Origin of the sequence: Streptomyces sp. NPDC058653, assembly GCF_042716895.1 — a bacterium.
In the GTDB taxonomy this organism is placed as follows: domain Bacteria; phylum Actinomycetota; class Actinomycetes; order Streptomycetales; family Streptomycetaceae; genus Streptomyces.
In genome coordinates this window covers 68,482-122,683 of sequence record NZ_JBHXRM010000009.1, presented here as the reverse complement: position 1 = coordinate 122,683, position 54,202 = coordinate 68,482, and the positions used below count along the sequence as shown (strand labels likewise).

Here is a 54,202-nt window from a genome sequence, read left to right as displayed (position 1 = left end):
TGGCGAGCGAAACCATCGTGAAGGCGTCCTGGGGACCCAGGCCCGAGTCCTCCCGGGAACTGGCCGGACGCTGGCTGGACCTGCTGGGGCGGCTGACCGACCTGTCGGCCGGTGAACTCGCCGAGTGGCGCTGGGACACCGACGGCGCCGCTCCCGGCGAGCCGGTCCCGGACGACGTCGGCGCCTTCGCCGCCGCCGTCGAGACGGCCAACCCGCACGACGACGCGGACGTCGTCGGCCGCACCGCCGTCGTCGTGGCCAGGACCCAGGACGGCGGATACGCGCAGCTCAAGGTGGGGGCCGGGGGTACGGACGGCTTCACCCCTTTCACCGCGACGCTGCTGCTCTTCCCCGGCTCCCCGGACGGGCCGGCGCCGCTCGCGGACCGGCTTCCCGAGGCACTGGCCGCCGTCGCGGACGTCTGGGACGCGGACACCGGGAGCGCGCACGACCGGGCCCTGTTCAACGCGCTGAGGTCGGCGTACGGGCTGCGGGCGTCGCACCCGCGCTGCGGCTGGTCGGTCTTCGTGTCGGCGAACCGGGCCGCGCGGGTCCCCGCGGACCTGGCCGCGCCACGCCTGGAAGCCGGGCCCGGCGGAGTCGTACTGGACATCGGTACGACCACGGACGCGGTGCTCGCGGCGCACAAGACACTCGCCGACGCGGGTGCGCTGGAGCCCCTGCCCACCCCGGCGGACCGGCCGAAGCTGTGAACGCGGCCGGGACCGCGGACCCGGGGCGCGACCCGCTCGAATTCAAGGCGGCGATCGACGCGCGGACCGCCGCCGCCGTGCGGCTCGCCACCGCGCCGTACGCGCCGCCCTGGCCGGACGGCGTGGACCCGGGCCGGTCCGCCACCGGGGCGGATTTCTCGATCGTCGCGCTGCGGGTCAGCCCCGACTTCTACGAGGACGAGGACGGCGAGCTCCACGCGGCCGTCACCGACGAGTACGAGACCGAGCTCTGGGGCGTGGTCCTCGCCCTCGACGCCCGGTGGGGCGCGCACCTGACCATGGGGCTGGAGGAGTACGGCGACCGGCACCTGGCAGGTGAGCCGGTGCCGCCGTTCTACGCGGCCCTGTTCGAGCTGGGCTACTTCGGCGACCTCCAGTCGTGGCGGGTGGGCGGACGGCTGGTCGCGATCGGTGTGGGGCAGCTGGACGCGGAGGAGCCGGTCGTCCTGTTCGCGGCGGTCAGCGGCGGCGCGAACGACGCGTGAGCACGCGCCGACCGGACCCCGGCGGCGTCTCTCAGCCCTGCTCGGAGGAGCCCGGATCCTCGGGCGCCTCGGCCTTCCGGGTCCTCTGCGGCTTCTCGGTCTTCTCGGTCTTCGCGGTCTTCGCCGGCTTCTTCCGAAGCATGTCCGGCGTCTCGGGCCTCTTCTTCAGCATCTCCGGCATCTCGGGTGCCTTCGACGCCTCCGGGCTCTCCGTCGCCTTCGGCGTCCCCGGTGCCTTCGGCCGGCCCTTCAGCTCCGCGTTCCTGAGCTGGGCGTCCTTGAGCTGGGCGTCCAGCAGCAGCTGGTCGAGGTCCGTGATCTCGTCCGCGTAGATCTGCGTCAGCGGTTGCGGCCCTATGTACTGCTGACAGTTGCACCGCGCCAGCTCGTACCGCTTCGGCTTCCTGTTCTCGTCCCAGGCCGTCGCCACTTCCACGTTCTCGTGGCACTTGCCCTGCTTGTCGTGCTTGGCGAGATGGTGCGAACACCCGCAGACGGGCTGCGGCGGCCTGTGTGCCTCCTCCAGGGCGCGCCGGCCGCCCTCGACGAGCTTGATGCGCTCCACTGCCCGCTCGTGCCGGGTACGCAGCGCGTTCCGGCCCGTATCGGCGACCCAGCTGAAGCCACCGACCATGAAGAAGACGAAAATCCACCAGAGCCAGTTCATCCGCCGCCCCTTCACCCCATGAAATGGCGCATGCGTTCCTCTCAGGATAGAACGATCGGCGTAGGAACGGCCTCAGGGAGCCGGGGGCGACTTCGGGACACATCCGGACATCACGCTTCACAGGCGTCCCGTAAATCACAATTTCAGCGGTGCGCGCCGCCTCGTCCACGCCCGGGCGCCGGGCTCGGTGCGTACCGGGCCCCTCACTGCTGGAGTACGGCCCCGAGCGCCCCGAGCACGCCGATGACCAGCGGGATCACCCCGATTCCGACGAGATGCGCGACCTCGCCGAATTCCGCGGAAACCGGCCGGCCGAGGCCGGCCCAGGACCGGCGACGCGGAGCGCGACGGAGATTCCCAGCCATACCGCGCCAAGCCGCGCCGACCCGCCCGCGGCCGGCGATCTCGGGCGCGGCAGAGAAATCACCCCGAGGACCGGTTCGGCCAGTCCAGTGACATGGTCCGCGGTCCCACGGGGACGCCTCCCGATTGACATGCTGCCGAACGACTGCCTAACCTGACAGAGGCAGCCGAACGGCTGCATATCGAGCCGGAATCAAACCCCGGAGCCCCGGAGTCGAGGGTGGCGCGCCATGGACGACGTCTTCAAAGCGCTGGCCGACCCCGGCCGGCGCCGCCTGCTGGACAGTCTCGACACCCGCGACGGACAGAGCCTGCGGGAGCTGTGCGCCGAGCTCGACATGGCCAGACAGTCGGTCAGCAAGCACCTGGCGGTACTCGAGGCGGCGAATCTCGTCACCACGGTGTGGCGCGGCAGGGAGAAGCTCCACTTCCTCAACGTCGTGCCGATCAACGCGATCGCCGACCGCTGGATGAACAAGTACGACCGCGGGCGGGCGAGCGCCCTCGCGGATCTCAGAACCGCACTGGAGGACAGCACCATGGCCACGAACGGCACGGACGAGACCGCGTTCGTCTACCGCACCTACATCAGGACCACCCCCGAGAAGCTCTGGCGGGCACTGACCGACCCGGCGTTCACCACCCGCTACTGGGGCGTGACCTTCGAGTCCGAGTGGCGGGCGGGCTCGGAGATGTCCTGGGAGCAGTTCGGTGTCAGGATCACCGACCCCGAGCAGGTCGTGCTGGAGTCGGAGCCGTACCGCCGGCTCTCCTACACCTGGCACACCATGACCCCGGAGTTCGCCGAGGCGACCGGGCTGGGCGAGGAGTACCTCGCCAGGGCGGCGGCCGAGGCACGGTCGCGGGTGACCTTCGAGATCGAGCCGCTCGGCTCCATGGTCAGACTGACCGTGATCCACGACGGCTTCCGGCCCGGGTCCACGATCCTGTCGAGCGTCAGTGAGGGCTGGCCCGCGCTGCTGTCGAGCCTGAAGACGATGCTGGAGACGGGCGAGCCGCTGCCCGAGGCGTGAACGGGCGATCGCCGTGACGGGTGGACGCCCGGCCGGACCGCTCAGAGCCCGGCGGCCCGCTCCTCCAGCAGCGTGCGTTCCCGTTCGTTGCGGGTCAGCCCTGCCGCCCGTACGAACTCCGCCCGCGCCTCCTCCGTACGCCCCAGCCTCGCCAGCAGGTCCCCGCGCACGCTCGGCAGCAGGTGGTAGCCCCTGAGCGCGGGCTCCGCCGCCAGCGCGTCGACGAGCGCCAGGCCCGCCTCCGGCCCTTCGGCCATCGAGACGGCGACCGCGCGGTTCAGCTCCACGACGGGCGAGGGGGTGAGCGCGGCCAGGCGCCCGTACAGCCCGGCGATCGTGGTCCAGTCCGTCTCCTCGTACGACGCGGCCCCCGCGTGGCACGCGGCGATCGCCGCCTGGAGGGCGTACGGGCCGGGGGCGGCGCCCAGCTCGCTCGCCCTGGTCAGGGCCTCCACGCCCCGGCGGATCAGCAGCCGGTCCCAGCGTGAGCGGTTCTGGTCGGCGAGCAGGACGGGGGCGCCGTCTGGGCCGGTACGGGTGGCCGTACGGGACGCCTGAAGCTCCAACAGGGCCGCCAGGGCGTGCACTTCGGGTTCCTTGGGCATCAGCCCGCTCAGTACGCGCGCGAGTCGGAGCGCGTCCTCGCAGAGACCGGGGCGCAGCAGATCGTCGCCCGCCGTCGCGGAGTAGCCCTCGTTGAAGATGAGGTAGATGACCTCCAGCACGGACGCGAGGCGCGCCTCCCGCTCGGCGCCGTAGGGCACCTCGAAGGGGACGCCGGCCCTGGCGAGGCCGCGCTTGGCGCGCACGATGCGCTGCGCGACGGTCGGCTCCGGCACCAGGAAGGCGCGCGCGATCTCCTCGGTCGTGAGCCCGCCGAGCAGGCGCAGGGTGAGGGCGACGCGGGCCTCGGTGGACAGGACCGGGTGGCAGGAGACGAAGACCAGCCGCAGCAGGTCGTCGTCGATGTCGTCCGCCTCGGCGGGCTCGGGCGGCGGCGCCGTGTCCTCAAGGGTGCGGCCGACCTCGGCGAGCTTGCGCGCGTACGTCTCACGGCGGCGTACGAGGTCGATGGCGCGGCGCCTGGCCGTGGCCATGAGCCAGGCGGCGGGATTGTCCGGGACGCCCGACTCGGGCCACTGTTCCAGGGCGGCGACCAGGGCGTCCTGCGCCAGCTCCTCGGCGATGCCGACATCGCGTACGACGCGCGCCACGGCGGCGATGATCCTGGACTGCTCGATCCTGAACACCGCTTCGACCGCGCCCGCGCTGCCGCGCGTGCCGCCACCGTCCTCGCCGTCTGCCGTCACGGCCACCCATCAGAGCATCGGGGCGGACGGACGGCAAACGGACGCGGACGACGCGCGGCGAGTCCGCGGGGACCCGCGGCTACTCGGCGATCTGGCGGGTCTCGGCGGTCAGGGTCCAGTAGTCCTCGTGGATCTGGAGGAACCGCTTGGCCCACTCGACGGCCTCGGCCTGGGTCTTGGCCTGGACGATCGAGTACCCACCGATGACCTCCTTGGACTCGGTGAACGGCCCGTCGGTGACCGACAGCTTCCCGCCGGACCAGGTCACCCGGGTGCCCTCGGCGGACGGGTGCAGCCCGCCGGTCTCCAGCATGGCGCCGGCCTTGTTCATCTCCTCGGCCAGCCGACCCATCCGCTCGCCCAGTTCGGCGCTGTGGCCTCCGACCGGCTGGCTGGACTCGTCGAGGTGGATCAGTGTCATGAAACGCGGCATGGTGACTCCTCGGTGTTCTTCCGGGCGGGACTGTTCCCGCCTCTCACCCTTGCGTCGAACGGGCGGGCCCGGGATCGACACACGCCGCGATTTTTCTCGGAGATCTTTCGGTCCCCGTCGGATCCCGGCCCGCGCGCGCTGTCGCCCCGCTCAGTCGGCCGTCTCGAACCGCCAGCGGTGCACGGCGCGCGCGACCAGTTCCGCCGCCGGTTCGGGGAGCTCCGGCAGGTCCGCGTCGTACGCCGCCTCCCACCAGGTCATCACCAGCACCCGCCCGCCGGGCGCGGTGAGCGTCTCCCGGCGCCCCGGCGCCGGGGTGAGCGTCCGCGCACGGGCCCACTCCAGCAGCTCGGCGCCCCGGCCCGGCGCGGCCTTGGCCTCCCACATCAGCGCGACGGTCATGTGTAGAGGTTCTCCTTGGCGGCCTCGTGCACATGGTCGTGGTGGTGTCCCCGGCCCGGTACATGGGTCTCGGTCACCGGCAGCGAGGAGTCCGCCGACAGGTCCCAGTCCGATGCCGGCCGGTTCCGGGCCACCATCTCGGCGCCGAGCGCGGCGACCATCGCGCCGTTGTCCGTGCAGAGTCCGGGCCTGGGCACCCGCAGCCGGATGCCCGCCCGCTCGCAGCGGTCGGCGGCCAGCGCGCGCAGCCGGGAGTTGGCCGCGACCCCGCCGCCGATCATCAGATGGTCCACACCCTCGTCCTTGCAGGCGCGCACCGCCTTGCGCGTCAGCACGTCCACCACCGCCTCCTGGAAGGACGCGGCCACGTCCCGTACGGGCACGTCCTCGCCCGCGGCCCGCTTCGCCTCGATCCAGCGGGCGACGGACGTCTTGAGCCCGGAGAAGGAGAAGTCGTACGGCGCGTCCCGGGGACCGGTGAGTCCGCGCGGGAACGCGATCGCCGCCGGGTCGCCCTCGCGCGCGAGCCGGTCGATCACCGGACCGCCGGGGAAGCCCAGCTGGAGCACGCGCGCGATCTTGTCGAAGGCCTCGCCCGCCGCGTCGTCGATGGTCGCGCCCATCGGCCGTACGTCGGCGGTGATGTCCGGCGCGAGGAGCAGCGAGGAGTGGCCGCCGCTGACCAGCAACGCCATCGTCGGCTCGGGGAGCGGCCCGTGCTCCAGCTGGTCGACGCAGATGTGCGAGGCGAGATGGTTCACGCCGTAGAGCGGCTTGCCGAGCGCGTACGCGTACGCCTTCGCGGCCGACACCCCGACCAGCAGCGCCCCGGCCAGCCCGGGACCGGCCGTGACCGCGATCCCGTCGAGGTCGCGGGCGCTCACGCCCGCCTCCTTCAGGGCACGCTCGACCGTCGGCACCATGGCCTCCAGGTGCGCGCGCGAGGCGACCTCGGGGACGACCCCGCCGAACCGGGCGTGCTCGTCGACGCTGGAGGCGATGGCGTCGGCGAGCAGGGTCGTACCGCGGACGATGCCCACGCCCGTCTCGTCGCACGAGGTCTCGATGCCGAGGACGAGAGGTTCGTCAGCCATTGGTCTCCGTTCCTTGTCCGGGGACGCCCCGCTCGTCGTGCATCGACAGGCGCATGACGAGGGCGTCGACGTTGCCCGGCTGGTAGTAGCCCCGGCGGAAGCCGATGGGCTCGAAGCCGAAGCGCTCGTAGAGCTTCTGCGCGCGGGTGTTGTCCACCCGTACTTCGAGCAGGACCTCCTCGCACTCGAAGGCGGTGGCGTGCTGGAGGAGTTCGGTGAGCAGCCGCGAGCCGAGCCCGCTCCCCCACCGGTCACGGGCGGCGGCGATGGTCTGTACGTCGCCGATGCCGCCGGCGGCGGCGAGTCCCGCGTAGCCGACGATCCGGCCGTCGTCGGCCGCTGCGACCACATAACGGCGGGTGGCGGCCGGCCCGCGCGCGTGGGCCAGCTCGGACCAGAACATGCCCGGTGACCAGGCGTCCTCGGGGAACAGCTCGTACTCCAGGGCGAGCACGGGCTCGATGTCCCACCAGCGCATCTCGCGCAGCGTCGTGTCGGTCACTTGGGCGTGACCACCTTGTAGTTCTTGGGCACCTGCGCGTCGGGACGGCGCAGATAGAGGGGCAGGGGCGGGAGGAACGCGTCACCGCCCCCGCCGTCCCCGAGTCTCTCGGCGGCGAGGGAGGCGAGCGCGGCGGCCGACTGGTGCTCGGGCCCGCGCGCGTCAGGGAACGCCTCCGGGTAGAGCGTGCCGCCCGCGCCGACGGCCGGCAGTCCGGCCAGCTCCCCGGCGATGTCGGCGGGCCGGTCGACGGCGGGCTCGGTCAGCCGCGTACGGGAGTCCGCGTACCGGGCCCAGTAGACCTCCTTGCGGCGGGCGTCCGTCGCGACCACGAAGGGCTCGTCGAGCCCGGCGGCGTACGCGAGCCCGTCCAGCGTGCACAGCCCGTGGACCGGCACGCCGAGGGTCGAGCCGAAGGCGGCGGCCGTGACGAGGCCGACGCGCAGCCCGGTGTACGGGCCGGGGCCCACGCCGACGACCAGGTCCGTCACGTCCGCGAGCGCGAGACCGGCCTCGGCGAGGACGCGGTCGACGGCGGGCAGCAGCAGCTCTCCGTGCCGGCGGGCGTCGACCTGGCTCTCGGCGGCGAGGACGGAGCCACCGTCGTGGAGGGCGACGGTGACGGCGGGCGTGGCGGTATCAACGGCGAGCAGGAGCACGCAAACAGCCTACGGCTCCCCCGGGGGCCTCCGGGGCCGGGCACGGCACCCCGGCCCCCCTGCCGCCTGCTGCTAACGTCACCACGCAGACGTACGTACGAGAGGTGGATCAGGGTGTCCAGGAGCAGCTCGGGATTTGTGGCCGGGCTCACCGCGCTGGCCGTGGCCGCCGTCGCCTTCCTCGCGTACCAGGCGTCGGCGAACGTACCGGCCGACCTCGCGTCGCCGAAGAAGCCGGGCTCCTCGGCGTCCGGCGCCCCGGCGGCCAAGGAGAAGAAGAAGGACGCGCACCCGGTGCCCGCGGCGTCGGGCTCCGGACAGCGCGTGGTCTACGCGCTGGGCGCGAAGCGGGTGTGGCTGGTGGCGAAAGCGGGGCAGAGGCCGCGCACCTTCGGGGTGATGCCGAGCACGGTGAGCCCGCCGCCGGGGACGTACGAGGTCACCTCGCGCTCCGGACAGATCACCGGATCGGACGGCGTGGACATCGAGCACGTGGTGCGGTTCGCCAGCGTCGGCCAGGTCGCGATCGGTTTCAGCGCGGCGGTCGACGGGACGATGCCGAGCCCGGACCCGGGCCTGAGGACGGGCGGTGTGCGGATGACGCCGGCGGACGGCGACGCGCTGTGGGCGTTCGCGCCGGTCGGTTCGAAGGTCGTCGTCGTCCCCTGACCGGTCCCGCGCCTTACGCGGCCGGCGCCTTACGCGGCCTCGTCGCCCTCGTCCGCCCGGGGCTCGGCCGGCGGGGTCGACACGGCGCTGGCGGCGGCACACGACGCCAGCAGATCGCTCATCGACACGGACGACGGGTCCGGGGAGGCGTTCGCCGGCTCCGACGGCCGCGCTCCGGTGCTCTCTGTTGCCGACATGGATGCCTCCTGAGGCTCCGGGGGCAGTCTGGTTAGGTAAACCTAACCAGCTCTCTTCCACCATGTGACCACGGCCGCACGGCATAGGCAACAGTTTACCGACATCGCGTCGGAATCGACGCGGACGGCGTGACCCACGTCACAGGTGGGCGGGAGAGGTCCGGGGCCCGGAGACCGGTGGCCCCGCGCTCGGGTCCGGCGGCTCCCGGCAGCGTTCAGGCGGTGATCGCGGCCAGGTCCACGTCCGACCAGCGCGCGCCGATCCCGGTGAGGGTGACCACGCGCCGGTCGTGCTCCTCGACGGCGAGGGGGTCCGCGCCGTCTCCGGCCCCGAGGACGCGGTCGATCACCACCTGGAGGCGGTCGTCGGACAGCTCCTCGACCTTCCCCTCGCCCCACTCCACGACCACCACCGAGTCCGGCAGCGAGACGTCGAGGTCCAGGTCCTCCATCTCGTCGAGACCGCCGCCGAGCCGGTAGGCGTCCACATGGACGAGCGGGGGGCCCGAGGTCAGCGAGGGGTGGACGCGGGCGATCACGAAGGTCGGGGACGTGACGGCGCCGCGTACGCCGAGACCGGCGCCGAGCCCCCGGGTGAGCGTCGTCTTGCCCGCGCCGAGTTCGCCGGTGAGCATCACCAGATCGCCGGGGCGCAGCAGGCCCGCGAGCCTCCGGCCCAGCTCGCTCATCCGTTCGGGTGAGTCGACGGTGATACGGGTACGGACGCCGGCGCCGGTACGGGCCTCAGCTGCCGGGCTGTGCGGTGCTTCCATACGAACCCACGTTAGTGGCTGCCGGCACGGCGCCCGCCCGTACCAGCAGGTCGGCGAGCCGGTCGGTGACCACCTCCGGGTGCTCCAGCATCACCAGATGGCCCGCGTCCGGCACGATCACCAGCTCCGAGTCCGGCAGCAGGTCCGCCATGGCCTCGCTGTGCGAGCTGGGCGTGATGAGATCGCGGTCCCCGGCCAGCACCAGGACCGGGACCTCCATGAAGACCGGCAGCGCGTCCGACTCGTCGTGCTCGGTGAACGCCGGGTAGAACTCCGCGACCACGTCGATCGGCGTCCCCTCGATCAGCCGCTCGGCGAACCGCGCGACGGCCGGGTCCACGTCCCTGGAGCTGAACGAGTAGCGCTTGATCAGGCCCGCGAAGAGATCGGCGGTGGCACGCCGGCCCCGCTCGACCAGTTCGGTCTGGGAGCCGAGGGCCTTCAGTACGCCGGGCAGTACACGGCGTACCGCGTTCACGCCCGCCACCGGCAGCCCGAAGCTGACCTCGCCGAGCTTGCCGCTGGAGGAGCCGACGAACGCGGCGCCGACGACCCGGTCCCGGACGAAGTCGGGGTAGTTGTTCGCGAGGGCCATCATCGTCATGCCGCCCATGGAGTGGCCGACGAGGACGAGCGGGCCCTCGGGCGCGGCCGCGTCGATGACCGCCCTGAGGTCGCGGCCGAGCTGGTGGATCGAGACGGGCACCCCGTCGGCCCCCTGCTGTGCGACGCCCCGGCCGGAGCGGCCGTGGCTGCGCTGGTCCCAGAAGACGGTCCGCACCAGACCGCGCAGCGCGGCGCGCTGGAAGTGCCAGGAGTCCTGGTTGAGGCAGTAGCCGTGGCTGAAGACGACCGTGACGGGCGCCGGGGCCTTGCGGCCGAAGAGCCTGCGGCGGCGCGGGGTGCCGGGTCCGGTCTCCGGGTCGACGTCGTCCACCTCGAAGTACAGCTCGGTCCCGTCGTCGGCGACGGCCGTGCCGGGGGTGCCGCGCAGGGAGCCGTACGGTCCCGTGGAGTCGAGCGCGAGCCGTGCCTTCTTGCGCATGCCGCGGCCGACCGTCATCCGTTCGATCGCGACGCCGGCCGCGGCCCCGGCGGCGATCACGCCTATCGCCGTGCCGGCGATACCGGCCAGCCGCCAGGTGCCGCCGCCGCTCGCGGCGTCGGCGGCGGCCGACACCATGTCCCCCGCGTTGCTCTCGGTCAACGTCCCGCTCCCGCTTCTCGATGATCCGCGCCGTCCCGGTCCCCGGCGGCCCCGCTCTCATGCCCTTCCTGCCCATTCACATGGACGCGCGGAACACGCGGACCGATACGGGTCACGATCTCGTACGCGATGGTGCCGGCCGCCTCGGCCCAGTCGGCGGCCGTGGGCTCGCCCCGGTCACCGGGCCCGAAGAGGACGGCGGGCGCGCCCTCCCGGACGGCGTCGGCGTCCGGGCCGCTGCCGAGGTCCACCACGAACTGGTCCATGGCGACCCGCCCGGCCACCCGACGCACCTTCCCGCCGACGAGGACGGGCCCCGTGCCGGACGCGTGGCGCGGGACGCCGTCCGCGTATCCGAGGGGGATCAGGGCGAGGGTCGTCTCGGCGGGGGTGCGGTACCGGTGGCCGTAGCTGACGCCGTGCCCCTCCGGTACGCGCTTCACCAGCGCCACGGAGGCGGCGAGGGTCATCACGGGCCGCAGGCCGAGCTCCGCCGATGTGCCGAGTTCGGCGCTGGGCGAGATGCCGTAGACGGCGATGCCGGTCCGTACGAGATCGAAGTGCGACTCGGGGGCGGTGAGGGCGGCGGGGGAGTTCGCGATGTGCCGGACCTCGGGCTCGACGCCCGCCTTCTCCGCGTACGCGACGAGTTCGCGGAAGAGGTGGAGCTGCGCCTCGACGGAGGAATGGCCGGGCTCGTCCGCGCACGCGAAGTGCGACCACAGGCCGGTGACGCGGACGGTACCGGCGTCCTCGGCGGCCCGGGCGGCGGCGACGAGTTCGGGCCAGTCGGCGGGCTGGCACCCGTTGCGGCCGAGTCCGGTGTCGGCCTTGAGCTGGATCCGCGCGGTACGCCCGGCCGCACGCGCGGCGTCGGTCACCTCGCGCAGGGCCCACATACCGCTCACGGACATGTCGAGGTCGGCCTCGATGGCCTCGCGCCAGGGGTCGCCGGGGGTCCACAGCCAGCACAGGACCGGGGCCCTGATACCGGCGGCGCGCAGCGCGAGCGCCTCGTGCGGTGTGGCGGTGCCGAGCCAGCTCGCCCCGGCGTCGAGGGCGGCCCGCGCACAGGGCAGCGCGCCGTGCCCGTACGCGTCGGACTTCACGACGGCCATGAGCCCGGCGCCGGGCGCCAGACGTGCCCGCAGGGCGCGGACGTTGCCGCGGAGGGCGCCGAGATCGATCTCGGCGCGGGCGCGCAGCGGAGAGGTGGGTACGGTTCCGGTCATCCCCTCCAGTCTCTCAGAGCCCTCGGGCCCGCCCGCCGACCCTTACCGGCGCCTCACTCGAAGAACTTGAGGCCGAACCCGACGTTCGTGGTGGGGCCGGGGACGTTGGCGCGGCTGTAGGTGGTGTTGCCCCACCAGACCGCGGTACCGCTGTACCACTGGCGGTTGGCCCACGAGTACGGCGTGCCCTTGGCGACCGCGTGGAACATCGTCGGGAACCGGTTGCCGGACGGCGGTCCGGCGGCGACGTCGCCGCGCGGCAGCACGAACGTGTGATGGCCGGGACCGTCGACGTTCAGCGTGGGGTCCCAGCCCGCCATCATGGTCGCGGCGTGCGAGCCGAACTGGCAGCCGTTGCTCTTGTACCAGTCCCACACATAGGTCGGATCGCCGCCGGCCCGCAGCCGCAGGTCGGCGATGCAGTACTGGTTGCTCCAGCTGCCGTTGGCCGAGTAGACGACGTGCAACTGGCCGTTGGGGTCGACGATCGGCTGGGGCGCCTCGTTGATGTACGGGTTGCCCACCACCCGTTCCCACGGCTCGCGCGGCTGCGAGATGACGTAACGGGCGCCGGTGGCCGTGGTGGGACCACTCATCCGGGCGATGTAGAGGTTCTGCTCGACGTTGGTGTCGCCGGACCAGCCGGACCACACGAACCACCGCTGGCCGCCGAAGGTCAACGGCACCCCGTCGATGGCCCACTTGTCGTTCGGCAGCGCGACCTTGGTGGCGGCGGAGTAGCCGGTGTCGGGGCTGGGGCTGCTGATGTGGTACATCCGGTGGGCCCCGCCGGTGCCGGCGGCGAAGTAGATGCGGTACTGCCCGTCGTGGTGCACGATCTCGGGCGCCCAGACCTCGCCGAGTCCGCCGGTGTCCCGCCACACCTGGTGCTTGGGCGCGGTGGCGACCCCCTCCATCGTGGTCGCCGACCGCACGGCGATACCGCCGTCCACGGACTTGGCGGAGACGTAGAGATCACCGACCTTGATGACACTCGGGTCGGCCCCGCCGACGAGGGGACGGCCGAGGGTCGACGGCTGATCCCCCGTCACGACGGGGGCGGCTTCGGCGGGCCCGGCGGCGCTCGCCCGGCCGAGGCCGACGGTGGCGACGAGGCCGAGGGTGGAGACGAGTGCGAGGGGAACGACGCGGGCGAGCCGGCGGGTGGGGGACATCAGATTCCTCTCGATCATGTACACGACAGAGAGCGCTCTCAATGGTCTCCACCCGTTGACGGCCCGTCAATAGCGCCTCACGCCCCCGCCATCACGTCCCGCCACGCCCCCCGCAGCGCCCCCCACACGTCCTCCGCGCTCACCGGCGCCCCCCGCGCCGCCTTCCGTGCCGCCAGGCCGTGCAGATACGCGCCCACCGAGCCCGCGTCGCGCGCCGTCAGGCCCGCCGCCAGCAGCGAGCCCGACAGGCCCGACAGGACGTCGCCGCTGCCCGCCGTCGCCAGCCAGGGCGTCCCCGTCGGGTTGACCCGGACCGGGAGCCCGGTGTCCGGGTCCGCCACCAGGGTGGTCGAACCCTTCAGCAGGACCGTCGCGCCGTAGCGCGCCGTCAGTTCCCGTACCGCCGCCAGCCGGCCCGCCTCGACCTCCTCGCGCGGCACGCCCAGCAGCGCCGCCGCCTCCCCCGCGTGCGGGGTGAGCAGCGTCGGCGCCGTACGCGCCCGTACGGCCCCGGCGTCCAGCCCGCGCAGGCCGTCCGCGTCGACCAGGACCGGTACGTCCGAGGCCAGGGCGTCCCGTACCCCCGGCTCGTCCCCGAGGCCGGGTCCGACCACCCACGCCTGGACGCGGCCCGCCTTCGCCGGCGGACCCGCGTGGATCAGCGTCTCCGGGAAGCGGGCGATCACCGCGTGCCCGGCCGGACCCACGTACCGCACCGCGCCCGCGCCCCCGTGCAGCGCGCCCGCCACCGCGAGCACCGCCGCCCCCGGGTAGCGCGCCGACCCGGCGACGACACCCACGACCCCCCGCCGGTACTTGTCGCTCTCCCCCGTCGGCGCCGGCAACAGCCGTGCCACGTCCGCGTGTTGGAGCGCCTCCAGCTCCGGCACCGACGGCAGCACCGCACCCAGCCCGATGTCCACCAGCCGTACCGCGCCCACGTAGTCGCGCGCGGGGTCGATCAGATGGCCGGGCTTGTACGTCCCGAACGTCACCGTCGCGTCCGCCCGCAGCGCCTCCCCCACCACCTCGCCGGTGCCCGCCTCGATCCCGCTCGGCAGGTCGACGGCCACGACCACCGCGCCGGAGCCGCGCGCGGCCCGCGCGAGGGGCACCGCGTCGGGCCGCAGCCCGCCGCGCCCGCCGATGCCGGTGATGCCGTCGACGACGAGATCGGCGGCGGCCAGTACGTCGGACGGGTCGGACGGGTCGGACGAATTGTCGAGGGATCGCCCGCCCGCGCCCAGCAGCGCCGCGAGACCGCCGGCGTGCGCCCGTTCGGGGGCCAGCAGCACCGCCGAGACCCGGGCCCCGCGCCGGGCCAGCCGGGCCCCGGCGTACAGCGCGTCACCCCCGTTGTCACCGCTGCCGACGAGCAGGACGACCCGGGCCCCGTACACCCGCCCCCGGCGCCGCAGCAGATCCACGCAGGCGGCGGCCAGCCCGGCCGCCGCCCGCTGCATGAGTGCGCCGTCGGGGAGCCGGTCCATCAGCTCCCGTTCGGCGGTCCGTACGGTCTCCACGCTGTACGCGATACGCATGGCGACGAGTCTGCCGCACCGGACCCCGGCTCACCCCTCGGCGATCACCACCGCGGACGCGATCCCCGCGTCATGGCTGAGCGACACATGCCAGCTCCGTACGCCCAACTCCGCCGCCCGCGCCGCCACCGTGCCCCGTACGCGCAGCCGCGGCTGCCCGCTCTCCTCCACGTACACCTCGGCGTCCGTCCAGTGCAGCCCGGCCGGCGCGCCCAGCGCCTTGGCCAGCGCCTCCTTCGCCGCGAAGCGGGCGGCCAGCGAGGCGATACCGCGCCTCTCCCCGCTCGGCAGCAGCAACTCCCGCTCCGAGAAGAGCCGTTGGGCCATGGCCGGCGTGCGCTCCAGCGACGCCGCGAAGCGCTCGATCTCCGCGACGTCGATCCCCACCCCTATGATCACTGCGGTCCCGCCTCTCACTCCACCGTCTCTCGTGCCCCGGTGGCTCACTCCACCGTCACGGACTTCGCCAAGTTTCTCGGCTGGTCCACCTCGTTGCCGCGCGCGGTCGCCAGCTCGCAGGCGAAGACCTGCAACGGCACCGTCGAGACCAGCGGCTGAAGGAGCGTCGGCGTCACCGGGATACGGATGAGATGGTCCGCGTACGGCACCACCGCCTCGTCCCCCTCCTCCGCGATCACGATCGTCCGCGCCCCCCGGGCCCGGATCTCCTGGATGTTGGACACGATCTTGTCGTGCAGCACCGAACGCCCGCGCGGCGACGGTACGACGACCACCACCGGCAGGTCCTCCTCGATGAGCGCGATCGGCCCGTGCTTCAGCTCCCCGGCGGCGAAGCCCTCGGCGTGCATGTACGCCAGTTCCTTCAGCTTCAGCGCGCCCTCCAGCGCCACCGGATGGCCGACGTGCCGCCCCAGGAAGAGCACCGTCCGCTTGTCCGCGAGGGAGCGGGCGAGCTCCCGTACCGGTTCCATCGTCTCCAGCACGCGCTCGACCTCGTGGGAGACGCGCGACAGTTCCCGGATGACGGCCCTGATCTCGTCGCCGTACTTGGTGCCGCGCAGCTGCCCCAGATAGAGGGCGACCAGATAGCAGGCCACGAGCTGCGTCAGGAACGCCTTCGTCGACGCGACCGCGACCTCGGGGCCCGCGTGCGTGTAGAGGACGGCGTCCGACTCCCTCGGGATGGTCGAGCCATTGGTGTTGCAGATGGCGAGGACGGTGGCGCCCTGGTCGCGCGCGTGCCGCAGCGCCATCAGCGTGTCCATCGTCTCGCCCGACTGGGAGATCGCGACGACGAGGGTACGGGTGTTGAGGATCGGGTCCCGGTAGCGGAACTCGCTCGCCAGCTCCACCTCGCAGGGGATACGGGTCCAGTGCTCGATGGCGTACTTCGCGATCAGCCCGGCGTGGAAGGCGGTCCCGCACGCCACGATGACGACCTTGTCGGCCGCCCGCAGCACCCGGGGCGCAATCCGTACCTCGTCCAGGGTCAGCGAGCCCTCGGCGTTGATACGGCCGAGGAGGGTGTCGGCGACGGCCTTCGGCTGCTCGGCGATCTCCTTCAGCATGAAGTAGTCGTAGCCGCCCTTCTCGGCGGCCGAGGCGTCCCAGTCGATGTGGTACTCGCGTACCTCGGCGTCCGCGCCGTCGAAGTCGGTCACCCGCACGCCGTCCCGGCGCAGCTCCACCACCTGGTCCTGGCCCAGCTCGATCGCGGAGCGGGTGTGGGCGATGAACGCGGCGACGTCGGAGGCGAGGAAGGACTCGCCGTCGCCGACGCCCACCACGAGCGGCGAGTTGCGGCGGGCGCCGACGACGACGTCCGGCTCGTCCGCGTGCACCGCGACCAGCGTGAACGCGCCCTCCAGCCGCCCGCACACCCGCCGCATCGACTCGGCCAGGCCGCCGCAGGACGAGAACGCCTCGGCGAGCAGATGCGCCACGACCTCGGTGTCGGTCTCGGAGGTGAGGTCGTGCCCCCGGTCGGAGAGTTCGGTGCGCAGGGCGGCGAAGTTCTCGATGATCCCGTTGTGCACGACGGCGACGCGGCCCGCGTTGTCGATGTGCGGATGGGCGTTGACGTCGGTCGGGCCGCCGTGCGTGGCCCACCGGGTGTGACCGATGCCGGTCGCGCCGCCCGGCAACGGCCTCTCCACCAGCGCCTTCTCCAGATTGACGAGCTTGCCCGCCTTCTTCGCCGAGGCCACCCGGCCGTCGGCGAGCACCGCGACACCGGCCGAGTCGTACCCCCGGTATTCGAGCCGCTTGAGACCGGCGACGACCACGTCGAGCGCCGACTGTCCACCGACATAACCTACGATTCCACACATGTGCGGCAGCCTACGGCGGGCGGTGGCGCCGTCCCGGGAGCGCTCGCGGACGACATCCACGAAGGTGGGCGGACCACGCCCGACCTGGGGCGACCGCCCGACGCCACTACTCCATGCGATACGGGTTTGTCACCGAAAGCCTCTGGTGGCGGCCACCTCGCACCGCCTTCAATGGATGACCGTGACGATGACCGCGACGCTGCGCACCTTGATCACCCTGCCGCGGATGCTCCGCCACGGCGCGGCCGTCGGCGCGTATCTGCCCCCCGACGCGTCCGTCGTCCTCGACCCGCCGGCGCCGGAGCTGCGTACCGCGCTCACCGCGGCGTACGCGGGTGATCACGTGCCGGCCAGGGAACTGCTCTCGGCCACCCGCGTCGGCGCCGAGTGGGAGCGGCGCGGCGGCTACGTGCCCCGGCTGGCGGAGAGCGCGCTGCACAGCCCCGGCTGGCTGGACGCGTGGCTCGCGAAGTCGCCGGGCGATCCGGACGCGCTGCTGGTGAAGGCGGAGCTCTGCGTCCAGCAGGCGTGGGAGATACGGACGGGGGCACGGGCGAGCGATGTCTCGCCCGACCAGTTCCGGGCGTTCTTCGCGCTGCTGGACGACGCCGTCCCGGTGATCGCGGCGGCGACCGAGCTGAACCCCACCGACCCCGTGCCGTGGCAGGTCGCGCTCACGCACGCGCGCGGCAGCCAGGCGCCGCGCGAGGTGTTCGACGCGTACTGGGCGGAGGCGACCGGCCGCGCGCCGCACCACTACGGCTGCCATCTCTCGGCGATGCAGTACCTGTGCGACAAGTGGTACGGCTCGCACGAGGAGATGTTCGACTTCGCCGAGCGCGCGGCACGCGAGGCCCTGCCGGGCTCGAAGCTGAACGCGCTGCCGCTGCTGGCGGCCGTCGAGTACGACGTGGTGGCCGACGGCGCGCCCTCGGAGGACGGCGGCCCGATCGACCGCTCCCGGATCCACGCGGCGCTGCGGCGCGCGCAGGAGCTGTCGGACGCGTACCCACACGGCGACCCGGAGGTGGCCGGGGTCCGCAACCACCTGGCGCTGATGCTGATCCTGGCGGACCGGCACGGGGAGGCGCTGGAGCAGTTCCGGGCGCTGGGGGTGCACGCGACGGAGTACCCGTGGGCGTATCTCGGGGACGCGCGGGAGGAGTTCCTGGACTTCCGGACGGGCGTACGGATGCATGTGGCGGCGCGGATGCCGTTCTTCTCCCGCCCGAAGCCGCACGAGTCGCGGTCCGCGCCCTCGGCCCCCGCCGTCCCCCACTCCCTGGCGCTGGTCGCGGCCCCGCCGCACACGGTCGCCGACGCGGCGCTGATGTGCGGTGTGCCGCTGCGGATAGCCCCGGCGCCGGGGAAGTCCTCGTACGTCGAACTCGCCGCCGATCCCGAGCCCGGTGTCCGCGCCACCCTCCTCGGCGAGGACCGGCTCACGGCCGCGGCCGACACCCTGACCACCGGCGAACCGTGGCCGGCCCTGATCCTGCGCCGGACGGGCGACCGCTACGGCTTCACCCTGCTCCAGGGCGGAAGGAAGATCGCGGACCACACCTGGGACCCGGCGGCCCGGGTCCCCGACCACGCGGCGGTCACGGCAACGGCGAGCGCGCTGGCGGAGGTCTACAGCATCACGGACACCCGCCCCCTCACCCATCTCCTCCGCGGCTCGGACACCCCGTCCCGCCGCCAGTCGGCCCTGGTCGCCGCCCTCGGACTCCCCCCGATCCCCCCGGGCTTCGGCACTCGCGAGGAGATCCTCACCACCCTCCCCGACGCCCGGGTCTTGGCGAGCCGCGGCTTCCTGGCCGGCATCCTGGACACCCTCACGGGCGACCACCCGGCCCCCCGCGCCCCCCGCTGGTGGATCCTGCGCACAGCGGCACTGCTGCTGTTCACCCCGGTGACGGCCTACGCCTGGTGGTCCCCGGACATCGGCTGGCTCCGGGCGTCACTGTCGACGATCGCGGTGTGCTACATCGGGGGGCAGATGGCGGGGGCGTGGCGCCGCCGGCGGCGCCTCGCGAAGGGCTGACGACCCCGCCCGCGGCTCCCGGCCGACCGGCCGACCGCCGCACCCGACCCCACGTGACCCACCCCACCCCCCACAACCGTCCCCCACCCCCGACAATGACCAGGTGATCACTCCGTCTTCGCCGTCACGAAGCGTCAGCCGCCGGGCCGAGCACGGGCCGACCCCCTTCGTCGACCTCAGCCGCGCCGAGTGGAGCGCGCTGCGCGACAAGACCCCGCTGCCGCTCACCGCCGATGAGGTCGAGCGGCTCCGGGGGCTCGGCGACGTCATCGATCTCGACGAGGTGCGGGACGTCTATCTGCCGCTCTCCCGGCTGCTCAACCTCTACGTGCGGGCGACCGGACAGCTCCGCGGCGCACTCAACACCTTCCTCCGGGACGCGGGCAACGGCCACGGCGCCCAGCGCGGCACACCCTTCGTCATAGGAGTCGCCGGAAGCGTGGCCGTCGGCAAGTCGACCGTCGCCCGGCTCCTCCAGGCGCTGCTCGCCCGCTGGCCCGAGCACCCGCGCGTGGAGCGCGTGACCACCGACGGGTTCCTGCTCCCCATGAAGGAGCTCCGGGCGCGCGGTCTGATGTCCCGTAAAGGCTTCCCGGAGTCCTACGACCGCCGGGCCCTGACCCGCTTCGTCGCCGACATCAAGGCCGGCAAGGACGAGGTGACCGCGCCCGTCTACTCCCATCTGAAGTACGACATCGTGCCGGACGAGAAGCTGGTCGTACGGCGCCCCGACATCCTCATCGTCGAGGGGCTCAACGTCCTCCAGCCCGCCCTCCCCGGCCAGGACGGCCGGACCCGCGTCGGTCTCGCCGACTTCTTCGACTTCAGCGTGTACGTCGACGCGCGCGCCGAGGACATCGAGAGCTGGTATCTGAACCGGTTCCGCGAGCTGCGCCAGACGGCCTTCCAGAATCCGTCCTCCTACTTCCGCACGTACACCCAGGTCTCCGAGGAGGAGGCCCTGGACTACGCGCGCACCACCTGGCGCACCGTCAACCGGCTCAATCTGCTGGAGAATGTCGCGCCCACCCGCAGCCGTGCCACCCTGGTCCTCCGGAAGGGCGCCGACCACAAGGTGAGCCGGCTGTCCCTCCGTAAACTCTGAAGACTCCGAGCGAGCGTCTGAGAGCCGTCGTGCTGCATCTGCGCCTGATCGTCCCCGCCGAGCTGACCGACCGCGTCGTGAGCACCGTGGAGCGGACCGTCGGCACCACCCATCTGGTGGTCCTCCCGGGCGCCGCCCGCGATCCGGCGGGCGATCTCGTGCTCTGCGACGTCGCGCGTGAGGCGGGCGACGGCCTCATCGCCGAGCTGCGTGAACTCGGCGTCGACGAGGGCGGATCCATCGCCGCCGACGACATCGGGCTGTCCCTCTCCCGGTCCGCCGACAGGGCCGAGGAGGACGCCCCCGGTGAGGGCGCCGACGCCGTGCTGTGGGACCAGCTGGCCGACGCGACCCACGAGGAGTCCACCCTCTCGGTCACCTATCTCGCGTTCCTCAGCCTCGCGACGATGATCGCCGCCTGCGGTGTGGTGCTGGACAACGCGATCCTGATCGTCGGGGCGATGGCCGTGGGGCCCGAGTTCGGGCCGCTCGCCGGACTCTGTACGGCGGTGGTACGGCGCTCCGCGCGGCTCGCCCTGCGCTCACTGGTCGCGCTGCTGGCGGGGTTCGCCGCCGCGATGGTGCTGACGACCGGCTTCAGCCTGCTGATGAACGCCTTCGGCCTCTTCCACGAGTCCATGCTCAAGGCGGACCGCCCGAACACGGCCTTCATCTTCAACCCGGACCTGTTCTCCCTGGTGGTCGCGGTGCTCGCCGGCGTGGCCGGCATGCTCTCGCTGACCTCCGCCAAGTCCGGCCTGCTGGTCGGCGTCGCCATCTCGGTGACCACGGTCCCCGCCGCCGCGAACGCCGCCGTCGCCCTCGGCTACGGCGATCTGGACCAGGTGTCGGGCTCCACCGGCCAGCTCCTGATCAACCTCGGCGGCATCGTCGCGGCCGGGACGCTCACCCTGCTCGTCCAGAAGGCCCTGTGGAGCACGGGCCGCGGGAAGCCGGTGCCCGCGAGGCACTGACCTCCCGCCGGAAGGGGCAACGGTCCCCCGGCCGGCGCCCGACTCCCCTATCCCAGCGCCGACTTCACCACGTCCGCCAGCCGCCCGGCCACCGCGCGCGCCTGCTCGATGTCGGCGGCCTCCACCATCACCCGTACCAGCGGCTCCGTACCCGAGGGCCGCAGCAGCACCCGGCCCGTGGACCCGAGCTGGGCCTCGGCCTCCGACACCGCCGTCGCCAGCTCGGCCGACGTCGTGACGCGCGACTTGTCCACGTCCGGCACATTGACCAGGACCTGCGGCAGCCGCCGCATCACCCCGGCCAGATCGGCGAGCGAACGGCCCGTGCTCGCCACCCGCGCCGCCAGCATCAGACCGGTCAGCGTGCCGTCGCCGGTCGTGGCGTGGTCGAGGACGATGACGTGCCCGGACTGCTCGCCGCCGAGCGCGTAACCGTGCTCCTTCATCGACTCCAGTACGTAGCGGTCACCGACCGCCGTCTGTACGAGGGTGATGCCCTCGCGCTCCATCGCCAGCTTGAAGCCGAGGTTGGACATCACCGTCCCGACGACCGCGTTCTCACGCAGCGTCCCGGCCTCCCGCATCGCGAGGGCCAGCACGGCGAGGATCTGGTCGCCGTCGACCTCCTCGCCCGCCGCGTCCACCGCGAGGCAGCGGTCCGCGTCGCCGTCGTGCGCGATGCCGAGGTCGGCGCCGTGCTCGACGACCGCGGCCTTCAGCAGGTCCAGGTGGGTGGAGCCGCAGCCGTCGTTGATGTTCAGGCCGTCCGGCTCCGCGCCGATCGTGACGATCTCCGCGCCGGCGCGCGCGAACGCCTCCGGCGACACGCGGGAGGCGGCGCCGTGCGCCTCGTCCAGGACGATCCTGAGCCCGTCGAGCCGGTTCGGCAGGACGCCGATGAGATGCGCGACGTACTGGTCGAAGCCCTCGTCGTAGGTACGGACCCGGCCCACGCCCGCGCCGGTCGGCCGCTCCCACGGGGCACCCGTGCGGTGCACCGTGTTCTCCAGGTACGCGCTCTCGATCCGGTCCTCCAGCTCGTCGGCCAGCTTGTGACCGCCGCGCGCGAAGAACTTGATGCCGTTGTCCGGCATGGCGTTGTGGCTCGCGGAGAGCATCACGCCGAGGTCGGCGCCCAGCGCACCGGTGAGATACGCCACCGCGGGGGTGGGCAGCACACCGACGCGCAGGACGTCCACGCCCGCGCTCGCGAGACCCGCCACCACGGCGGCCTCCAGGAACTCACCCGAGGCACGCGGATCGCGCCCCACCACCGCCGTCGCCCGATGGCCCTCGAACGTGCCCGCCTCGGCGAGAACGTGTGCCGCCGCGACCGAGAGGCCGAGCGTCAGCTCCGCCGTCAGATCCGCGTTGGCGATACCGCGCACGCCGTCCGTGCCGAAGAGTCGTCCCACAGCTGTCCCTCCGAAAAATGCTCAGAAATTGCCCCGAAGAGCTCCGCCAAGATCCAAGGAGAACACGGGGATTGCCCGGCGGATCATCCAGGGGATCGGGAAGCTCGGAAAACGAACGCCCCGGCAGCACGGAGTGCCGCCGGGGCGAACATATGCCATACATACGCCGTGAGGCCGTAAGGGCCATGGCGTGGTAAGGCCGAGCGAGCGGTTTAGCGCTTGCTGTACTGCGGCGCCTTGCGGGCCTTCTTGAGACCGGCCTTCTTGCGCTCGACCGCGCGGTCGTCACGGCTCAGGAAGCCGGCCTTCTTCAGCGGGGCGCGGTTGTTGTCCACGTCCGCCTCGTTGAGCGAGCGGGCCACACCGAGGCGCAGCGCGCCGGCCTGGCCGGAGACGCCGCCACCCGAGATACGGGCGATGACGTCGTAGCGGTTGTCGAGTTCGAGCACCTTGAAGGGCTCGTTGACAGCCTGCTGGTGGACCTTGTTCGGGAAGTAGTCCTCGAGCGTGCGCCCGTTGATCTTCCACTTGCCGGTGCCCGGAACGATCCGGACGCGGGCGATGGCGTTCTTACGACGGCCCAGGCCGGCGGCCGGCTGGGGGTCGCCGAAACGGGAAGCCAGCGACTCGGAGGTGTACTCGCCCTCGACGGGGGTCTCCGACTCGAAAGTCGTCACCTCGGCGAAGGTCTCCTCGCCCTCGGGGGCGTCGACGGGGGTCTCTGCGGTGGTCTCGGCCACGATGTTCCTCAGATTTCTTTTCGTCTTAGGCGGTGGCCGGGATTACTGCGCGACCTGGGTGATCTCGAACGGGACCGGCTGCTGGGCGGCGTGCGGGTGCTGGTCGCCCGCGTACACCTTCAGCTTCGAGAGCATCTGACGGCCCAGGGTGTTCTTGGGGATCATGCCCTTGATGGCCTTTTCCACAGCCTTCTCGGGGCTCTTCGCGAGCAGCTCGTCGTAGCGGACGGAACGCAGACCACCCGGGTAGCCGGAGTGGCGGTACGCCATCTTCTGGGTCTTCTTGTTGCCGGAGAGGTGGACCTTCTCGGCGTTGATGATGACGACGAAGTCGCCCATGTCCATGTGAGGGGCGTAGGTCGGCTTGTGCTTGCCCCGGAGGAGGTTCGCTGCCGTAGTCGCCAGACGGCCCAGGACGATGTCCTGCGCGTCGATGATGTGCCACTGGCGCGTGACATCGCCGGGCTTGGGGCTGTACGTACGCACGGTCGTAGCCTTCGCTTCTTCAGTGAGTGGGTCCTGACAAGGCCACCCGGACGATCACGACAGCCCTGGCAGACGTACGGGGACGCAACCCGTGCCTGCCGCTGGATCATCGGCCCGGTGGACCGGCGTAAGGGCCTCTCACGTGAGAATGAACAAGCCAATACGCATAACGAACCAGAAGGATACCCAGGGTGCGCCGTACGGGTCAAAACGAGGCCGCGCCTACCGCGCCCGCTCCACCCGCCGCTCGTCCCACACCGGCTCCGCCGTCTCCCGCACCACCCCGTCCGAGCCGAAGACCAGGTACCGGTCGAAGGACTTGGCGAACCACCGGTCGTGCGTGACCGCCAGCACCGTCCCCTCGTACGCCTCCAGCCCGTCCTGGAGCGCCTCGGCGGACTCCAGGTCCAGGTTGTCCGTCGGCTCGTCCAGCAGCAGCGCCGTGGTGCCGCCCAGCTCCAGCAGCAGGATCTGGAACCGCGCCTGCTGCCCGCCCGACAGCTTGTCGAACGGCTGGTCCCCCTGCCGCTCCAGCTCGTAGCGCCGCAGCACGCTCATCGCGGCGCCCCGGTCCTTGGCGTGCTCGGTCCACAGGATGTCGACCAGGCTGCGCCCCAGCAGCTCCGGATGCGCGTGCGTCTGCGCGAAGTGGCCGGGCAGCACGCGCGCGCCCAGCTTCCACTTCCCCGTGTGCGCGACCGACGGATCGCCCGCGAGCAGCCGCAGGAAGTGCGACTTGCCGGAGCCGTTCGACCCCAGGACCGCGACCCGCTCGCCGTAGAAGATCTCCAGCGAGAACGGCTTCATCAGCCCGGTCAGCTCCAGGTTCTCGCAGGTCACCGCCCGCACCCCGGTCCGGCCGCCCTTCAGCCGCATCCGGATGTCCTGCTCGCGCGGCGGCTCCTGCGGCGGGCCGGCGTCCTCGAACTTGCGCAGCCGCGTCTGGGCCGCCCGGTAGCGGGAGGACATGCCGTCGTTGAACTTGGCCTTCTGCCCGAGCGCCCTGACCAGCTCCTTGAGCTGGACGTGCTGCTCGTCCCAGCGCCGGCGCAGCTCCTCGAAGCGCGCGAACCGCTCCTTGCGGGCCGCGTGGTACGTACCGAAGCCGTCGCCGTGCACCCAGACGTCCGACCCGGCCGGGCCCGGCTCCACGCTCACGATCCGCTGGGCGCTGCGCGCCAGCAGCTCCCGGTCGTGGGAGACGAAGAGCACGGTCTTGGAGGTCTCCTTCAGCCGCTGCTCCAGCCACCGCTTGCCCGGTACGTCCAGGTAGTTGTCCGGCTCGTCGAGCAGCAGGACCTCGTCGGGCCCGCGCAGCAGCGCCTCCAGCACCAGCCGCTTCTGCTCGCCGCCGCTCAGCGTCTTCAGCGCGCGCCACTGGGCCTTCTCGTACGGGACGCCGAGCGCCGCGACCGTACAGGTGTCCCAGAGGGTCTCGGCCTCGTACCCCCGCGCCTCCGCCCAGTCGCTGAGCGCCTGCGCGTAGCTCATCTGCGCGGCCTCGTCGTCCCGCTCCATGATCGCGTTCTCCGCGGTGTCCACGGCCCGCGCCGCTTCCCTGATCCGCGGCTGGGCGACGGCGACCAGCAGGTCGCGGACGGTGCGCTCGTCCCGTACGGAGCCGACGAACTGCTCCATCACGCCGAGGCCGCCGGAGACGGTGACCGTCCCGCCGTGCGGCTGGAGGTCCCCCGCCATCAGCCGCAGCAGTGTCGTCTTGCCCGCGCCGTTGGCTCCCACGAGCGCGACGACGGCGCCCTCACCCACCCGGAACGAGGCATCGGCGAGGAGCACCCGTCCGTCCGGTAGGTAGTACTCCAGGTGTGCGGCCTCCAGATGTCCCATGCTCCGCATTGTCACGGCCCACGGCCCGCTCTCCAACCGAATTCCGCATCGGGTGCGGTCCGGTCCGGCGCTAAACTCCCGCCATGAGCTTTGGTCAAGGGGGACCCTACGGGTCCGACCCACAAGGGCCGTACGGATCGCGTGACCCCCAGGGGCAGACACCGGACTGGGCCGCGCTCGCCGACGCGTCGGCGCAGCGGGCCCGGCGCAGGCGGTGGATGCTGATAGGCGGCGGCGCGCTCGCGACCGCCGCCGTCGCGGCGATCGTCGCGACGGCGGTCGTGTCCACGAACGGCGACAGCGGTGACCGGGCGAGCGACAAGAACGCGAGCGACCTGCCCGCGCCGCCCGACCTGCCCAGCGAGAGCGCCGAGCCCGAACCGTCCTTCTCGGAGGCCGTGCCGCTGCCGCCGCCGGACCCGAAGGACTTCATCTCCACGGAGGACAAGGACACGGCCCCGCTGGGCGCCGACACGCTGTTCCCCGGCTCCACGCTGACGATGGGGGACCGCGAGTACAAGAAGGGCCCGACGAACCGCACCACGAACTGCGCGGGCGCGACCCAGGGCGACCTCGGCTCGATCCTCGCCTCCAACACCTGCGACCAGGTCATCCGCGCCACGTACACGCGCGACGGCACGGCCGTGACCGTCGGCGTCGCCGTCTTCTCCACCGAGACGCAGGCGCTGAAGGCGAAGAAGGAGGCGCGCGGCGGTCTGGCCTCGCTCTCCGGGTCGGGTGTCCCGACGTTCTGCCGGGGCGGCACCATCTGCCGCAGGACCACCAACTCGGTGGGCCGTTACGTGTACTTCACCGTCGGCGGCTTCACCAACGGCAAGGACGTCGTGAAGACCGACAAGCCCGTCTACACCACCGGCGACGACGTCGCCGAGTTCACCTTCCTCCAGATCCGCAAGCGCGGTGAGACGCAGGCGTCAGCCGCAGCCACGGCACCCGTCGACCAGTGACTCGGAGGGTGTCCCCCCGGCGGCCGGCAGGGTCCGTCTGTTGCGGGCCAGCCGGCCCCGGGCGGCGAGCTGGTCGTCGGCCGGGTAGCCGACCTCCTCCAGGGTGAGTCCGTGCGGCCGCACCACATGGACGGCCGAGTCCCGCACCCCGGCGGCCAGCACCTTCGCCGGCCACTCCACGGGCCGGTGCCCGTCGCCGACGAACAGCAGCGCGCCCACCAGCGAGCGCACCATGTTGTGGCAGAAGGCGTCGGCGCGCACGGTCGCGGTGACGACCCCGTGCGCGTCCCGCTCCCACTCCAGCCGCTGGAGCGTACGGATCGTCGTCGCGCCCTCGCGCCTCTTGCAGTACGCCGCGAAGTCGTGCTCCCCGACCAGCCCCGCCGACGCGGCGTTCATCGCCTCCACGTCCAACGGCCAGTCGTGCCACAGCACATGGCCGCGCAGCAGCGGGTCGACGCCACCGGGATCGTCGGTGACGCGGTAGGCGTAGCGCCGCCAGATCGCCGAGAAACGGGCGTTGAAGCCCGAGGGGGCCTCCTCGGCCCGCCACACCCTCACATCGTGTGCCAGCCGCCCCGCGAGGCGCCTCAGCAGCCTCTCGCGGTGCTCGGCCCACAGCTCGACGGGCAGGTCGACGTGGGCGACCTGGCCGCGCGCGTGGACGCCCGCGTCCGTCCGTCCGGCGACGGTGAGCTCGTAGGCCCGCGCGGACCGTGTCACGATCCTCAGCGCGTCCTCGATGTCCCCCTGGACGGTCCGCCGGGTGGCCTGCCGCGCCCAGCCGGAGAAGTCCTTCCCGTCGTAACTCAGGTCGAGCCGCACCCGTACGAACCCGGGCGCCGCCCCCTCGATGTCCTCACTCACCCGCGGCTCCTTCCCAAAGCCTCTCGAAAGCCCCTCGAAACGGAACGGGCCCGCCCCCGTGAGGGAGCGGGCCCGTCCGTCGGCCGGACAGTCGTACGGACGCTCAGGCGTCCTTGGACTCGTCCTTGGCCTCGGTCTCGACGGCCTCGGTCTCGCCGGCCTTGGCGTCCTCGACGGGGGCGTCCTCCGTGGGGGCCGCCTCCTTCTTGAGGGCGTCTTCCTTGACGGCGCGCTTCGTGGCGGCCTCGGCCTCACCGGTGGCCTTCTGCGCCACGGTCAGGGCCTCGACCAGCTCGATGACCGCCATCGGGGCGTTGTCGCCACGACGGGGACCGATCTTGGTGATGCGGGTGTAGCCACCGGGGCGGTTCTCGTACCGCGGAGCGATCTCGGTGAAGAGCGTGTGCACGATGCTCTTGTCCGTGATCGTCTGGAGAACGAGGCGACGGTTGTGGATGTCGCCCTTCTTCGCCTTGGTGACCAGACGCTCGGCGACCGGACGCAGGCGGCGGGCCTTGGCCTCGGTCGTCGTGATCTTGCCGTGCTCGAACAGCGCCTTCGCGAGGTTCGCGAGAAGCAGCCGCTCGTGCGCGGCGCTGCCGCCCAGACGGGCGCCCTTGGCGGGCTTCGGCATGGTGTTACCCCTTCGACTCTGCACCGGCCGTATCAGGTACCGGTGTCAGTTCCCCGCGGACGGATGTCCGCGGAAAGGTTCTCAGTACTGCTCGGTCTCCACGAACCCGGCGTCCGCGTCGTCGTCCGCGCCGAACGCGTCGGCGGCGGCGGTCGGGTCGAATCCGGGCGGGCTGTCCTTGAGGGCCAGGCCCATGCCGGCCAGCTTCGCCTTGACCTCGTCGATCGACTTGGCGCCGAAGTTACGGATGTCGAGCAGGTCCGCCTCGGACCGCGCGACGAGCTCACCCACGGAGTGGATGCCCTCACGCTTGAGGCAGTTGTACGACCGAACGGTGAGCTCCAGCTCCTCGATCGGCAGGGCGAGATCGGCGGCGAGCGCCGCGTCCGTCGGCGAGGGGCCCATGTCGATGCCCTCGGCGTCGATGTTGAGCTCGCGCGCCAGACCGAACAGCTCGACCAGCGTCTTGCCGGCGGACGCCATGGCGTCGCGGGGGCGCATGGCCTGCTTGGTCTCGACGTCGACGATCAGCTTGTCGAAGTCGGTGCGCTGCTCGACACGGGTCGCCTCGACCTTGTACGTGACCTTGAGCACCGGCGAGTAGATGGAGTCGACCGGGATCCGGCCGATCTCCTGGCCCACCTGCTTGTTCTGGACGGCGGAGACGTAGCCGCGACCGCGCTCGACGGTCAGCTCCATCTCCAGCTTGCCCTTGCCGTTCAGCGTCGCGAGGACGAGGTCCGGGTTGTGGACCTCGACACCGGCCGGGGGCGCGATGTCGGCGGCGGTGACCAGGCCGGGGCCCTGCTTGCGCAGGTACATCACGACCGGCTCGTCGTGCTCCGAGGAGACGACCAGCTGCTTGATGTTGAGGATGAGGTCGGTGACGTCCTCCTTGACGCCCGGCACGGTGGTGAACTCGTGCAGGACCCCGTCGATCCGGATGCTGGTGACAGCGGCACCGGGGATCGAGGAGAGGAGCGTACGGCGCAGAGAGTTACCGAGCGTGTAGCCGAAACCCGGCTCCAGCGGCTCGATCACGAACCGCGAACGGTATTCGTCGACGACCTCTTCGGTCAGCGACGGACGCTGAGCGATAAGCATGGAAATGCCTCCAGTCTTGGCACCCGCTATTTGATGCCAACAGAACAAGGGTACGGGCGGCACGGGGCGAAGGCCCCGTACCGCCCGCGATCCATACCCTCAGGGGGTACAGAGGATCAGACGCGGCGGCGCTTCGGGGGGCGGCAGCCGTTGTGCGGGGTGGGGGTGACGTCCTGGATCGAGCCCACCTCCAGGCCGGTGGCCTGGAGCGAGCGGATCGCGGTCTCACGGCCGGAGCCGGGACCCTTGACGAAGACGTCGACCTTGCGCATGCCGTGCTCCTGCGCCCGGCGGGCGGCCGACTCGGCGGCCATCTGCGCGGCGAAGGGGGTGGACTTGCGCGAGCCCTTGAAGCCGACGTGGCCGGCGGAGGCCCAGGAGATCACGTTGCCCGAGGGGTCGGTGATGGAGACGATGGTGTTGTTGAACGTGCTCTTGATGTGGGCGTGCCCATGAGCGACGTTCTTCTTTTCCTTGCGGCGCACCTTCTTGGCAGCGCCCTGACGACCCTTGGGGGGCATCTATTACTCCTACGGGAGGTGGTCGGTCCTACAGCGAAGACCGCTGATGAGCGTCCGCTGAGGACTACTTCTTGCCCGGCTTCTTCTTGCCGGCGATGGCGCGACGCGGACCCTTGCGGGTACGGGCGTTCGTGCTCGTGCGCTGGCCGTGGACCGGGAGGCCGCGGCGGTGACGCAGACCCTGGTAGCAGCCGATCTCGACCTTGCGGCGGATGTCGGCCTGGATCTCGCGACGGAGGTCACCCTCGGTCTTGAGGTTGTTGTCCACGTACTCGCGCAGCTTGACGAGGTCTTCCTCGGCAAGGTCGCGGACACGGACGTTGGGGTCGACGCCAGTGGCGGCGAGAGCCTCCTTGGACCGGGTGCGCCCGATGCCGAAGACATAGGTGAGGGCGACCTCGACGCGCTTTTCGCGCGGGAGGTCAACGCCTGCGAGGCGTGCCATTCATGGCTCCTGAGTGATTTCGGAGGTCTTCCGCAGTGACTCTCCCGGACTGTTGCGCTCTCTCCGGGTCCCCGGCCTCCGCCGGAGGTGTCGGCGCCATCAGCTGGTGCGGATGGCGTCGGACACTGCGTATATACGTTTGTTCGCTCGCGTCGCGCGAAGTACTGCGAGATGCAGGGGGGTCGTGCTTCAGCCCTGGCGCTGCTTGTGGCGCAGGTTGTCACAGATGACCATGACCCGACCGTGGCGGCGGATCACCTTGCACTTGTCGCAGATCTTCTTGACGCTCGGCTTGACCTTCATGGTGTGAGGTTCTCCGGGTCAGTGCCGGCACCCCGGGAGAGGGGTGAGGCAAGATCTACTTGTATCGGTAGACGATCCGGCCACGCGTCAGGTCGTAGGGAGACAGCTCCACCACTACCCGGTCATCGGGGAGGATACGGATGTAGTGCATCCGCATCTTGCCGCTGATGTGCGCGAGGACCTTGTGACCGTTCTGGAGCTCCACCTTGAACATGGCGTTCGGGAGGGACTCGATCACGGTGCCCTCAATTTCGATGGCACCTTGCTTCTTGGCCACGCTTCGCCCTTCGAATCGGCTACCTTGATCGATTCTGGACCCCCGTATGCGGACACACGGGTACACCAGAGCCGACGCGTCAGTCTACGGCAGGGCTCTCGAAAACACGAATCGTTGAGTTTGCCCACCCCGGGAGATCGTCAATCCTAGGACCCCCGCCCACACCCGTACGGCGCAACCCCCGGAGCAGGTTCTCCCCGTACCCCGCCCCGGCGCCGGGCCGGGCCGTCAGGCCAGCGGGTCCGGCGCCGCCGTGACGCCCAGCTCCGCCAGCTTCGCCCTGCCGCCGTCCACCGCCGTCAGGACCAGCGGGCCGTCCTCCGTGAGGGCCACCGAGTGCTCCCAGTGCGAGGACCATGTGCCGTCGGTCGTGATGACCGTCCACTCGTCGGCCAGGACCTCGGTCCGCGGCGTGCCGAGCGACACCATCGGCTCGATCGCCAGACAGAAGCCGGGGATCAGCTTCGGGCCCTTGCCGCGCTTCCGCGAGACGTAGTTCAGCAGATGCGGGTCCATATGCATCTGGGTGCCGATGCCGTGCCCGCCGTAGTCCTCGACGATGCCGTACTTGCCGCCGCCGGGCTTCGGCTGGCGGCGGATGTACGTCTCGATCGCCCGGGACACGTCGACCAGCCGGGCGCCGAGCCTCATCGCGGCGATCCCCGCCCACATCGACCCCTCGGTCACCCGGGAGAGCTCGATCAGCTCCGGAGCGTGACCGCCGCCCACGAAGGCCGTGAAGGCCGCGTCACCGTGCCAGCCGTCCACGATCGCGCCGGCGTCGATCGAGATGATGTCGCCGTCCTTCAGAACGGTCGTGGTGTCCGGGATCCCGTGCACCACCACCTCGTTGACCGAGGTGCAGATCGTCGCGGGGAACCCGCCGTAGCCGAGGAAGTTGGGCTTCGCGCCGTGGTCCGCGAGGACCTTGCGCGCGACCTCGTCCAGGTCCTTCGTGGTGGCCCCGGGCACCGCGGCCTCGCCCGTCGCCGCGTGGATCGCGGCGACGACCAGCCCGGCCTCGCGCATCTTCGCGATCTGCTCGGGAGTCTTGATCTCCACCATGACGGCGGCCTGCCTCACTCGTTCGATGAAACGCTGTCTCTGTCCGCGCCGAGACACCCACGGTAGTCCCCGGAACAGCAGTACGGCCGCGGTGCCCCTGGGGGCGCCCCGGCCGTATCACTGTGCCGTACTGTGCGGTGCCGCTTCGCGCCGTACCTCGCGGTGAACCGGGCCCTACGCGGCCCGGCCCCCCTCCTCGAGCGCCGCCATCGCGCGCTTGGTCACCTCGGCGACCTTGCCCAGCGCGGAGATGGTGACCACGAGGCCCTGCTCCCGGTAATGGTCGATGATCGGCTCGGTCTGCGTGTGGTAGACCTCCAGCCGGGTGCGGACCGTCTTCTCGGAGTCGTCGTCCCGCTGGTACAGCTCGCCGCCGCACTCGTCACACACGCCCTGCTCCTTCGGCGGGCTGTACGTGACGTGGAAGACGTGCGAGCTGTCGTTGCGGCAGATGCGCCGACCGGCGATCCGCTTGACCACCTCGTCCTCGTCGACCTCCAGGTCCAGCACGGCGTCCAGGTGCAGTCCCTCGGCCGTCAGCGCCTTGTCGAGCGCTTCGGCCTGCGAGACGTTCCGGGGAAAGCCGTCCAGGAGGAAGCCGTTCGCGGCGTCCGGCTGACCCATCCGATCCAGCGCCATCGCGATGGTGACCTCGTCGGGAACCAGGTTCCCGGCGTCCATGTAGCCCTTCGCCTGATTGCCGAGGTCGGTGCCCTGGCTGATGTTGGCGCGGAAAAGGTCACCGGTGGAGATGTGCGGAATGGAGAGGTTCTTGGCGAGGTACGCAGCCTGCGTTCCCTTGCCGGCACCGGGCGGTCCGACGAGGACGATTCGCATCAGCGGAGGAACCCTTCGTAATTACGCTGCTGGAGCTGGCTCTCGATCTGCTTCACGGTCTCCAGACCCACACCCACGATGATCAGGATGCTTGTCCCGCCGAACGGGAAGTTCTGGTTCGCGCCGCCGAAGCCTGCCAACGCCATCGTTGGGACGAGAGCGATCAACCCCAGGTACAGCGAGCCCGGCCAAGTGATCCGGTTGAGTACGTAACTCAGATACTCGGCAGTAGGTCGACCGGCCCGGATGCCCGGGATGAAGCCACCATACTTCTTCATGTTGTCCGCGACTTCTTCGGGGTTGAACGTGATGGCCACGTAGAAGAAGGCGAAGAACACGACCAGCACGAAGTAGGTCGCGATGTAGTACGGATGGTCGCCCTTGATGAAGTGGGCTTCGATCCACGTCTTCCAGCCCGACTGCGAACTGGAGAACTGCGCGATCAGCGCCGGGATGTAGAGCAGCGACGACGCGAAGATGACGGGGATCACACCCGCCTGGTTGACCTTCAGCGGAATGTACGTGGACGTACCGCCGTAGGACCTGCGGCCGATCATCCGCTTCGCGTACTGCACGGGGATCCGGCGCTGCGCCTGCTCGACGAAGACGACGAGACCCACCATCACGAAGCCGATCAGAATGACCGTGCCGAACTCGATCCAGCCCTGAGCGAGCTTGCCGCTCTCCTTGATGGCCCACAGCGCGCCGGGGAAGCCGGCGGCGATGGAGATGAACATCAGGATGGACATGCCGTTGCCGATGCCCTTGTCGGTGATCATCTCACCGAGCCACATGACGGCGGCGGTACCGGCGGTCATCGTGATGACCATCGTCACGGTGATGAAGATCGACTGGTCGGGAACGATCTCCGAGGCCACGGGGCAGCCGCTGAAGAGCGCGCCGCTGCGTGCGGTTGCCACCAGACCGGTGCCCTGGAGCACCGCGAGGGCGACTGTCAGGTATCGGGTGTACTGAGTGATCTTGGCCTGGCCGGACTGCCCTTCCTTCTTGAGGGCTTCGAGTCGGGGGATGACCACGGTCAGCAGCTGCAGGATGATGCTTGCCGTGATGTACGGCATGATGCCGAGCGCGAAGATCGTAATCTGCAGCAGCGCTCCGCCGCTGAACATGTTCACCAAGCCGAACAGGCTGTTGTTGCCCTTCTGGGCTGCGTCGACGCACGTCTGTACGTTCTCGTAGCTGACGCCCGGGACGGGGATGTGCGCCCCGAACCGGTACAGCACGATGATGAACAGCGTGAAGAGCAGCTTCTTGCGCAGGTCGGGCGTCTTGAACGCCCGGGCGAACGCGGTGAGCACGGTGCCTCCTGCGACCCCCGCGCTCGCGCGTCAAGGGTGACGGTCTTGAGGATCGACGGATACATATCAGGCAAAAAGCCACGCGACCACCCCGGCGGAGAGTCCGCGTGGCTCGGGGTCCGGGGGCGGACCCCCGGGTTCATACAGCAACAGTGCACGCCACCTTACCGGCGTACCCGCTCCACTAGGAACGACCAACCGGGGATGCCCCTTTTGAGAGGCACCCCCGGTTGGTCGTTCACCGCATCGAATTCGTCCGAGACGTCTCAGACGAGTTCGGTGACGGAGCCGCCGGCGGCGGCAATCTTCTCCTTGGCGGAGCCGGAAGCGGCGTCAACCGAAACCGTCAGTGCCACGGAGATCTCGCCCTGGCCCAGGACCTTGACGAGGCTGTTCTTGCGGACCGCACCCTTGTCGACCAGGTCGGCCACAGTGACCTCGCCACCCTGCGGGTAGAGCTCGGCCAGCTTGTCCAGGTTAACCACCTGGTACTCGGTACGGAACGGGTTCTTGAAGCCCTTGAGCTTCGGGAGACGCATGTGGAGGGGCATCTGCCCGCCCTCGAAGCGCTCCGGAACCTGGTAACGGGCCTTGGTGCCCTTGGTGCCACGACCCGCGGTCTTGCCCTTGGACGCCTCGCCACGGCCCACACGGGTCTTGGCGGTCTTGGCTCCGGGGGCAGGACGGAGGTTGTGGACCTTCAGCGGCTTCTGCTCCGCCATGTCAGTCGACCTCCTCAACCGTCACGAGGTGCCGCACGGTGTTGGCCATGCCGCGGAACTCGGGACGATCTTCCTTGACAACCACATCGTTGACCCGCTTGAGGCCGAGCGAACGAAGGGTCTCGCGGTGGTTCTGCTTGCTGCCGATGTACGACTTCGTCTGCGTGATCTTGAGACGGGCCATCACGCACCCGCTCCCGCACGCGCACGAAGCAGAGCCGCGGGGGCGACGTCCTCGAGGGGCAGACCGCGGCGGGCCGCGATCTCCTCGGGACGCTGCAGACCCTGGAGGGCCGCCACGGTCGCGTGCACGATGTTGATCGGGTTCGACGAGCCGAGCGACTTCGACAGGATGTCGTGGACGCCGGCGCACTCGAGCACCGCACGCACCGGGCCACCGGCGATGACGCCGGTACCGGGGGACGCGGGCTTGAGCAGGACGACGCCCGCCGCCTTCTCACCCTGGATCGGGTGCGGGATGGTGCCCTGGATACGGGGGACCTTGAAGAAGTGCTTCTTGGCCTCCTCAACACCCTTGGCGATGGCGGCCGGCACCTCCTTGGCCTTGCCGTAACCGACACCCACGGTGCCGTCACCGTCGCCCACCACGACCAGCGCGGTGAAGCTGAAGCGACGACCACCCTTCACGACCTTGGCGACACGGTTGATCGCGACGACACGCTCGACGTACGCGGTCTTCTCGGCGGCAGCGCCACCGTCACGGCCCTTCCGGTCCCGCCGCTCGCCGCCACCGGCACCGCTTCCGCGGCGCTGGGGTCCAGCCATTGGATTTACCTCTCTCTGTTACGTCCGCTAGCTCCGGAACCGGGGCTTAGAACTTCAGCCCGGCTTCACGGGCGGCGTCAGCCAGAGCGGCAATCCGCCCGGCGTACTGGTTGCCACCACGGTCGAACACGACGGCCTCGATACCGGCGGCCTTGGCGCGCTCGGCGACCAGGGCACCCACCTGCTGTGCCTGGGCGCTCTTGTCGCCTTCGCCACCGCGGATCGAGGAGTCCAGGCTCGACGCCGAGGCGAGCGTGTGGCCCGCGATGTCGTCGATGACCTGGGCCACCATGTGGCGGTTGGAACGCGTCACAACGAGCCGGGGGCGGACCTGCGTGCCCGAGACCTTCTTGCGTACGCGGATGTGACGGCGCTTGATGGCAGCGGCCTTGTAGGCCTTGCCCTTGGCGATCTTTACACCGAATGCCATGGCTACTTGCCCGCCTTTCCGACCTTGCGGCGGATGACCTCGCCCGCGTACTTGACGCCCTTGGCCTTGTACGGGTCGGGCTTCCGCAGCTTGCGGATGTTCGCCGCGACCTCGCCGACCTTCTGCTTGTCGATGCCCTCGACACTGAGCTTCGTCGGGGACTCGACCTTGAAGGTGATGCCCTCGGGGGCCTCGACGGTGATCGGGTGGCTGTATCCGAGCGCGAACTCCAGGTTGGAGCCCTTCGCCTGGACGCGGTAACCGACACCGCTGATTTCGAGCGCCTTGCTGTATCCCTGGGTCACACCGGTGATCATGTTCGCCACCAGCGTGCGGGACAGGCCGTGCAGGGCCTTGTTCTGACGCTCGTCGTTCGGGCGCAGCACCTTGAGAGTGCCGTCGTCGCCCTTGGTGACCTCGATCGGCGCCGCCACGGTGTGCGAGAGGGAACCCTTGGGGCCCTTCACCGCGACCGTACGGCCGTCGATGGTGACGTCCACACCGGTGGGAACCTGGATGGGGAGCTTGCCGATTCGCGACATGAGCTTTTCCTCCGTTCCCGACTACCAGACGTAGGCGAGGACTTCCCCACCTACGCCCTTCTTGCCTGCCTGCTGGCCCGTCAGAAGACCATGGGACGTGGAGATGATCGCCACGCCCAGGCCGCCGAGCACCTTGGGCAGATTGGTGGACTTGGCGTACACGCGCAGACCCGGCTTCGAGATGCGCTTGATGCCGGCGATCGAACGCTCGCGGTTCGGGCCGAACTTCAGCTCGAGGGTGAGGCTCTTGCCGACCTCGGCGTCCTCGACCTTCCAGCCGGTGATGAAGCCCTCCTGCTGGAGGATCTCCGCGATGTGCGACTTGATCTTGCTGTGCGGCATCTCGACGGTGTCGTGATACGCCGAGTTCGCGTTACGCAGACGCGTGAGCATGTCTGCGATGGGATCAGTCATGGTCATGAATTGGCCTTCGGCCTCTCTCGCCGGGGTTTCCTGTATGCGCCATCCCTCTCCCCGCTCGACGGCGGGACGGGTGCGGTGCGGGGACCTACGGCGTAGTAAGTTTTGGGCGCCGGACGCCCAACCCCCCAAGCCTACGGCATGGAAAGCAGGGCATCCGCCGACCAGTTGCTTACCGAGAGCTTCTGGTTGATTCCTCCCGGGGGAGGAACTACCAGGAGCTCTTGGTGACGCCCGGCAGCTCGCCGCGGTGTGCCATCTCACGAAGGCAGACACGGCAGAGGCCGAACTTGCGGTAGACGGAGTGGGGACGCCCGCAGCGCTGGCAGCGGGTGTAACCGCGCACGCCGAACTTCGGCTTGCGGGCGGCCTTAGCGATCAGAGCCTTCTTCGCCACGGTCAGTTCTCCTTGAACGGGAAGCCGAGGTGACGAAGGAGGGCACGACCCTCGTCGTCGTTGGTCGCCGTGGTCACCACGGTGATGTCCATGCCCCGGACCCGGTCGATCTTGTCCTGGTCGATCTCGTGGAACATGACCTGCTCCGTGAGACCGAAGGTGTAGTTGCCACGGCCGTCGAACTGCTTGGGCGACAGGCCGCGGAAGTCACGGATACGCGGCAGCGCGAGCGACAGCGTACGGTCCAGGAACTCCCACATGCGGTCACCGCGGAGGGTGACGTGGCAGCCGATCGGCTGCCCCTCGCGCAGCTTGAACTGCGCGATCGACTTGCGGGCCTTGGTCACGGCCGGCTTCTGGCCGGTGATCGTGGTGAGGTCCTTGATGGCACCCTCGATCAGCTTGGAGTCGCGGGCGGCGTCGCCCACACCCATGTTGACCACGATCTTGACGAGACCGGGGACCTGCATGACGTTCTCGTACGAGAACTCCTCACGCAGCTTGCCGGCGATCTCCTCGCGGTAGCGCAGCTTCAGACGCGGCGCGGTTGTGGTCGTCATCAGATGTCCTCACCGGTCCGCTTGGCAACGCGGATCTTGTTGCCCTCGTCGTCAAAGCGGTACCCGACGCGGGTGACGACCTTCTTGCCGTCCTTCTCCACGACCAGCTGAACGTTGCTGATGTGGACAGGGGCCTCGGTCGTCACGATGCCGCCGGTCTGCGAACCACGCGCGGTCTGGCCGGCCTTGGTGTGCTTCTTGACCCGGTTGACACCCTCGACGAGGACACGGTTCTGCGTGGGGTAGGCCACGATGACCTTGCCCTGCTTGCCCTTGTCCTTACCGGTGATGACCTGAACCAGGTCGCCCTTCTTGATCTTCATGCTTACAGCACCTCCGGCGCGAGCGAGATGATCTTCATGAACTTCTTCTCGCGCAGCTCACGGCCCACCGGGCCGAAGATACGGGTGCCACGAGGGTCGCCGTCGTTCTTCAGAATGACGGCGGCGTTCTCGTCGAAGCGGATGTACGAGCCGTCCTGGCGGCGGCGCTCCTTCACGGTGCGAACGATGACCGCCTTGATGACGTCACCCTTCTTCACGTTGCCACCGGGGATCGCGTCCTTGACGGTGGCGACGATGACGTCACCGATACCCGCGTAGCGGCGACCCGAGCCACCGAGAACACGGATGCAAAGGATCTCCTTGGCACCAGTGTTGTCGGCGACACGCAGTCGCGACTCCTGCTGGATCACGTCTATCTCCTGATCGTCTGCCGGTTCCCGGCGGGGGCCGGCCTGTTACGGCCGGCCCCCGCCGAGCCTGGCGGAACTACTCCCAGAGAATGCCCTGGGAGGGATTGCTCGGCCTCGGGTTACTTGGCCTTCTCAAGGATCTCGACGATGCGCCAGCGCTTCGTCGCGGACAGCGGCCGGGTCTCCATGAGGAGGACACGGTCGCCGATCCCGGCGGCGTTCTGCTCGTCGTGCGCCTTGAGCTTGTTCGTACGGCGGATGACCTTGCCGTACAGGGCGTGCTTCACACGGTCCTCGACAGCGACGACGACGGTCTTGTCCATCTTGTCGCTGACGACGAGACCCTCACGGGTCTTGCGGAATCCGCGCTCGCTCTTGGGGGTCGTCTCGGTCACGTTGCTCTCAGTCATCAGGCGCTCTCCACCGTCTCGATGCCCAGCTCGCGCTCACGCATCAGGGTGTAGATCCGCGCGATGTCCTTCCGGACCAGCTTCAGCCGGCCGTGGTTCTCGAGCTGACCGGTCGCCGCCTGGAAGCGGAGGTTGAACAGCTCTTCCTTGGCCTCGCGAAGCTTGTCGACAAGCTCCTCGTTGCCCAGTTCACGCAGCTCGGACGCCTTGGTAACGGCCGCCATCACGACTCACCTGCCTCGCGCCGAACGATGCGGCACTTCATCGGAAGCTTGTGGGCGGCGCGGGTGAGCGCCTCCTTGGCAACCTTCTCGTTCGGGTAGGACAGCTCGAACATCACCCGGCCGGGCTTGACGTTCGCGATCCACCACTCGGGAGAACCCTTACCGGAACCCATGCGGGTCTCGGCGGGCTTCTTGGTGAGCGGACGGTCCGGGTAGATGTTGATCCAGACCTTGCCGCCACGCTTGATGTGGCGGGTCATCGCGATACGGGCCGCCTCGATCTGGCGGTTCGTCACGTATGCCGGGGTCAGCGCCTGGATGCCGTACTCGCCGAACGCAACCTGCGTGCCACCCTTGGACATTCCGCTGCGCTTCGGGTGGTGCTGCTTGCGGTGCTTGACCCTACGGGGGATCAGCATTTCGGTCAGGCCTCCGTTCCGCCGGTAGAAGTGGGCGCGGCCTCCGCTGCCGGAGCAGCCGTGGCACCGGCCTTCGCCGACTCGGGCGCCTCGGCGCCCGGAGCCTGCTGGGGCTTGCGGCCACCGCGACCGCCACGCTCGCCACCGCGGCCACCGCGGCCGGCCGGACGGTCGTTGCCGCCGCCACGGGCCGGGCGGTTGCCCGCGCGCGCCGCGGCGTTCTCGGCGCGCACCTCGGCGATGTTCTTGACGTCGCCCTTGTAGATCCAGACCTTCACACCGATACGGCCGAAGGTCGTCTTGGCCTCGAAGAAGCCGTAGTCGACGTTGGCGCGGAGCGTGTGCAGGGGCACGCGGCCCTCGCGGTAGAACTCCGAGCGCGACATCTCGGCGCCGCCGAGGCGGCCACCGCACTGGATCTTGATGCCCTTGGCGCCGGCCTTCATCGTCGACTGCATGCTCTTGCGCATGGCGCGACGGAAGGAGACACGCGAGGACAGCTGCTCGGCGACGGCCTGGGCCACCAGCTGAGCGTCCACCTCGGGGTTCTTGACCTCGAGGATGTTCAGCTGGACCTGCTTGCCGGTCAGCTTCTCCAGCTCGCCGCGGATACGGTCGGCCTCGGCGCCGCGGCGGCCGATGACGATGCCCGGACGTGCGGTGTGGATGTCCACGCGGACGCGGTCACGGGTGCGCTCGATCTCCACCTTGGAGATACCGGCACGCTCCATCCCCTTCGTCATCATGCGACGAATGGCGACGTCTTCCTTGACGTAGTCCTTGTACAGCTTGTCGGCATACCAGCGGGACTTGAAGTCCGTGGTGATACCGAGCCGGAACCCATGCGGGTTAACCTTCTGGCCCATTACCGGGTTCCTTCCTTGCTGCTGACGACCACGGTGATGTGGCTGGTCCGCTTACGGATCCGGTAGGCGCGGCCCTGGGCACGCGGCCGGAACCGCTTCAGGGTCGGACCCTCGTCCACGTACGCCTCGCTGATGACCAGCGATGTGGCGTCGGAGTGGTCGTAGTTGTGCGCGGCGTTGGCAATGGCGCTGTCCAGCACCTTGCCGACCGGCACGCTCGCGGCCTGCGGGGCGAAACGCAGGACCGCCTGAGCCTCCGTGGCGTCCATGCCACGGATGAGGTCCACCACGCGGCGGGCCTTCATGGGCGTGACGCGGATGTACCGCGCCTGGGCCCTGGCTTCCATGGTTGTCCCTTCGGTGTAAGTCATAGTCGTTTCCACCCCGCGGTTAGCGGCGCTTCGACTTCCGGTCGTCCTTGACGTGGCCGCGGAAGGTGCGAGTCGGCGAGAACTCGCCGAGCTTGTGGCCGACCATCGACTCGGTGACGAACACCGGGACATGGATCTTGCCGTTGTGCACCGCGATGGTGTGGCCCAGCATTGCCGGGACGATCATCGAGCGACGGGACCAGGTCTTGATGACGTTCTTGGTGCCAGCTTCGTTCTGGACATCCACCTTCTTGATGAGGTGGCCGTCGACGAAGGGCCCCTTCTTGAGACTGCGCGGCATCTGAAAACCCGCTCCTAGCGCTTCTTGTTCGTCTTGCGGCGGCGGACGATGTACTTGTTGCTCGCCTTCTTCGGCGAACGCGTACGACCTTCCTTCTGACCCCACGGGCTGACCGGGTGGCGACCACCGGAGGTCTTGCCCTCACCACCACCGTGCGGGTGGTCGACGGGGTTCATCGCGACACCGCGGACGGTCGGGCGCACGCCCTTCCAGCGCATACGGCCGGCCTTGCCCCAGTTGATGTTCGACTGCTCGGCGTTGCCGACCTCACCGATGGTGGCGCGGCAGCGGACGTCGACCAGCCGGATCTCTCCGGACGGCATACGAAGGTGGGCCATGGAGCCCTCCTTCGCCAGCAGCTGGACCGAAGTGCCCGCGGAGCGGGCGAACTTCGCGCCGCCGCCGGGACGCAGCTCGATGGCGTGGATGGTCGTACCGACCGGGATGTTGCGCAGCGCCAGGTTGTTGCCGGGCTTGATGTCGGCGGACGGGCCGTTCTCGACACGGCTGCCCTGCGTCAGACCACGCGGCGCGAGAATGTAGCGCTTCTCGCCGTCCGCGTAGTGCAGGAGCGCGATGCGCGCGGTGCGGTTCGGGTCGTACTCGATGTGCGCGACCTTGGCCGGCACGCCGTCCTTGTCGTGACGGCGAAAATCGATCAGGCGAAATGCGCGCTTGTGGCCGCCGCCCTGGTGGCGAACGGTCACACGACCGGCGTTGTTACGGCCGCCCTTGCTGTGCAGAGGGCGGACCAGCGACTTCTCCGGCGTGGACCGCGTGATCTCGACAAAGTCGGCGACGCTGGAGCCACGACGGCCCGGGGTCGTCGGCTTGTACTTGCGGATACCCATTTCTCAGTCCTCGGAATATTCCGGACTTCGACACGATCCGACTTCCGCTAGGAAGTCGGGCCGCCGAAGATGTCGATACGGTCGCCCTCGGCGAGGGTCACGATGGCGCGCTTGGTGTCGGCGCGCTTGCCGAAACCGGTGCGGGTGCGCTTGCGCTTGCCCTGCCGGTTGATCGTGTTGACCCCGGTGACCTTGACCGAGAAGACCGCCTCGACGGCCTGCTTGATCTGGGTCTTGTTGGAGCCGGGCGCGACGATGAACGTGTACTTGTTCTCGTCGAGCAGCGCGTAGCTCTTCTCGGACACCACGGGCTTGACGAGAACGTCACGCGGGTCCGTGAAGGTCTTGCTGGTGATCTCGGCCATCAGGCTTCGCTCCCCTCGGTCTCGGCAGTCTGTCGCGCAGCCCCGCCGGACACGAAGGACTCGAAGGCGGCCTTGGTGAAGACCACGTCGTCGGAGACAAGCACGTCGTACGTGTTGAGCTGTCCCGGGTCCAGCAGGTGGACCTCGGGGAGGTTGCGCGCGGAGAGCCACGCGGCCTCGTCGCTCCGCTCGACGACCAGGAGCACGTGCTTGCGCTCACTGACCTTGCCGAGCAGGGTCTTGGCGGCCTTGGTGGACGCCGCGCCCTCGACCACGTCGGAGACGACGTGGACACGAGCGTTGCGGGCCCGGTCGGTGAGGGCTCCGCGCAGGGCGGCGACCTTCATCTTCTTGGGGGTCCGCTGCGAGTAGTCACGCGGGGTGGGGCCGTGTACGACGCCACCGCCGGCGAACTGCGGCGCACGGGTCGAACCCTGACGGGCGCGGCCGGTGCCCTTCTGGCGGTAGGGCTTCTTGCCACCACCACGGACCTCGCCACGGCGCTTGACCTTGTGCGTGCCCTGACGGGCGGCGGCCAGCTGCGCGACGACGACCTGGTGGATCAGCGGAATGCTGACCTTCGCGTCGAAGATCTCGGCCGGGAGCTCAACGGTCCCGGTCTTGTCGCCCGAGGGCGACACGATGTCGATGGTGCTCATGTCTTCAGGCCCCCTTCGCCGCGGTGCGGACCAGGACGAGGCCGCCGTTCGGACCGGGGACCGCGCCCTTGATGAGGAGCAGGCCCTTCTCCGCGTCAACGGCGTGAACGGTCAGGTTCTGGGTGGTGACCCGCTCGTTGCCCATGCGACCCGCCATGCGGAGGCCCTTGAACACACGGCCCGGGGTGGCACAGCCACCGATGGAGCCGGGAGAGCGGTGCTTGCGCTGGGTTCCGTGACCGGCGCCGAGGCCCTTGAAGTTGTGACGCTTCATGACACCGGCGAAGCCCTTGCCCTTGCTCTTGCCCGTGACGTCCACGCGGACGCCGGACTCGAACACGGCGGCGGTGACCTCCTGGCCGAGCGTGTACTCGCCGGCGTCGGAGGTGCGGAGCTCCACCAGGTGGCGGCGGGGGGTCACGTCGGCCTTGGCGAAGTGGCCCTTGAGGGGCTTGTTCACCTTGCGCGGGTCGATCTCGCCGAAGGCGATCTGGACCGACTCGTAGCCGTCGGAGTCATTCGTACGGACCTGGGTAACGACGCAGGGTCCGGCCTTGACCACGGTCACCGGGACGACACGGTTGTTCTCGTCCCAGACCTGGGTCATGCCGAGCTTCTCGCCCAGGACACCCTTGATCTGCTTTGCCATCTCTTCCGCGCCTCTCAGAGCTTGATCTCGATGTCGACGCCGGCCGGAAGGTCCAGGCGCATCAACGAGTCAACGGTCTTGGGCGTCGGGTCGAGAATGTCGATCAGGCGCTTGTGCGTGCGCATCTCGAAGTGCTCGCGCGAGTCCTTGTACTTGTGCGGCGACTTGATGACGCAGTACACGTTCTTCTCAGTGGGCAGCGGCACCGGGCCCGCGACCGACGCACCAGTGCGAGTCACCGTCTCGACGATCTTCTTCGCCGAAGAGTCGATGACCTCGTGGTCGTAGGCCTTGAGCCGGATGCGGATCTTCTGTCCCGCCATGGCTACTCAGTAGTCCTGTCTCTCGAAACGCTCTGGACCCGGTTGGGCTGTGCACCGTTCTCTCCGACCCACGCGGTCGGGCGTGTCGCAATCCCTTCACGTACGAATCCCGAAGGATTCCCTGCGAGGGGGTGCGGGCCCTGACGACCGCGAGACCGGGGAAGAACGCCCACCGGGTGCCTGGCCGGTACCCCGCTGACACTTCCCGGAAGATTCCCGTACGTCCGCCCCAGCGCTGCCCTGAGGGGCAGATGGGGACGACGAGTACTGTGGGACTCGCTTCCGGTCCTCCCGGCGGGAGGCGCGCAGCATCGGCACTCAACCGAGCAACCTGAGCAGTGTGCCACAAGGCCCGGAGCCCTGGCCAATCGCGGCCGGAGAGCGTACCCCACGGGGTGAGCGGCGAATCCTCGGGTGGACGTGAAGCGCAGGACGGGCGTGGCCGGAGTCCCCCGAACAGGAGGACACTGGAATACAGAGGTGCATCATGCGCAAAGTAGTCGATTACCGAGAAATCCCCACGGAAACGGACTGCACGCTCGCGATCACGGGCGAGACGGACGAACCACCCCCTCCCCCCGCACCCCCGCCCCACCCCCAAGAGAACACGGCAGAACTCCACACCCAGATCCGCCCCAACCTGAGGGACGAGATGCCGGGGATGCCGTGAGGACCGGCGGTTGACCGGAAGGGCCCGGTACCGGACTGCCGGGTTCGGCGCCCGGACGCGTACGCGATGAAGCTCGCCCAGGCGGTGGAGGCGAGCGCGTTTCGCGGTCTGGCCTTGGTGCGGGCTTTGCGAACGCCCTGGCTGTTGGCCGTCTGGGGGTCGATGCGCCGGTGGTCAGCCCTCGGGCGGTGTTCATGCCGTGTTGGCGTTCGGGCTGTGGCATGAGGTGGTTGTAGCGACCACCGAATTTGCCCAGGCAAGGAGCACCCATGGCCCCCGATCCGATCCCAACTGCCCCCGGCCCGGAACAACCCGGCACCACCCGTCGGCGGTTCATCCAGGGCACCGGCGTCACCGCCGGGACGCTGATGCTCGGCGCGGCCGCGGGGGCGGGCGGTGGCGCGTACGCCGCGCAGAAGCCGCCGCACGGCCACGACCACGACAGTGACCTGCCGCGCGGCTTCAAGGGCACCATGGCCGACCTCAAGCACATCGTGATCCTGATGCAGGAGAACCGGTCGACCGACCACTACTTCGGCACGTTCCCCGGCATCCGCGGCTTCAACGACAAGCAGGCGCTGCGCTTCCAGGACGGCACCACCGTCTTCCAGCAGAAGGACGCCAACGGCTCGGTCGTCACCCCGCAGGTCGACGACAGCAGTTGGGGCAACGACCACGGGGCCTGGGGCGACGTCGACCACCGCACGTGGGACCAGTGGGTGCGGCACAACGGCGCCAGCTGCATGAACCACCACAGCGACGCCTACATGGGCTTCTACCACTCGGTCGCCGCCCAGTACACGATCGCCGACCAGAACTTCTCCTCCGAGTTCGGGCCGACCGACCCGAACCGCAAGTACCTGTGGAGCGGTACCGCCAACAGCGAGACCGGCAACACCGACGAGTCCAACTACTCCCGCTCCTGGACCACCGTGGCCGAGCAGCTCCAGGACGTCGGCATCGACTGGCGGCTGTACTCGGACAACAGCGGCGACGGGCGCCAGGGTTACATCAGCACCTGGGTCGGCGACTACGGCGACAACGAGCTCAAGTACTTCAAGGGGTTCGACCCGGAGGGACTCGGCCCCGACGACCCGAAGCTGCGGCCCGGCACCGGGCTGATCTGGCGCGGCAACGCCACGTACTACTCCGGCATGACCTCCCCGAACGACGACTCCGAGGAGAACCTCGACGCCGTCCTCAAGAACTTCCGGGACGCCTGCCGGCCCGGCGCCGAGCACCCGCTGCCCGCCGTGTCCTGGATCGTCGCGCCGTACGGCTGGTCCGAGCACCCGGACGCGGACGCCAGGCACGGCGAGCGCTACGTCAACAGGGTGCTCGACATCCTGCAGAGCAACCCCGACATCTGGGACCACACCCTCTTCATCCTCAACTACGACGAGAACGACGGGAAGTTCGACCACGTCCTGCCGCCGTGGCCCGAGGCGGGCACGCCCCGCGAGTACGCCGGTGACTACCCGCTCGGCCTCGGTCCCCGGGTACCGATGCTGCTGGTGTCGCCGTGGTCCCGCGGCGGCCACGTCGCCTCGGAGGTCTTCGACCACACCTCGACGATCAAGTTCCTGGAGGTCTGGGCGGAGCACCTGGGCAAGCCCTTCCGCTCCCCCAACATCAGTGAGTGGCGGCGCTCGATCGCCGGTGACCTGACCAGCGCGCTCGACTTCGCCCACCCGCGGCCCGGTCCGGCCACCTTCACCGACCCGCTGGCCGAGCAGTCCGTATCGGTCGCCGCCCGGCACATGACGCCGCGCCCGCTGGGTTTCCACCCGCACGCGACGCTCTCGGAGGACCACAGGTCCGGAACGGTCACCGCCAGGATGACCCTGTCCGGCGGCCCGAAGGGCAAGGCCCTGAGCTTCCAGGTGTTCCCCGACAAGTACCGGCCGTTCTCCAACACCCCGTTCACCGTCACCGCGCGCACGCCGCGCGAGTACACCTGGGACACGAAGGCCACCGACGGCAGGTACGCCTTCTCGATCTACTCCAACGACGGCTTCGTACGCTCCTTCGCCGGCCAGGTCCGCCCCGCCGGAAAGGGTGGCCTCCCCCGCGTCGACGTCGACCTGCGCAAGGGCGAGGGCGCCGAGCACGAGGCTCGCGTGGAGGTCACGCTGCGCAACGACGGCAAGGAGCCGGTGCGCTACACGCTCACCGCTCACGACTACCTCGGCCACACCCGGAGGGTCACGGTCGAGCACGGCGGGTCGAAGGTCGTCACCTGGCCCACCCAGGACGGCTACTACGACCTGGTCGTCACCGTCGACACCGACACCACCTGGACTCAGCGCTACGCCGGCCGGATCGCCGACACCGCCGCGCACTGACCGGCCGGGGCGGCCGCGGGACGGCTCATGACCACCGGGCCCCGGGAAACCGCGGCCCGGTGGATCAGGGAAGCGCCGGGCCGTCGCCGCCCCGTGACCGCCCACGTGTCGGGAGCCCGGTTCTCTCGTTGGAGGGTTTGCGGTCCGGGTCCGTCCGGCCCGCGTGGTCTCTACCGGCGCCGACGCGGTGCCGGGCGAAGGAGGAACGCGATGGGTACGAAGGTGCGGTACGTGGGCGAGGGCGCCGGACGTGTGGGGGCGCGGGTCGCGGTGCTGGGCGCGGTGGCCGGGGCGGCGTTGCTTCCGGCCGGGGCCGCTCAGGCGAACATCGTCGGGATCGGGAACGCGGTCTTCGGCAACTCCTGTGCCATTCAGGGCAGTTCGGGGGCCGCAGGTGCCACGGTGGGCGGAAGCGGGGTCGCGAACGGCAACCAGACCGCCCTGCCGTTGAGCCTGTCGCGGAACCACTGCGGCAACAGCGGCATCATCTGCACCGCCATCATCCCCGCCAGCGTGTGACCGGTCCGACGGCCGTGAGCGGGACGGCGGTGGAGGCGCTGCTGTCCCTGAGCGGGCAGGCGCTGCCGCTGCTGCGCCGGTGGGTCGGCTCGGATCCGGGCTGTGGCGTGGCGCGGGCCCTGCTCGCGCTGGCCACCGGTGACCGGTGGTCCGAGCCGGTGCTGAAGGAACAGCTGGTGATCGCCCACCGCGACGCGCTGGCCGCCGGTGAGCGGGAGGCGAGCCTGGTGTACGGGGTGTTCCTGCATACGCACCGGCAGTACCGGCTCACCTCCGACCACCTGACCGGGCACTTCACCCGCTGGCCCGCCGACGAGCTGGGTGGCCTCATGCTGGGCGCCTTCTTCCACAGCGAGGACGCCGCCTACCGCCGACAGGGCGACGCCCTGGTCGAGCAGCAGGCGACGGTCGCGGGCCCCGAGAGCTGGCCATGGCAGAGCTGGCTGGCCTCGACCAGGGCGGAGCAGGGCCGGGTGCGGGAGGCGCACGAACTGGCCGGGCACGCGCTGGGCCTGTATCCCCGCTCGGGGGTGGCGGCGCACGCCCTCGCGCACGCCGAGCACGAGCTGGGAGCGGGACACGCCTCCACGGCTTTCCTGGACGAGTGGCTCGGGGAGGACCCCGGGGCCGTACAGGCGGGCCATCTGAACTGGCACGCGGCTCTCCAGTCCCTCGCCTGCGGCGACTTCGCGGACACGCGCCGACGGGCGGACACCGCTCTGGCGCGTACGGATGTCGGCATGCGCGCCGCCACGAACTGGCGCCTGCTGCTGGCGGGTCAGGAACCGGCCGGCCGGAGCGATCCCGTCCACGTACGGGAACTGCTCGCCGCACCGGGCGGGATGGCGGAGGTCTTCCACACCTTCAACCTGGCCCTCGCCCTGGCCGTGGAGGCCGCCACCGAGGACCTGCACATCCTGGCCCGGCGAGCCGCCGCCGACGAACGTCCCGACTACCGGGAGGTCCTGGCCCCGGTGGTACGGGCGCTGGCCGAGATCACCGCGGGCCGGGCACGGGTCGCGGTGGACCTGCTCAGCGGCCTGGGCGAGGACGCCGAACGAATCGGCGGGGTGCGCGTCGAACGGGAGATCATCCAGGACACCCTCGCCCGCGCCCTCGTGGACGCGGGCGAGCCCGCGCGCGCGGCCGAACTGCTCCACCACCGCACCACCACGCGCGGCCACCACACCTACGAGGACCTTCTCCTCACCGCCCGCACCCCGGCCGGCATGGCCCCCGCCCCCTGACCCACCGGGCCGCCGGGCCGCCAAGTCACCGAGCCACCGGGTCGCGGCCCTCCGCGACCCGGACGCCGCGGATCAGCGGAGCGTGGGGACGTCGCCGCCCCGGGCCCACGTCACCTCCACGTCCCGAAGACCACGGCCCCACGGCTCCACGATCGCCGCGAGCGCGGCGGCGTCCGGTGGATCCGCGCCCAGGCCGATCGCGTAACGGACACGGTCGCGCTCCGTCGCGTACGGGCGCGGCCAGGCGTGGGCGTCGCGTACCCCGGCCGCTTCGAGAGCCGTGAGCAGCGCCCGTACGCGGCCACGGAAGCGGCCCAGCGTGTCCGGGCGGCGCGTGGACACCGTGGCCACCGCCCAGGCGGCGTGGCGGCGGTGGAGGGGCGGGGGTGCGGCGAGTGCGGGGGCGGCGGCCGACTCCAGGAGTTCCCAGGCGCGGTAGAGCTCCGTGACCAGCAGGTCGCGGTGGCCGAGGCCGACCTGGGCCGTGCAGCTGCGGATCGGGGCGGTCGGGGTCAGGACCGTGACCGGGGCGATGACCCCCGTATCCGGTACGGGAGTCAGGGAGACCACGTCACGCCAGTCCCAGGCCGCCCACGTGCCGAAGAACTGCCCGAGCAGGTCATCGGGCGAGAGGTCCTCCGCCTCCATGACCGTGCGCGCCGACAGCACCGCCCAGGCCAGACCGGGCAGCCCGCCGAACGGCGCCGAGTCCAGGCCGCGCGCCGCCGCCCACGTCTTCACGTCCCTCGCCAGCCCGGCGAAGGCCGCGTGCCGGTCGCCGACGGCGTCCCGTACGGCCGCCGCGTCGCTCACCGCGCTCAGCGCGACCGCCGCCGCCTCGCCCAGTTCGTCGCGTCGGTCCACCGCCGAGGAAGGGGGCATGTCGCCCGTCGCGACGATCGCCAGGTCCACGCCCAACTCGCCCACCGTGAACCGGAGTCCGGGCACACGTGCGCCCACCACCTCCCGTACGGGAGATGCGGGCGGCAGCACGGCGGTCACCCGCCGCCGTGTCCCGTCCACGTCCACCGCCGCGCCCGGCAGCGCCGCCACCAGGTCCAGGTCCGCCCCGGCGGGGGCGCACCCCATCCGGCGCGAGCCCACGACGTGTACGACGCCGTCGGCCAGCGTCCGGGCGAGGAGCCGCGCGGTCCTGTCGGCGTCACCGGCCGGCCGGCGCGCGGGCGGTGCGTCCTCCGGAAGCCAGGTGATCGCGCCCGTGCCGAGCGCGACCGTCGCCCGTACCCGCATCGGCTCGTCGCCCCGCCGCGACAGCAGCGCCAACTCCCCGACGCCGACCGGCACTTCGCCAAGCCGCGCCTCGATCCCCGCCGCCGCCCGCCGCGGGTCCCGGCTGCGCCCCAGGGTCAGATGCGGTGTGAAGCCCTCGGCGCGCCGTCCGCCGCAGCGCGGGAAGCGGTGTTCCAGCGCGCCCCGCAGCTCCACCCACGCCGAGCCCCCGTCCCCCGCCGGATCCAGCCAGAGCGTGGCGTCCTCACGGTGACCGAAGGTGTGCACCCCGCCCAGCCGCGCGGTGAAGGGCGCGGTCTCGGCGGCGGCAGCGGCGAGCAGCGGCGCCGCGCGCTCGAAGTCGGACTCCGGTACGAAGCCGAAGAGCAGGTTCACGTGCGGCGGCCAGCGGTCGACCTGCGGGTCGTGCTCCCGTCGGACGGCCTCGATGGGAGCCCACCGTGCGCGAGGCGGTATCCACGCGACGGCCGTACGAGCGGTGGCCTCGGCGTCCAGCGCGCCCGTGGACGTGGACGTGAAAGTGGACGTGGCCGTCGACGTGGACGTGGACGTGGCGGACGCCCCGAGGGCGACCTCCGCCTCCACCCCGAAGTGGTCGGACGGGTACAGCCCCCGCGCGTCCGGCGTGTCCCCGCGCAGCGCCGCCCCCGCCACGACACCGCTCCCCCGCAGCAGCACCCGGTCCAGCCGCCCGGCGCGGCCCGACAGCGACGACACCGCCGCCAGCGGATTGGTGACCGGATCGAACGTGGGCGTCGAGTCCTCGGAGCCGTACACCTCGCTCCAGGCGTCCCGCAGCCCGAGCGCCGCGGCCGGGCCTCCGGGCCCGCCGGCGCCGTCGTTGAAGTCACCGAGCAGGAGCACGTCCCGCGTGTCGATACCGCCCAACCCCTCGGCGAGCGCGGTCAGTTCGGCGCGGCGCCGGTCCGCGCCGTCCGTGGAGTGGTCGCTGCTCAGATGCGTACAGGCCACGACGAGCGGACCGGTGGCGGTCTCGACGGTGAGCGCGGTGACCGCCTTGTGGGGGCCGAGCACGTGCCGTCCCGCCTCCCGTACCGGAAGGCGGCTGAGAAGCAGCAGACCCGTGTCGTCGACGTGGCGCCCGCCCGGGTCGGTGCCGATGACGTAACTCGCCCGCACCCAGGGTGCGTTCAGGAGCATCGCGAGCAGGTCGGCCTCGACCTCCTGGAGGGCGACGACGTCGGCCTCCGACTCCCGCAAAGCCTTGAGCAGCAGGGGCCGGCGGGCCGCGGTGTGGACGCGGTCGCTGTCGTAGCGGTCCCAGAGGGTGTTCCAGGTCAGTACGCGCAGCGAGGCGGGAGCGCGTACGGAACCGACGCCGGAGCCGGAGCCGGGACCGGCGCCCGAGCCGGGACCCGTGGGCACCCACCCGCCGCCCTCGTACCCGTACGGCGTGCACGCCGTGAAGAACGGCGCCCGCAGCAGCCGCGCGTGCCGCACCCGCCCGGCGTCCGTCTCGTCGATGCGGTCGACGCCGGTCGCGCGGTCCCAGACCACCTCGCCGTCCGCCTCCACGAACAGCACCCGGTGCCACGGGATCTCGCCCCCGGGCACGAACGCGGGCAGCGGAATCCGGCCGGGGACCGTACCGCGCCGGCTGACGCCGAGGACGAAGCGCGCGGGATCGAAGCGCGGGTCCCAGCGGACCTGGTGGTAGAGCTGATCACTGGTGCGCATCACGGTCCCCCGCTCCCGATGTCGTCGGCGTCCCCGACGGTGCCCGTCGCCCCGACGTACCACGTACGGTGCGCGTCCCCCGGATACGGCGGTACGAACCGCCGCAGCTGTCCCGCGAGCACCTCGGCCGGCACCGGGTGCGGCCGTACCCCGTTGCGCCTGACCAGTTCGGCCTCGTCCACGAGCAGCACGGCGTGCGTGACGAACGCGTCGCGCCGCCGCGCCACCGCCTGCACGAGCGAGCGCTGCCGCCGGTTGAGCGAGGTGGCGTCCCACACGACCGTGCCACCGGCCGCGAGCGCCCGGTCGAGGCGGTCGAGACCGTCCCGGAGGATGTCCCCGTTGGCTCCTTGGTCGGCGCGCGCACCGCGCTCCTCGCGCAGGTCGTCCAGCGAGATCCGCGTCCCCACGCCGGTGAGTCCTCCTACGAAGGTGCTCTTTCCGCTCCCCGAGGGGCCGACGAGCTGGATCAGGGAGGGGAAGTCCCCGGACCGCCACCGCCAGGTCGCGGCCACGGCCTCCTCGACGGTGGTCAGACGCCCGTCGGCCCACGCGTCGCGCGCCTGCGCCCAGCACCGTTCGACGGCGTTCGGACCGAGCCCTTCGAGCGCGTCCCGCAACCCGCGCCGCAGCGCCTCCAGCGGCTCGCGGTCCAGCAGCCCCGCCTCCTCGGCGTGCAGCGCCGACCACTCGACCTGCTCCCGCGCCTGCGCGTTCCGCGCGTGGACGCCCGCGACGGCGTGCAGTACGCCCAGATCGGCGGCGAGGGCCATCCGCGCGAGCCCGGCACGGCGCTCGTCGTCCGGGAACGGCCCGTGGGGGCGGGCATGCAGACCCACCAGGTCGGCGACGCGACGCGCCTGCGCCATCCCGAGGGGCGCCACGAGCGCCGCCGCGAGCCGGCCGCGCGGGACGTCGTGGCAGAGCGCGGCGAGGACCCCGTTCAGCCGGTCGTCCCCGAAGCGGCCGGCGGCGTCGAGCCGTACGGCGACCTCCCCCGCGGCGTCCTGGTCGCCCTCGACGCCCACCGTCCTCGCGACGGCCCCCGCGTCCACCGGGCCCCCGGACCGCACGTCCCACAACGCCGACCCCGCCCCGCGCCCGTTCTCCACGACGGTGGCGTGCATCCAGTGCGTATCGGTCGCCACGTGGTGCGGCCGGACCCACTTGGCGAGCCGGCGCCCGAACTCCCCGCGTACGAAGCCGTCGACGGTCCGTACGACGTACCCCTCCTGCCGCGCGAGGTCCAACGTGAGCTTCCGCAGGGCCCGTTCGTCGTAGATCCCGCGCCAGAGCACGGCCGGAACGGGAATCCCGAGCCGCCGCAGGAAGCGCACGGTCTCGTCCCAGCCGAGACACCACTCGCCGTCCCAGACGGAGAAGCCGTAGAACCAGCTCTCCAGGGACTCGTACGCGATCGAGTGACGCGCGTACAGGTTCTCCCCGCACACCCGTGTGCCGGCCGGGATCCGCGGACCGATCCGGCCCTGGAGCGCCTTCACCCAGGCCCGTGACGGATGGTGCCCGGAGTCCAGGGAACGGGCGTGCAGGCCGTCGCCGTACAGGGTCGTGTTCTCGCCGTCCATCTTCTCGGTGACGACGACCTCCCGCCCGCGCAGCCCGTCCAGATCGCCGACGCGGACGTCGTCCGAGGCGACGCCCGGCGACCAGGGCACATGCACGGTCCGCGGATACGACGTACGCATGCCCCACACTCCCCCGTCGCCCGTGCCCACCGACCCCGCCAACCCTAGGAGTCGCGACCGGACCGGATCCATCGATTAAGGGACGGGGCACTCCGGCCCCCGGACCGGGGGTGATGCCAGGAACACCCCGATCGGGTCCCCAGGCCCAGCGACGAGAAGCAGCCAGTGGCGAAAGATTTCAGCCGTCGGCAGGCGTCAGCGCGGCCCGACGGACCAACACGACATCAACAAACAGCTCCCTGGGGGAACACCCATGAACGAGATCCTCGCCCGGCGCTTCGCCGGCATCGCGGCGATATCGACCGCCGCCGCGCTCATCCTCGAAGTGCCCCTGTACTTCGTCTACTCGGGCCCGCCGCCGGACGGCAACGTCCTCGCCAGACTGCTCATCGGCATCTTCGCCCTCGCGTTCCTGATCGCCTTCGCGACCGGGTTCCGGGAACTCGTCAAGCGCGTACGGCCCGAGTACGAATGGGCCGGCACCCTCGCATTCGCCTCCGGGCTGGCGTACGTGATCGTCACGCTGGTCTCGCACGGTCTGGAGGCGGGCGAGGTCATCCGGGCCGAGGAGTCGATCGATCCGACGATCGCCGTCTCGGGGACGTACATCCTGTACGGCACGATCGGCCGCGTCCTGCTGGCGATGTTCGTGGCGTCCATGGCGTTCGCGATCTCCCGCACGGGGCTGCTCCCCCGCTGGACGGCCCGCTCCGGCTACGTCCTGGCGGCCCTCAGCCTGGCCTTCGTCCCGTCGCTGTTCTTCGGCAACGACCCGGCCGACTTCTACGCGGCCAACGGCTGGGGCACCACCGCCTCGATGGGCGCGGTCCTGAGCTACTGGCTGCTGGCCCTGGGCATCTCCACGTACCGCAGCGCCGGGCGCGTCCCGGGGCCCGCCCAGCCCCTGACGCCCTCGCTCCGGCACTGAAACCTCCCACCGCCCGCCGCGCCTCGCGGACAGAGAAGTGTGGGGCACGCAAAATAACGCCGCGTACGCCAGCGGGTTACCCTGTATGGGGTTCGGGCCATGATGAATCAAACATATAGTGGTAAAAATGGA

63 protein-coding genes and 1 pseudogene (1 of these 64 cut by a window edge) are annotated in these 54,202 nt (G+C 70.7%); 12 read left to right on the top strand and 52 right to left on the bottom strand.

Annotation, left to right across the window (positions count from 1 at the left end; translation table 11 throughout):
- A protein-coding gene (locus ACFWU9_RS10975) for a hypothetical protein (protein ID WP_384316495.1) crosses the window boundary here: on the top strand, window positions 1-713 show its 3' portion. Its footprint begins 1 nt before the window's first position; only the last 713 of its 714 coding nucleotides appear in the window; the start codon is cut by the window's left edge — 2 of its three bases fall inside, at window positions 1-2; the stop codon is at window positions 711-713.
- Entirely contained in the window at window positions 710-1,219 is a 510-nt protein-coding gene (locus tag ACFWU9_RS10970; RefSeq protein WP_384316493.1) for a hypothetical protein, read from the top strand. Before ACFWU9_RS10975 ends, ACFWU9_RS10970 begins: the two co-directional genes overlap by 4 nt.
- A 310-nt stretch (window positions 1,220-1,529) precedes the next feature.
- Here the strand turns inward: ACFWU9_RS10970 and ACFWU9_RS10965 are convergent.
- Window positions 1,530-1,886: pseudogene (locus ACFWU9_RS10965) on the bottom strand (hypothetical protein); the annotation flags it as partial.
- Between the two features lie 593 nt (window positions 1,887-2,479).
- On the opposite strand from ACFWU9_RS10965, the gene ACFWU9_RS10960 reads away from it, so the two are divergent.
- Window positions 2,480-3,283, top strand: coding sequence for an ArsR/SmtB family transcription factor (locus ACFWU9_RS10960; protein WP_384316491.1), 804 nt, complete (start codon window positions 2,480-2,482; stop codon window positions 3,281-3,283).
- 41 nt (window positions 3,284-3,324) lie between these two features.
- Here ACFWU9_RS10960 and ACFWU9_RS10955 read toward each other — a convergent pair whose 3' ends face one another.
- The 6 genes from ACFWU9_RS10955 to tsaB all read right to left on the bottom strand — a co-directional run bounded on the left by ACFWU9_RS10955 (window position 3,325) and on the right by tsaB (window position 7,683).
- A complete protein-coding gene (locus ACFWU9_RS10955) occupies window positions 3,325-4,599 on the bottom strand; it encodes an RNA polymerase sigma factor (protein ID WP_384316489.1) in 1,275 nt (424 codons plus the stop codon).
- Window positions 4,600-4,672: 73 nt separating this feature from the next.
- Entirely contained in the window at window positions 4,673-5,026 is a 354-nt protein-coding gene (locus tag ACFWU9_RS10950) for a YciI family protein (RefSeq protein ID WP_384316487.1), read from the bottom strand.
- Window positions 5,027-5,176: 150 nt separating this feature from the next.
- A complete protein-coding gene (locus ACFWU9_RS10945) occupies window positions 5,177-5,428 on the bottom strand; it encodes a hypothetical protein (RefSeq protein WP_384316485.1) in 252 nt (83 codons plus the stop codon).
- The gene (gene tsaD, locus ACFWU9_RS10940; protein WP_384316483.1) at window positions 5,425-6,522 is read right to left on the bottom strand and encodes a tRNA (adenosine(37)-N6)-threonylcarbamoyltransferase complex transferase subunit TsaD; all 1,098 of its coding nucleotides are present in this window, start codon (window positions 6,520-6,522) and stop codon (window positions 5,425-5,427) included. Before tsaD ends, ACFWU9_RS10945 begins: the two co-directional genes overlap by 4 nt.
- Window positions 6,515-7,000: a ribosomal protein S18-alanine N-acetyltransferase gene (gene rimI / locus ACFWU9_RS10935; RefSeq protein ID WP_384316603.1), complete on the bottom strand. Its 486-nt coding sequence runs from the start codon at window positions 6,998-7,000 to the stop codon at window positions 6,515-6,517. Before rimI ends, tsaD begins: the two co-directional genes overlap by 8 nt.
- A gap of 20 nt (window positions 7,001-7,020) precedes the next feature.
- Window positions 7,021-7,683 (bottom strand): tRNA (adenosine(37)-N6)-threonylcarbamoyltransferase complex dimerization subunit type 1 TsaB, encoded by a 663-nt coding sequence (gene tsaB, locus ACFWU9_RS10930; protein ID WP_384316481.1) that lies wholly within the window; start codon window positions 7,681-7,683, stop codon window positions 7,021-7,023.
- A gap of 138 nt (window positions 7,684-7,821) precedes the next feature.
- Between tsaB and ACFWU9_RS10925 the strand changes: the two genes are divergently transcribed.
- Window positions 7,822-8,352 (top strand): L,D-transpeptidase, encoded by a 531-nt coding sequence (locus tag ACFWU9_RS10925; protein ID WP_384316601.1) that lies wholly within the window; start codon window positions 7,822-7,824, stop codon window positions 8,350-8,352.
- A 29-nt stretch (window positions 8,353-8,381) separates the two neighbouring features.
- Here the strand turns inward: ACFWU9_RS10925 and ACFWU9_RS10920 are convergent, their stop codons facing one another.
- The 8 genes from ACFWU9_RS10920 to glmS form a co-directional block, all read right to left on the bottom strand.
- Window positions 8,382-8,549 (bottom strand): hypothetical protein, encoded by a 168-nt coding sequence (locus ACFWU9_RS10920; RefSeq protein ID WP_384316479.1) that lies wholly within the window; start codon window positions 8,547-8,549, stop codon window positions 8,382-8,384.
- Window positions 8,550-8,764: 215 nt separating this feature from the next.
- Window positions 8,765-9,322: a tRNA (adenosine(37)-N6)-threonylcarbamoyltransferase complex ATPase subunit type 1 TsaE gene (gene tsaE / locus ACFWU9_RS10915; RefSeq protein ID WP_384316477.1), complete on the bottom strand. Its 558-nt coding sequence runs from the start codon at window positions 9,320-9,322 to the stop codon at window positions 8,765-8,767.
- Entirely contained in the window at window positions 9,294-10,529 is a 1,236-nt protein-coding gene (locus ACFWU9_RS10910; protein WP_384316475.1) for an alpha/beta fold hydrolase, read from the bottom strand. The genes tsaE and ACFWU9_RS10910 overlap by 29 nt, the downstream gene beginning before the upstream one ends.
- Window positions 10,526-11,761, bottom strand: a complete 1,236-nt coding sequence (alr, locus tag ACFWU9_RS10905) for an alanine racemase (RefSeq protein WP_384316473.1) — start codon at window positions 11,759-11,761, stop codon at window positions 10,526-10,528. Before alr ends, ACFWU9_RS10910 begins: the two co-directional genes overlap by 4 nt.
- A gap of 53 nt (window positions 11,762-11,814) precedes the next feature.
- Window positions 11,815-12,936: a glycoside hydrolase family 43 protein gene (locus ACFWU9_RS10900; RefSeq protein ID WP_384316471.1), complete on the bottom strand. Its 1,122-nt coding sequence runs from the start codon at window positions 12,934-12,936 to the stop codon at window positions 11,815-11,817.
- 77 nt (window positions 12,937-13,013) lie between these two features.
- Entirely contained in the window at window positions 13,014-14,477 is a 1,464-nt protein-coding gene (locus ACFWU9_RS10895) for an NAD(P)H-hydrate dehydratase (protein WP_384316469.1), read from the bottom strand.
- 30 nt (window positions 14,478-14,507) lie between these two features.
- Window positions 14,508-14,876 carry a holo-ACP synthase gene (locus ACFWU9_RS10890; RefSeq protein ID WP_384316467.1) on the bottom strand — a complete coding sequence of 123 codons (369 nt, stop codon included), beginning with the start codon at window positions 14,874-14,876 and terminating at the stop codon, window positions 14,508-14,510.
- A gap of 44 nt (window positions 14,877-14,920) precedes the next feature.
- Window positions 14,921-16,768 carry a glutamine--fructose-6-phosphate transaminase (isomerizing) gene (gene glmS / locus ACFWU9_RS10885; RefSeq protein WP_384316465.1) on the bottom strand — a complete coding sequence of 616 codons (1,848 nt, stop codon included), beginning with the start codon at window positions 16,766-16,768 and terminating at the stop codon, window positions 14,921-14,923.
- A gap of 187 nt (window positions 16,769-16,955) precedes the next feature.
- Here glmS and ACFWU9_RS10880 point away from each other — a divergent pair, with 187 nt between their 5' ends.
- From ACFWU9_RS10880 to ACFWU9_RS10870, 3 genes are all read left to right on the top strand, one after another.
- Window positions 16,956-18,812 (top strand): hypothetical protein, encoded by a 1,857-nt coding sequence (locus ACFWU9_RS10880; protein ID WP_384316599.1) that lies wholly within the window; start codon window positions 16,956-16,958, stop codon window positions 18,810-18,812.
- A 106-nt stretch (window positions 18,813-18,918) separates the two neighbouring features.
- Window positions 18,919-19,917, top strand: coding sequence for a type I pantothenate kinase (gene coaA / locus ACFWU9_RS10875; protein WP_384316597.1), 999 nt, complete (start codon window positions 18,919-18,921; stop codon window positions 19,915-19,917).
- 29 nt (window positions 19,918-19,946) lie between these two features.
- Window positions 19,947-20,891 carry a DUF389 domain-containing protein gene (locus tag ACFWU9_RS10870; protein ID WP_384316463.1) on the top strand — a complete coding sequence of 315 codons (945 nt, stop codon included), beginning with the start codon at window positions 19,947-19,949 and terminating at the stop codon, window positions 20,889-20,891.
- A 47-nt stretch (window positions 20,892-20,938) separates the two neighbouring features.
- Here the strand turns inward: ACFWU9_RS10870 and glmM are convergent, their stop codons facing one another.
- From glmM to ACFWU9_RS10850, 4 genes are all read right to left on the bottom strand, one after another.
- A complete protein-coding gene (gene glmM, locus ACFWU9_RS10865; protein WP_384316461.1) occupies window positions 20,939-22,306 on the bottom strand; it encodes a phosphoglucosamine mutase in 1,368 nt (455 codons plus the stop codon).
- Between the two features lie 212 nt (window positions 22,307-22,518).
- On the bottom strand, window positions 22,519-23,046 hold the full coding sequence (gene rpsI, locus ACFWU9_RS10860; protein WP_384196809.1) for a 30S ribosomal protein S9: 528 nt from the start codon (window positions 23,044-23,046) through the stop codon (window positions 22,519-22,521).
- Between the two features lie 42 nt (window positions 23,047-23,088).
- On the bottom strand, window positions 23,089-23,532 hold the full coding sequence (gene rplM / locus ACFWU9_RS10855) for a 50S ribosomal protein L13 (RefSeq protein WP_189107638.1): 444 nt from the start codon (window positions 23,530-23,532) through the stop codon (window positions 23,089-23,091).
- Between the two features lie 222 nt (window positions 23,533-23,754).
- Entirely contained in the window at window positions 23,755-25,377 is a 1,623-nt protein-coding gene (locus ACFWU9_RS10850; RefSeq protein ID WP_384316459.1) for an ABC-F family ATP-binding cassette domain-containing protein, read from the bottom strand.
- A gap of 83 nt (window positions 25,378-25,460) precedes the next feature.
- Here ACFWU9_RS10850 and ACFWU9_RS10845 point away from each other — a divergent pair, with 83 nt between their 5' ends.
- On the top strand, window positions 25,461-26,345 hold the full coding sequence (locus ACFWU9_RS10845) for a hypothetical protein (RefSeq protein WP_384316457.1): 885 nt from the start codon (window positions 25,461-25,463) through the stop codon (window positions 26,343-26,345).
- Here ACFWU9_RS10845 and truA read toward each other — a convergent pair.
- The 31 genes from truA to rpsJ all read right to left on the bottom strand — a co-directional run bounded on the left by truA (window position 26,313) and on the right by rpsJ (window position 43,706).
- Entirely contained in the window at window positions 26,313-27,212 is a 900-nt protein-coding gene (gene truA, locus ACFWU9_RS10840) for a tRNA pseudouridine(38-40) synthase TruA (RefSeq protein ID WP_384316455.1), read from the bottom strand. The two genes, ACFWU9_RS10845 and truA, sit on opposite strands and share 33 nt — an antisense overlap.
- A 103-nt stretch (window positions 27,213-27,315) precedes the next feature.
- Window positions 27,316-27,846, bottom strand: coding sequence for a 50S ribosomal protein L17 (gene rplQ / locus ACFWU9_RS10835; protein WP_384316453.1), 531 nt, complete (start codon window positions 27,844-27,846; stop codon window positions 27,316-27,318).
- Between the two features lie 81 nt (window positions 27,847-27,927).
- The gene (locus tag ACFWU9_RS10830) at window positions 27,928-28,950 is read right to left on the bottom strand and encodes a DNA-directed RNA polymerase subunit alpha (RefSeq protein WP_003956430.1); all 1,023 of its coding nucleotides are present in this window, start codon (window positions 28,948-28,950) and stop codon (window positions 27,928-27,930) included.
- Window positions 28,951-29,066: 116 nt separating this feature from the next.
- Complete coding sequence (rpsK, locus tag ACFWU9_RS10825; RefSeq protein WP_003956432.1) at window positions 29,067-29,471, bottom strand: 30S ribosomal protein S11; 405 nt, start codon at window positions 29,469-29,471, stop codon at window positions 29,067-29,069.
- Between the two features lie 64 nt (window positions 29,472-29,535).
- On the bottom strand, window positions 29,536-29,916 hold the full coding sequence (gene rpsM, locus ACFWU9_RS10820) for a 30S ribosomal protein S13 (protein WP_384316451.1): 381 nt from the start codon (window positions 29,914-29,916) through the stop codon (window positions 29,536-29,538).
- A 189-nt stretch (window positions 29,917-30,105) separates the two neighbouring features.
- On the bottom strand, window positions 30,106-30,219 hold the full coding sequence (gene rpmJ, locus ACFWU9_RS10815; RefSeq protein ID WP_003956441.1) for a 50S ribosomal protein L36: 114 nt from the start codon (window positions 30,217-30,219) through the stop codon (window positions 30,106-30,108).
- A gap of 55 nt (window positions 30,220-30,274) precedes the next feature.
- Entirely contained in the window at window positions 30,275-30,496 is a 222-nt protein-coding gene (gene infA / locus ACFWU9_RS10810; RefSeq protein ID WP_003956442.1) for a translation initiation factor IF-1, read from the bottom strand.
- Window positions 30,497-30,724: 228 nt separating this feature from the next.
- A complete protein-coding gene (gene map / locus ACFWU9_RS10805) occupies window positions 30,725-31,561 on the bottom strand; it encodes a type I methionyl aminopeptidase (protein ID WP_384316595.1) in 837 nt (278 codons plus the stop codon).
- A gap of 174 nt (window positions 31,562-31,735) precedes the next feature.
- Complete coding sequence (locus tag ACFWU9_RS10800; protein ID WP_384316449.1) at window positions 31,736-32,398, bottom strand: adenylate kinase; 663 nt, start codon at window positions 32,396-32,398, stop codon at window positions 31,736-31,738.
- Entirely contained in the window at window positions 32,398-33,717 is a 1,320-nt protein-coding gene (gene secY, locus ACFWU9_RS10795) for a preprotein translocase subunit SecY (protein ID WP_078075536.1), read from the bottom strand. Before secY ends, ACFWU9_RS10800 begins: the two co-directional genes overlap by 1 nt.
- A 266-nt stretch (window positions 33,718-33,983) precedes the next feature.
- On the bottom strand, window positions 33,984-34,439 hold the full coding sequence (gene rplO, locus ACFWU9_RS10790) for a 50S ribosomal protein L15 (RefSeq protein WP_023539328.1): 456 nt from the start codon (window positions 34,437-34,439) through the stop codon (window positions 33,984-33,986).
- 1 nt (window position 34,440) lies between these two features.
- Window positions 34,441-34,623, bottom strand: coding sequence for a 50S ribosomal protein L30 (gene rpmD / locus ACFWU9_RS10785; RefSeq protein ID WP_329383108.1), 183 nt, complete (start codon window positions 34,621-34,623; stop codon window positions 34,441-34,443).
- Window positions 34,623-35,225: a 30S ribosomal protein S5 gene (gene rpsE, locus ACFWU9_RS10780; protein WP_023539330.1), complete on the bottom strand. Its 603-nt coding sequence runs from the start codon at window positions 35,223-35,225 to the stop codon at window positions 34,623-34,625. The genes rpmD and rpsE overlap by 1 nt, the downstream gene beginning before the upstream one ends.
- A 46-nt stretch (window positions 35,226-35,271) precedes the next feature.
- Window positions 35,272-35,655 (bottom strand): 50S ribosomal protein L18, encoded by a 384-nt coding sequence (gene rplR, locus ACFWU9_RS10775; protein ID WP_384316447.1) that lies wholly within the window; start codon window positions 35,653-35,655, stop codon window positions 35,272-35,274.
- A gap of 2 nt (window positions 35,656-35,657) precedes the next feature.
- Window positions 35,658-36,197: a 50S ribosomal protein L6 gene (gene rplF, locus ACFWU9_RS10770; protein WP_384316445.1), complete on the bottom strand. Its 540-nt coding sequence runs from the start codon at window positions 36,195-36,197 to the stop codon at window positions 35,658-35,660.
- A 21-nt stretch (window positions 36,198-36,218) separates the two neighbouring features.
- Window positions 36,219-36,617, bottom strand: a complete 399-nt coding sequence (gene rpsH, locus ACFWU9_RS10765) for a 30S ribosomal protein S8 (RefSeq protein WP_023539333.1) — start codon at window positions 36,615-36,617, stop codon at window positions 36,219-36,221.
- A 211-nt stretch (window positions 36,618-36,828) separates the two neighbouring features.
- Window positions 36,829-37,014: a type Z 30S ribosomal protein S14 gene (locus ACFWU9_RS10760; RefSeq protein ID WP_003948630.1), complete on the bottom strand. Its 186-nt coding sequence runs from the start codon at window positions 37,012-37,014 to the stop codon at window positions 36,829-36,831.
- 2 nt (window positions 37,015-37,016) lie between these two features.
- Entirely contained in the window at window positions 37,017-37,574 is a 558-nt protein-coding gene (gene rplE, locus ACFWU9_RS10755; RefSeq protein ID WP_384316443.1) for a 50S ribosomal protein L5, read from the bottom strand.
- On the bottom strand, window positions 37,574-37,897 hold the full coding sequence (rplX, locus tag ACFWU9_RS10750) for a 50S ribosomal protein L24 (protein ID WP_189107648.1): 324 nt from the start codon (window positions 37,895-37,897) through the stop codon (window positions 37,574-37,576). The genes rplE and rplX overlap by 1 nt, the downstream gene beginning before the upstream one ends.
- 2 nt (window positions 37,898-37,899) lie before the next feature.
- A complete protein-coding gene (gene rplN / locus ACFWU9_RS10745) occupies window positions 37,900-38,268 on the bottom strand; it encodes a 50S ribosomal protein L14 (protein WP_023539336.1) in 369 nt (122 codons plus the stop codon).
- Window positions 38,269-38,387: 119 nt separating this feature from the next.
- Complete coding sequence (rpsQ, locus tag ACFWU9_RS10740; RefSeq protein ID WP_384316441.1) at window positions 38,388-38,678, bottom strand: 30S ribosomal protein S17; 291 nt, start codon at window positions 38,676-38,678, stop codon at window positions 38,388-38,390.
- A complete protein-coding gene (rpmC, locus tag ACFWU9_RS10735; protein WP_031230018.1) occupies window positions 38,678-38,902 on the bottom strand; it encodes a 50S ribosomal protein L29 in 225 nt (74 codons plus the stop codon). The genes rpsQ and rpmC overlap by 1 nt, the downstream gene beginning before the upstream one ends.
- Window positions 38,902-39,321 carry a 50S ribosomal protein L16 gene (gene rplP, locus ACFWU9_RS10730; RefSeq protein ID WP_023539339.1) on the bottom strand — a complete coding sequence of 140 codons (420 nt, stop codon included), beginning with the start codon at window positions 39,319-39,321 and terminating at the stop codon, window positions 38,902-38,904. Before rplP ends, rpmC begins: the two co-directional genes overlap by 1 nt.
- A gap of 5 nt (window positions 39,322-39,326) precedes the next feature.
- Entirely contained in the window at window positions 39,327-40,187 is an 861-nt protein-coding gene (gene rpsC / locus ACFWU9_RS10725) for a 30S ribosomal protein S3 (RefSeq protein WP_384316439.1), read from the bottom strand.
- Entirely contained in the window at window positions 40,187-40,534 is a 348-nt protein-coding gene (gene rplV / locus ACFWU9_RS10720; protein WP_189107821.1) for a 50S ribosomal protein L22, read from the bottom strand. The genes rpsC and rplV overlap by 1 nt, the downstream gene beginning before the upstream one ends.
- Before the next feature lie 43 nt (window positions 40,535-40,577).
- Complete coding sequence (rpsS, locus tag ACFWU9_RS10715) at window positions 40,578-40,859, bottom strand: 30S ribosomal protein S19 (protein WP_003966956.1); 282 nt, start codon at window positions 40,857-40,859, stop codon at window positions 40,578-40,580.
- Between the two features lie 14 nt (window positions 40,860-40,873).
- Window positions 40,874-41,710, bottom strand: a complete 837-nt coding sequence (gene rplB, locus ACFWU9_RS10710; protein ID WP_023539343.1) for a 50S ribosomal protein L2 — start codon at window positions 41,708-41,710, stop codon at window positions 40,874-40,876.
- 47 nt (window positions 41,711-41,757) lie between these two features.
- On the bottom strand, window positions 41,758-42,075 hold the full coding sequence (gene rplW / locus ACFWU9_RS10705) for a 50S ribosomal protein L23 (protein WP_147874344.1): 318 nt from the start codon (window positions 42,073-42,075) through the stop codon (window positions 41,758-41,760).
- Window positions 42,075-42,734, bottom strand: coding sequence for a 50S ribosomal protein L4 (gene rplD / locus ACFWU9_RS10700; RefSeq protein WP_384316437.1), 660 nt, complete (start codon window positions 42,732-42,734; stop codon window positions 42,075-42,077). Before rplD ends, rplW begins: the two co-directional genes overlap by 1 nt.
- Before the next feature lie 4 nt (window positions 42,735-42,738).
- A complete protein-coding gene (gene rplC, locus ACFWU9_RS10695) occupies window positions 42,739-43,383 on the bottom strand; it encodes a 50S ribosomal protein L3 (protein WP_384196794.1) in 645 nt (214 codons plus the stop codon).
- A 14-nt stretch (window positions 43,384-43,397) separates the two neighbouring features.
- Entirely contained in the window at window positions 43,398-43,706 is a 309-nt protein-coding gene (rpsJ, locus tag ACFWU9_RS10690) for a 30S ribosomal protein S10 (protein WP_003948644.1), read from the bottom strand.
- Between the two features lie 939 nt (window positions 43,707-44,645).
- Between rpsJ and ACFWU9_RS10685 the strand changes: the two genes are divergently transcribed.
- The 3 genes from ACFWU9_RS10685 to ACFWU9_RS10675 all read left to right on the top strand — a co-directional run bounded on the left by ACFWU9_RS10685 (window position 44,646) and on the right by ACFWU9_RS10675 (window position 48,487).
- Complete coding sequence (locus ACFWU9_RS10685; protein WP_384316435.1) at window positions 44,646-46,721, top strand: alkaline phosphatase family protein; 2,076 nt, start codon at window positions 44,646-44,648, stop codon at window positions 46,719-46,721.
- 210 nt (window positions 46,722-46,931) lie between these two features.
- A complete protein-coding gene (locus ACFWU9_RS10680) occupies window positions 46,932-47,240 on the top strand; it encodes a chaplin family protein (RefSeq protein ID WP_384316433.1) in 309 nt (102 codons plus the stop codon).
- Window positions 47,237-48,487: a hypothetical protein gene (locus ACFWU9_RS10675; protein ID WP_384316431.1), complete on the top strand. Its 1,251-nt coding sequence runs from the start codon at window positions 47,237-47,239 to the stop codon at window positions 48,485-48,487. Before ACFWU9_RS10680 ends, ACFWU9_RS10675 begins: the two co-directional genes overlap by 4 nt.
- Before the next feature lie 72 nt (window positions 48,488-48,559).
- Here the strand turns inward: ACFWU9_RS10675 and ACFWU9_RS10670 are convergent, their stop codons facing one another.
- A complete protein-coding gene (locus ACFWU9_RS10670; protein WP_384316430.1) occupies window positions 48,560-51,436 on the bottom strand; it encodes a poly(A) polymerase in 2,877 nt (958 codons plus the stop codon).
- Entirely contained in the window at window positions 51,436-53,142 is a 1,707-nt protein-coding gene (locus ACFWU9_RS10665) for an RNA ligase family protein (RefSeq protein ID WP_384316428.1), read from the bottom strand. Before ACFWU9_RS10665 ends, ACFWU9_RS10670 begins: the two co-directional genes overlap by 1 nt.
- A 253-nt stretch (window positions 53,143-53,395) precedes the next feature.
- Between ACFWU9_RS10665 and ACFWU9_RS10660 the strand changes: the two genes are divergently transcribed.
- Window positions 53,396-54,070 carry a hypothetical protein gene (locus ACFWU9_RS10660; protein ID WP_384316426.1) on the top strand — a complete coding sequence of 225 codons (675 nt, stop codon included), beginning with the start codon at window positions 53,396-53,398 and terminating at the stop codon, window positions 54,068-54,070.
- The last annotated feature ends 132 nt before the right edge of the window (window positions 54,071-54,202 follow it).

Coding starts and splice junctions, on each gene's coding strand:
- ACFWU9_RS10945 (WP_384316485.1), bottom strand. CDS start 5,428: ATGACCGTCGCGCTGATGTGGGAGGCCAAGGCCGCGCCGGGCCGGGGC.
- rpsH (WP_023539333.1), bottom strand. CDS start 36,617: ATGACCATGACTGATCCCATCGCAGACATGCTCACGCGTCTGCGTAAC.
- ACFWU9_RS10830 (WP_003956430.1), bottom strand. CDS start 28,950: ATGCTTATCGCTCAGCGTCCGTCGCTGACCGAAGAGGTCGTCGACGAA.
- ACFWU9_RS10670 (WP_384316430.1), bottom strand. CDS start 51,436: ATGCGCACCAGTGATCAGCTCTACCACCAGGTCCGCTGGGACCCGCGC.
- map (WP_384316595.1), bottom strand. CDS start 31,561: ATGGTGGAGATCAAGACTCCCGAGCAGATCGCGAAGATGCGCGAGGCC.
- rpsC (WP_384316439.1), bottom strand. CDS start 40,187: ATGGGCCAGAAGGTTAACCCGCATGGGTTCCGGCTCGGTATCACCACG.
- ACFWU9_RS10850 (WP_384316459.1), bottom strand. CDS start 25,377: ATGGGACATCTGGAGGCCGCACACCTGGAGTACTACCTACCGGACGGA.
- rpsM (WP_384316451.1), bottom strand. CDS start 29,916: ATGGCACGCCTCGCAGGCGTTGACCTCCCGCGCGAAAAGCGCGTCGAG.
- rplW (WP_147874344.1), bottom strand. CDS start 42,075: ATGGCCGAGATCACCAGCAAGACCTTCACGGACCCGCGTGACGTTCTC.
- rpsK (WP_003956432.1), bottom strand. CDS start 29,471: ATGCCCCCCAAGGGTCGTCAGGGCGCTGCCAAGAAGGTGCGCCGCAAG.
- rplV (WP_189107821.1), bottom strand. CDS start 40,534: ATGGAAGCCAGGGCCCAGGCGCGGTACATCCGCGTCACGCCCATGAAG.
- rplR (WP_384316447.1), bottom strand. CDS start 35,655: ATGGCATTCGGTGTAAAGATCGCCAAGGGCAAGGCCTACAAGGCCGCT.
- glmS (WP_384316465.1), bottom strand. CDS start 16,768: ATGTGTGGAATCGTAGGTTATGTCGGTGGACAGTCGGCGCTCGACGTG.
- ACFWU9_RS10920 (WP_384316479.1), bottom strand. CDS start 8,549: ATGTCGGCAACAGAGAGCACCGGAGCGCGGCCGTCGGAGCCGGCGAAC.
- rimI (WP_384316603.1), bottom strand. CDS start 7,000: ATGCGCTGGTGGGACATCGAGCCCGTGCTCGCCCTGGAGTACGAGCTG.
- rpsS (WP_003966956.1), bottom strand. CDS start 40,859: ATGCCGCGCAGTCTCAAGAAGGGGCCCTTCGTCGACGGCCACCTCATC.
- rplQ (WP_384316453.1), bottom strand. CDS start 27,846: ATGCCGAAGCCCGCCAAGGGCGCCCGTCTGGGCGGCAGCGCCGCGCAC.
- rpsE (WP_023539330.1), bottom strand. CDS start 35,225: ATGGCTGGACCCCAGCGCCGCGGAAGCGGTGCCGGTGGCGGCGAGCGG.
- rplX (WP_189107648.1), bottom strand. CDS start 37,897: ATGAAGATCAAGAAGGGCGACCTGGTTCAGGTCATCACCGGTAAGGAC.
- rpsJ (WP_003948644.1), bottom strand. CDS start 43,706: ATGGCGGGACAGAAGATCCGCATCCGGCTCAAGGCCTACGACCACGAG.
- rplO (WP_023539328.1), bottom strand. CDS start 34,439: ATGGCGGAGCAGAAGCCGCTGAAGGTCCACAACCTCCGTCCTGCCCCC.
- ACFWU9_RS10900 (WP_384316471.1), bottom strand. CDS start 12,936: ATGTCCCCCACCCGCCGGCTCGCCCGCGTCGTTCCCCTCGCACTCGTC.
- ACFWU9_RS10680 (WP_384316433.1), top strand. CDS start 46,932: ATGGGTACGAAGGTGCGGTACGTGGGCGAGGGCGCCGGACGTGTGGGG.
- rplD (WP_384316437.1), bottom strand. CDS start 42,734: ATGAGCACCATCGACATCGTGTCGCCCTCGGGCGACAAGACCGGGACC.
- ACFWU9_RS10665 (WP_384316428.1), bottom strand. CDS start 53,142: ATGCGTACGTCGTATCCGCGGACCGTGCATGTGCCCTGGTCGCCGGGC.
- ACFWU9_RS10845 (WP_384316457.1), top strand. CDS start 25,461: ATGAGCTTTGGTCAAGGGGGACCCTACGGGTCCGACCCACAAGGGCCG.
- ACFWU9_RS10800 (WP_384316449.1), bottom strand. CDS start 32,398: ATGCGAATCGTCCTCGTCGGACCGCCCGGTGCCGGCAAGGGAACGCAG.
- ACFWU9_RS10960 (WP_384316491.1), top strand. CDS start 2,480: ATGGACGACGTCTTCAAAGCGCTGGCCGACCCCGGCCGGCGCCGCCTG.
- alr (WP_384316473.1), bottom strand. CDS start 11,761: ATGACCGGAACCGTACCCACCTCTCCGCTGCGCGCCCGCGCCGAGATC.
- rpmC (WP_031230018.1), bottom strand. CDS start 38,902: ATGGCGGCCGTTACCAAGGCGTCCGAGCTGCGTGAACTGGGCAACGAG.
- rplF (WP_384316445.1), bottom strand. CDS start 36,197: ATGTCGCGAATCGGCAAGCTCCCCATCCAGGTTCCCACCGGTGTGGAC.
- ACFWU9_RS10880 (WP_384316599.1), top strand. CDS start 16,956: ATGACCGCGACGCTGCGCACCTTGATCACCCTGCCGCGGATGCTCCGC.
- rpmD (WP_329383108.1), bottom strand. CDS start 34,623: ATGGCCCGTCTCAAGATCACGCAGACGAAGTCGTACATCGGCAGCAAG.
- rplC (WP_384196794.1), bottom strand. CDS start 43,383: ATGGCAAAGCAGATCAAGGGTGTCCTGGGCGAGAAGCTCGGCATGACC.
- ACFWU9_RS10950 (WP_384316487.1), bottom strand. CDS start 5,026: ATGCCGCGTTTCATGACACTGATCCACCTCGACGAGTCCAGCCAGCCG.
- rplP (WP_023539339.1), bottom strand. CDS start 39,321: ATGCTGATCCCCCGTAGGGTCAAGCACCGCAAGCAGCACCACCCGAAG.
- rpmJ (WP_003956441.1), bottom strand. CDS start 30,219: ATGAAGGTCAAGCCGAGCGTCAAGAAGATCTGCGACAAGTGCAAGGTG.
- ACFWU9_RS10895 (WP_384316469.1), bottom strand. CDS start 14,477: ATGCGTATCGCGTACAGCGTGGAGACCGTACGGACCGCCGAACGGGAG.
- ACFWU9_RS10685 (WP_384316435.1), top strand. CDS start 44,646: ATGGCCCCCGATCCGATCCCAACTGCCCCCGGCCCGGAACAACCCGGC.
- tsaD (WP_384316483.1), bottom strand. CDS start 6,522: ATGGCTGACGAACCTCTCGTCCTCGGCATCGAGACCTCGTGCGACGAG.
- ACFWU9_RS10660 (WP_384316426.1), top strand. CDS start 53,396: ATGAACGAGATCCTCGCCCGGCGCTTCGCCGGCATCGCGGCGATATCG.
- tsaE (WP_384316477.1), bottom strand. CDS start 9,322: ATGGAAGCACCGCACAGCCCGGCAGCTGAGGCCCGTACCGGCGCCGGC.
- rpsQ (WP_384316441.1), bottom strand. CDS start 38,678: ATGACTGAGAGCAACGTGACCGAGACGACCCCCAAGAGCGAGCGCGGA.
- rplB (WP_023539343.1), bottom strand. CDS start 41,710: ATGGGTATCCGCAAGTACAAGCCGACGACCCCGGGCCGTCGTGGCTCC.
- rplE (WP_384316443.1), bottom strand. CDS start 37,574: ATGACGACCACAACCGCGCCGCGTCTGAAGCTGCGCTACCGCGAGGAG.